The sequence below is a fragment of the Mesorhizobium sp. P2_B5 genome (assembly GCF_056404775.1).
In genome coordinates this window covers 1-55768 of sequence record NZ_JBFUDJ010000019.1, presented here as the reverse complement: position 1 = coordinate 55768, position 55768 = coordinate 1, and the positions used below count along the sequence as shown (strand labels likewise).

50 protein-coding genes, 1 tRNA gene and 1 pseudogene (1 of these 52 cut by a window edge) are annotated in these 55768 nt (G+C 62.3%); 30 read left to right on the top strand and 22 right to left on the bottom strand.

What is annotated here, in order from left to right; genetic code table 11:
* Positions 1–1523: the 5' portion of a PAS domain-containing sensor histidine kinase gene (locus tag AC1D1N_RS31530; protein ID WP_477353232.1), read on the bottom strand. The gene continues 220 nt to the left of window position 1, outside the view; 1523 of the gene's 1743 nt are visible here — the first part of the coding sequence; the start codon lies at positions 1521–1523; the stop codon falls past the left edge of the window.
* A 535-nt stretch (positions 1524–2058) separates the two neighbouring features.
* Between AC1D1N_RS31530 and AC1D1N_RS31525 the strand changes: the two genes are divergently transcribed.
* Together AC1D1N_RS31525 and AC1D1N_RS31520 are read left to right on the top strand one after the other, a co-directional pair.
* Complete coding sequence (locus AC1D1N_RS31525; RefSeq protein ID WP_142866640.1) at positions 2059–2433, top strand: DUF5330 domain-containing protein; 375 nt, start codon at positions 2059–2061, stop codon at positions 2431–2433.
* 115 nt (positions 2434–2548) lie between these two features.
* Complete coding sequence (locus AC1D1N_RS31520) at positions 2549–2977, top strand: SufE family protein (RefSeq protein WP_436261933.1); 429 nt, start codon at positions 2549–2551, stop codon at positions 2975–2977.
* Positions 2978–3037: 60 nt separating this feature from the next.
* Here the strand turns inward: AC1D1N_RS31520 and AC1D1N_RS31515 are convergent, their stop codons facing one another.
* Both AC1D1N_RS31515 and AC1D1N_RS31510 read right to left on the bottom strand, forming a co-directional pair.
* Positions 3038–3463, bottom strand: coding sequence for a Ros/MucR family transcriptional regulator (locus tag AC1D1N_RS31515; RefSeq protein WP_023673680.1), 426 nt, complete (start codon positions 3461–3463; stop codon positions 3038–3040).
* A 414-nt stretch (positions 3464–3877) separates the two neighbouring features.
* A complete protein-coding gene (locus AC1D1N_RS31510) occupies positions 3878–4249 on the bottom strand; it encodes an SH3 domain-containing protein (RefSeq protein ID WP_436258996.1) in 372 nt (123 codons plus the stop codon).
* Positions 4250–4377: 128 nt separating this feature from the next.
* On the opposite strand from AC1D1N_RS31510, the gene AC1D1N_RS31505 reads away from it, so the two are divergent.
* From AC1D1N_RS31505 to AC1D1N_RS31495, 3 genes are all read left to right on the top strand, one after another.
* Positions 4378–6498: a S9 family peptidase gene (locus AC1D1N_RS31505; protein ID WP_477353217.1), complete on the top strand. Its 2121-nt coding sequence runs from the start codon at positions 4378–4380 to the stop codon at positions 6496–6498.
* Positions 6495–7121, top strand: a complete 627-nt coding sequence (locus tag AC1D1N_RS31500; protein WP_436258994.1) for a LysE family translocator — start codon at positions 6495–6497, stop codon at positions 7119–7121. The genes AC1D1N_RS31505 and AC1D1N_RS31500 overlap by 4 nt, the downstream gene beginning before the upstream one ends.
* Positions 7122–7268: 147 nt before the next feature.
* Positions 7269–7658, top strand: coding sequence for an SET domain-containing protein (locus AC1D1N_RS31495; RefSeq protein ID WP_112564128.1), 390 nt, complete (start codon positions 7269–7271; stop codon positions 7656–7658).
* 6 nt (positions 7659–7664) lie between these two features.
* Here AC1D1N_RS31495 and AC1D1N_RS31490 read toward each other — a convergent pair whose 3' ends face one another.
* The 4 genes from AC1D1N_RS31490 to AC1D1N_RS31475 form a co-directional block, all read right to left on the bottom strand.
* Positions 7665–8615, bottom strand: coding sequence for a cytochrome c (locus AC1D1N_RS31490; RefSeq protein WP_477353215.1), 951 nt, complete (start codon positions 8613–8615; stop codon positions 7665–7667).
* A gap of 9 nt (positions 8616–8624) precedes the next feature.
* A complete protein-coding gene (locus AC1D1N_RS31485; protein ID WP_352584840.1) occupies positions 8625–9062 on the bottom strand; it encodes a c-type cytochrome in 438 nt (145 codons plus the stop codon).
* A gap of 161 nt (positions 9063–9223) precedes the next feature.
* On the bottom strand, positions 9224–9826 hold the full coding sequence (locus tag AC1D1N_RS31480) for a superoxide dismutase (RefSeq protein ID WP_142866647.1): 603 nt from the start codon (positions 9824–9826) through the stop codon (positions 9224–9226).
* A 184-nt stretch (positions 9827–10010) separates the two neighbouring features.
* Positions 10011–10889, bottom strand: coding sequence for a branched-chain amino acid aminotransferase (locus AC1D1N_RS31475; protein ID WP_436258992.1), 879 nt, complete (start codon positions 10887–10889; stop codon positions 10011–10013).
* Between the two features lie 169 nt (positions 10890–11058).
* Here AC1D1N_RS31475 and AC1D1N_RS31470 point away from each other — a divergent pair, with 169 nt between their 5' ends.
* The 8 genes from AC1D1N_RS31470 to AC1D1N_RS31435 all read left to right on the top strand — a co-directional run bounded on the left by AC1D1N_RS31470 (position 11059) and on the right by AC1D1N_RS31435 (position 21295).
* Positions 11059–11721 (top strand): haloacid dehalogenase type II, encoded by a 663-nt coding sequence (locus AC1D1N_RS31470; protein WP_142866649.1) that lies wholly within the window; start codon positions 11059–11061, stop codon positions 11719–11721.
* Positions 11722–11996: 275 nt separating this feature from the next.
* A complete protein-coding gene (locus AC1D1N_RS31465; protein ID WP_477353213.1) occupies positions 11997–12803 on the top strand; it encodes a L,D-transpeptidase in 807 nt (268 codons plus the stop codon).
* A gap of 954 nt (positions 12804–13757) precedes the next feature.
* Entirely contained in the window at positions 13758–14678 is a 921-nt protein-coding gene (locus AC1D1N_RS31460; RefSeq protein ID WP_477353211.1) for a helix-turn-helix transcriptional regulator, read from the top strand.
* Positions 14679–14879: 201 nt separating this feature from the next.
* A complete protein-coding gene (locus tag AC1D1N_RS31455) occupies positions 14880–15305 on the top strand; it encodes a hypothetical protein (RefSeq protein ID WP_436258989.1) in 426 nt (141 codons plus the stop codon).
* Entirely contained in the window at positions 15302–19531 is a 4230-nt protein-coding gene (locus tag AC1D1N_RS31450) for a YadA-like family protein (protein ID WP_477353209.1), read from the top strand. The genes AC1D1N_RS31455 and AC1D1N_RS31450 overlap by 4 nt, the downstream gene beginning before the upstream one ends.
* A 9-nt stretch (positions 19532–19540) precedes the next feature.
* Complete coding sequence (locus tag AC1D1N_RS31445; protein WP_477353207.1) at positions 19541–20113, top strand: invasion associated locus B family protein; 573 nt, start codon at positions 19541–19543, stop codon at positions 20111–20113.
* A gap of 13 nt (positions 20114–20126) precedes the next feature.
* Positions 20127–20822, top strand: coding sequence for a hypothetical protein (locus AC1D1N_RS31440; RefSeq protein WP_477353205.1), 696 nt, complete (start codon positions 20127–20129; stop codon positions 20820–20822).
* Positions 20819–21295 carry a DUF4189 domain-containing protein gene (locus AC1D1N_RS31435; RefSeq protein ID WP_477353203.1) on the top strand — a complete coding sequence of 159 codons (477 nt, stop codon included), beginning with the start codon at positions 20819–20821 and terminating at the stop codon, positions 21293–21295. Before AC1D1N_RS31440 ends, AC1D1N_RS31435 begins: the two co-directional genes overlap by 4 nt.
* Positions 21296–21375: 80 nt before the next feature.
* Here the strand turns inward: AC1D1N_RS31435 and AC1D1N_RS31430 are convergent, their stop codons facing one another.
* On the bottom strand, positions 21376–21636 hold the full coding sequence (locus AC1D1N_RS31430) for a hypothetical protein (RefSeq protein ID WP_477353201.1): 261 nt from the start codon (positions 21634–21636) through the stop codon (positions 21376–21378).
* Positions 21637–21663: 27 nt separating this feature from the next.
* On the opposite strand from AC1D1N_RS31430, the gene AC1D1N_RS31425 reads away from it, so the two are divergent.
* Entirely contained in the window at positions 21664–21840 is a 177-nt protein-coding gene (locus tag AC1D1N_RS31425) for an SMP-30/gluconolactonase/LRE family protein (protein ID WP_477353199.1), read from the top strand.
* Between the two features lie 7 nt (positions 21841–21847).
* Here the strand turns inward: AC1D1N_RS31425 and AC1D1N_RS31420 are convergent, their stop codons facing one another.
* On the bottom strand, positions 21848–23392 hold the full coding sequence (locus AC1D1N_RS31420; RefSeq protein WP_477353197.1) for a helicase HerA-like C-terminal domain-containing protein: 1545 nt from the start codon (positions 23390–23392) through the stop codon (positions 21848–21850).
* A gap of 312 nt (positions 23393–23704) precedes the next feature.
* Here AC1D1N_RS31420 and AC1D1N_RS31415 point away from each other — a divergent pair, with 312 nt between their 5' ends.
* The 4 genes from AC1D1N_RS31415 to AC1D1N_RS31400 all read left to right on the top strand — a co-directional run bounded on the left by AC1D1N_RS31415 (position 23705) and on the right by AC1D1N_RS31400 (position 27942).
* Positions 23705–25147, top strand: a complete 1443-nt coding sequence (locus AC1D1N_RS31415) for a methylmalonyl-CoA mutase subunit beta (RefSeq protein WP_436258979.1) — start codon at positions 23705–23707, stop codon at positions 25145–25147.
* Complete coding sequence (scpA, locus tag AC1D1N_RS31410) at positions 25144–27264, top strand: methylmalonyl-CoA mutase (protein WP_477353195.1); 2121 nt, start codon at positions 25144–25146, stop codon at positions 27262–27264. Before AC1D1N_RS31415 ends, scpA begins: the two co-directional genes overlap by 4 nt.
* Positions 27265–27334: 70 nt before the next feature.
* A complete protein-coding gene (locus AC1D1N_RS31405) occupies positions 27335–27556 on the top strand; it encodes an AbrB/MazE/SpoVT family DNA-binding domain-containing protein (protein WP_436258977.1) in 222 nt (73 codons plus the stop codon).
* Positions 27553–27942, top strand: a complete 390-nt coding sequence (locus AC1D1N_RS31400; RefSeq protein WP_436258976.1) for a type II toxin-antitoxin system death-on-curing family toxin — start codon at positions 27553–27555, stop codon at positions 27940–27942. The genes AC1D1N_RS31405 and AC1D1N_RS31400 overlap by 4 nt, the downstream gene beginning before the upstream one ends.
* Here AC1D1N_RS31400 and greA read toward each other — a convergent pair.
* Complete coding sequence (greA, locus tag AC1D1N_RS31395) at positions 27939–28412, bottom strand: transcription elongation factor GreA (protein WP_192256527.1); 474 nt, start codon at positions 28410–28412, stop codon at positions 27939–27941. The genes AC1D1N_RS31400 and greA overlap by 4 nt on opposite strands.
* 138 nt (positions 28413–28550) lie before the next feature.
* Here greA and AC1D1N_RS31390 point away from each other — a divergent pair, with 138 nt between their 5' ends.
* Positions 28551–29906, top strand: a complete 1356-nt coding sequence (locus AC1D1N_RS31390; protein ID WP_477353192.1) for a TIGR03808 family TAT-translocated repetitive protein — start codon at positions 28551–28553, stop codon at positions 29904–29906.
* Positions 29907–29911: 5 nt separating this feature from the next.
* On the opposite strand, the gene AC1D1N_RS31385 is transcribed toward AC1D1N_RS31390, so the two are convergent.
* The 3 genes from AC1D1N_RS31385 to AC1D1N_RS31375 all read right to left on the bottom strand — a co-directional run bounded on the left by AC1D1N_RS31385 (position 29912) and on the right by AC1D1N_RS31375 (position 32585).
* On the bottom strand, positions 29912–30154 hold the full coding sequence (locus AC1D1N_RS31385) for a hypothetical protein (protein WP_477353190.1): 243 nt from the start codon (positions 30152–30154) through the stop codon (positions 29912–29914).
* Positions 30155–30385: 231 nt separating this feature from the next.
* Positions 30386–31390 carry an asparaginase gene (locus tag AC1D1N_RS31380; RefSeq protein WP_477353188.1) on the bottom strand — a complete coding sequence of 335 codons (1005 nt, stop codon included), beginning with the start codon at positions 31388–31390 and terminating at the stop codon, positions 30386–30388.
* A 28-nt stretch (positions 31391–31418) separates the two neighbouring features.
* The gene (locus AC1D1N_RS31375; protein WP_112564275.1) at positions 31419–32585 is read right to left on the bottom strand and encodes an acetyl-CoA acetyltransferase; all 1167 of its coding nucleotides are present in this window, start codon (positions 32583–32585) and stop codon (positions 31419–31421) included.
* A 202-nt stretch (positions 32586–32787) separates the two neighbouring features.
* On the opposite strand from AC1D1N_RS31375, the gene betI reads away from it, so the two are divergent.
* The 5 genes from betI to betB are packed head-to-tail and all read left to right on the top strand — an operon-like array spanning position 32788 to position 39060.
* Entirely contained in the window at positions 32788–33378 is a 591-nt protein-coding gene (gene betI / locus AC1D1N_RS31370; RefSeq protein WP_112564091.1) for a choline-binding transcriptional repressor BetI, read from the top strand.
* 8 nt (positions 33379–33386) lie between these two features.
* The gene (gene betC / locus AC1D1N_RS31365; protein ID WP_477353185.1) at positions 33387–34916 is read left to right on the top strand and encodes a choline-sulfatase; all 1530 of its coding nucleotides are present in this window, start codon (positions 33387–33389) and stop codon (positions 34914–34916) included.
* Positions 34916–35917, top strand: coding sequence for a threonine/serine dehydratase (locus AC1D1N_RS31360; RefSeq protein ID WP_352584787.1), 1002 nt, complete (start codon positions 34916–34918; stop codon positions 35915–35917). The genes betC and AC1D1N_RS31360 overlap by 1 nt, the downstream gene beginning before the upstream one ends.
* The gene (gene betA / locus AC1D1N_RS31355) at positions 35910–37562 is read left to right on the top strand and encodes a choline dehydrogenase (protein WP_436258971.1); all 1653 of its coding nucleotides are present in this window, start codon (positions 35910–35912) and stop codon (positions 37560–37562) included. The genes AC1D1N_RS31360 and betA overlap by 8 nt, the downstream gene beginning before the upstream one ends.
* A gap of 34 nt (positions 37563–37596) precedes the next feature.
* Positions 37597–39060, top strand: a complete 1464-nt coding sequence (gene betB / locus AC1D1N_RS31350) for a betaine-aldehyde dehydrogenase (RefSeq protein WP_477353182.1) — start codon at positions 37597–37599, stop codon at positions 39058–39060.
* Positions 39061–39250: 190 nt separating this feature from the next.
* On the opposite strand, the gene AC1D1N_RS31345 is transcribed toward betB, so the two are convergent.
* Together AC1D1N_RS31345 and AC1D1N_RS31340 are read right to left on the bottom strand one after the other, a co-directional pair.
* Entirely contained in the window at positions 39251–41488 is a 2238-nt protein-coding gene (locus AC1D1N_RS31345; protein WP_477353180.1) for a mannose-1-phosphate guanylyltransferase/mannose-6-phosphate isomerase, read from the bottom strand.
* Positions 41489–41538: 50 nt separating this feature from the next.
* Positions 41539–42438 (bottom strand): LysR family transcriptional regulator, encoded by a 900-nt coding sequence (locus AC1D1N_RS31340; protein ID WP_477353178.1) that lies wholly within the window; start codon positions 42436–42438, stop codon positions 41539–41541.
* 98 nt (positions 42439–42536) lie between these two features.
* Between AC1D1N_RS31340 and AC1D1N_RS31335 the strand changes: the two genes are divergently transcribed.
* A complete protein-coding gene (locus AC1D1N_RS31335) occupies positions 42537–43424 on the top strand; it encodes an NmrA/HSCARG family protein (RefSeq protein WP_477353176.1) in 888 nt (295 codons plus the stop codon).
* Between the two features lie 30 nt (positions 43425–43454).
* Here the strand turns inward: AC1D1N_RS31335 and AC1D1N_RS31330 are convergent, their stop codons facing one another.
* Positions 43455–44975, bottom strand: coding sequence for a phosphomannomutase/phosphoglucomutase (locus tag AC1D1N_RS31330; RefSeq protein ID WP_477353174.1), 1521 nt, complete (start codon positions 44973–44975; stop codon positions 43455–43457).
* 200 nt (positions 44976–45175) lie between these two features.
* Here AC1D1N_RS31330 and AC1D1N_RS31325 point away from each other — a divergent pair.
* Positions 45176–45252: transfer RNA gene (locus AC1D1N_RS31325), tRNA-Pro, on the top strand.
* Positions 45253–45499: 247 nt separating this feature from the next.
* Here AC1D1N_RS31325 and AC1D1N_RS31320 read toward each other — a convergent pair.
* The gene (locus AC1D1N_RS31320; RefSeq protein WP_477353172.1) at positions 45500–45829 is read right to left on the bottom strand and encodes a hypothetical protein; all 330 of its coding nucleotides are present in this window, start codon (positions 45827–45829) and stop codon (positions 45500–45502) included.
* 7 nt (positions 45830–45836) lie between these two features.
* On the opposite strand from AC1D1N_RS31320, the gene AC1D1N_RS31315 reads away from it, so the two are divergent.
* The 4 genes from AC1D1N_RS31315 to AC1D1N_RS31300 all read left to right on the top strand — a co-directional run bounded on the left by AC1D1N_RS31315 (position 45837) and on the right by AC1D1N_RS31300 (position 49890).
* Entirely contained in the window at positions 45837–46781 is a 945-nt protein-coding gene (locus AC1D1N_RS31315) for an NAD(P)-binding domain-containing protein (protein ID WP_477353170.1), read from the top strand.
* Between the two features lie 46 nt (positions 46782–46827).
* Positions 46828–47583, top strand: a complete 756-nt coding sequence (locus AC1D1N_RS31310; protein WP_477353168.1) for an SDR family NAD(P)-dependent oxidoreductase — start codon at positions 46828–46830, stop codon at positions 47581–47583.
* Between the two features lie 51 nt (positions 47584–47634).
* Positions 47635–49188, top strand: a complete 1554-nt coding sequence (locus AC1D1N_RS31305; RefSeq protein WP_477353166.1) for an AMP-binding protein — start codon at positions 47635–47637, stop codon at positions 49186–49188.
* Between the two features lie 264 nt (positions 49189–49452).
* Positions 49453–49890 (top strand): GFA family protein, encoded by a 438-nt coding sequence (locus AC1D1N_RS31300; RefSeq protein WP_477353164.1) that lies wholly within the window; start codon positions 49453–49455, stop codon positions 49888–49890.
* Positions 49891–50018: 128 nt separating this feature from the next.
* Here the strand turns inward: AC1D1N_RS31300 and AC1D1N_RS31295 are convergent, their stop codons facing one another.
* The 5 genes and pseudogenes from AC1D1N_RS31295 to AC1D1N_RS31275 form a co-directional block, all read right to left on the bottom strand.
* Entirely contained in the window at positions 50019–50867 is an 849-nt protein-coding gene (locus AC1D1N_RS31295) for an OmpA family protein (protein WP_477353162.1), read from the bottom strand.
* Positions 50868–52207: 1340 nt separating this feature from the next.
* Positions 52208–53464, bottom strand: coding sequence for an MFS transporter (locus AC1D1N_RS31290; protein WP_477353160.1), 1257 nt, complete (start codon positions 53462–53464; stop codon positions 52208–52210).
* Positions 53465–53564: 100 nt separating this feature from the next.
* Positions 53565–53927, bottom strand: a complete 363-nt coding sequence (locus tag AC1D1N_RS31285) for a MaoC/PaaZ C-terminal domain-containing protein (protein WP_477353158.1) — start codon at positions 53925–53927, stop codon at positions 53565–53567.
* Between the two features lie 68 nt (positions 53928–53995).
* Positions 53996–55219 carry an FAD-dependent monooxygenase gene (locus AC1D1N_RS31280; RefSeq protein ID WP_477353156.1) on the bottom strand — a complete coding sequence of 408 codons (1224 nt, stop codon included), beginning with the start codon at positions 55217–55219 and terminating at the stop codon, positions 53996–53998.
* 37 nt (positions 55220–55256) lie between these two features.
* A pseudogene (locus AC1D1N_RS31275) lies at positions 55257–55768 on the bottom strand (hypothetical protein); the annotation flags it as partial.

Below are 55768 nucleotides of genomic sequence, written 5' to 3'. Positions count from 1 at the left end.
CCGGTGCCCTCAAAGCGGCGCGTATAGTCGTTCTGGATCTGCATGAACGGCTTGCCGAGATTGGCGAAATCCTCTTCGGCGATACCGATGCCGGTGTCCCTGACCCAGAAATGCAGCCGCGTGCCGATCCGCTTGGCGCCGACGACGACATCGCCGCCATCTGGCGTAAACTTGATCGCATTGGAGACGAGGTTGATCAGGATCTGCTGCACGGCGCGACGGTCGGCATTGATCTCGCCGGCGTCGGGCGCAATCTGCGCCTGGAGGTCGATATTCTTGGCGTTGGCCTGCAACTGCATCATCGACTGGCACATCTCGACCGCCTCGATGAAGCGGAACGGTTCGGGCTCGGTTGCGTAGGCGCCGGCCTCGATCCTCGAGACGTCCAGGATCGAGGTGACGACGGCAAGCAGATGCTGGCCCGAATCCCGAACCAGGCCGACATATTCCTTCTGGCGCGAGTCCTTGAAGCCGCCGAACATCTCGTGCAGCAGCATATCGGAAAAACCGATGATGGCGTTGAGCGGCGTGCGAAGCTCGTGGCTGACCACGGCCAGGAAGCGGCCTTTCGCCACCTCGGCCGACGCTGCCGCCTCATTGGCGGCGGCAAGCTCGTCGCGCAGTTCGGCGATCTCGTCGTTCTCGCGCAGCAGCAGGGTGAAGGTTTCCTGCTGCTCTTCGGCCCGAACCAGTTCGAGCTGGAATGGCCGATAATTGTCGGCCATCGGAGCATTGCCGTCCTGGGGCAGCCTTACCCGAAGATCGAGCCGCCGCGCCAGGGCGCCATCGCGCAGGTCGGCAAGCGCGCTCAGATAAGCAACGCGATCGGACAGATGGATGCGGTCAAACAGGCCGGCGCCGAAAAGCAGTTCCGGCGGCAGCTTCAGGATGGTGCGCGCCTTGGCCGAGGCATCCAGGACCTCACCATGCCGGGCAACATGCAGGACAACGGCGTCGATCATGTCCTCGAGGCGGTCGCTTGGAAGGAGCGCGGGCGCGCGGGCGGCATCGCCAAGGGCTGCAAGCCGGGGAACCAGCGTCAGCCCCCAGGCCATCGGCAGAAGCCAGTGCCACACCGCGACTTGCACCGCGCCGAGCGGGACGACAGTGCCGACAAAGGGCTGCAGCAGCACCGCGGCAAGGGCGGAAATGCCGCCCCAAAGTGCCGCGCGCTTTGAACCAGCGATCCACCAGGCTTCGAATGGCAGCGCCAGAGCCAGCAGCGCAACCGGCGACGCCAGGCCGCCTGCTGCCGCGATGGCGCCGGCAAGGGCAAGACCGCCGGCGGCAAGCGCGACCTGGGCGGCCAGCGCCATCTTGCCCGACGCCGCCACCAGCAAGGCGGCGAACCAGCAAAGACCGAAGGCGGCGAAGATAGTTGCGACAGTGACGGCGGCGCCCATCCCCGAGGTGACCAGTGTCACCGCGGCACCCGCTGCAAAGAACGGAGCGGCAAGCATGATGCCGATGAACCGGCGCTGGCGCAGGCGGTCGTCCCGGCCAACGATGGCCGGATGGACCATGCGTTCGCAACCGGCCGCCAGCGCGCCAGGCAGTTCAAGATATCTGGCCTTTATCAAACTCAACTCAACGCACTCGCACCCGGTCGTGACTGCCCCTGCTTTGCAGGTCGTTTTTGTTTGTTTGAAACTCGCATCGAGCGTTTAAGGAATGAATAAGGCTGACCGGAACAACGACCTCCCTGCGGCAAAAATTGCGGCGCAGGCGCCAGAATGCACCGTCATTTACGGCCATAGTAAACGGAGCGTTATGTGCAAAAGGCGTGCCTGCGGCGGCAAAATCCTGAGCCGCATGCCAGCACCTCTGGATATATCCATTCATAACAATCGCTTAGATGGTTAGTGCAAGGTTAAGAGAATCGCCGGCATTTGAAGCCAATGCATTGCAAAATGCTTCGTTTCGAATTTGCCTAAAATTTGAGGAAAATTTTCGCTGAGCAAGCAAGCCGTCCTTTGCGCCTCATGTGTCATTGTCGCTGAGATAAAAGAGGTCATGGCGCATGGACGCATGATCCGTCATGGACGAGAGGGCAATTCGATGGGCTTTCTGATAAGAATGGCGTTCTGGTTTTCGCTGGTGCTGCTGGCGCTGCCACTGAGCGTCGGCTCCGACGAAGAGGGCCACGAGAGCGTCGGGCCGATCCAGGCACTGTTTGCGGCGCGCGAGGCGGTCGGCGACATCGCCGGCATTTGCGAGCGCAAGCCCGATGTCTGCGAGACCGGCAAGTCGGCGATGCATACGATCACCGCCCGGGCCAAGGAAACCGCCAAGATCGCCGCCGCCATGCTGGACGACAAGGGCACCGAGCCCGAGACGTCGCCCGATACCTCACTGGCCACCGGCAGCGTCGCCGAGGACATCGTGCTGCCGGCGACCGTCAACATCCCTGCCAAGCTGGTGGCGAAGAACTAACATCGTTTCCGCTGTCTCTACAGCGACACCGCAGGCCGGTCGGACCTCTCGGCGCCTGCGGTGCTTTTCTTCTTTTTCCGTGACGCCGCAGCCGCGGATGACTATATCCCAAGCAATGGCTACGACGATCCAGACGATCCGCGACGACTTTTCCCTGCTCGACGAGTGGGAAGACCGCTATCGCTATGTGATCGAGCTCGGCGAAGCGCTGCCGCCATTTCCCGACGCCGAACGCAATGCCGTGAACAAGGTGCCTGGCTGCGTCAGCCAGGTCTGGCTGACCACTGACCAAGCCCCGGGCGCCGATCCCGTCATCACCTTCACTGGCGATTCGGACGCCCATATCGTGCGCGGCCTGGTCGCCATCATGCTGGCGTTGTTTTCGGGACGGTCCGCCAGCCAGATCCTGGAAACCGACGCCGAGGCGACGCTGAAGTCGCTCGGCCTCGACGAACATCTGTCGCCGCAGCGCGCCAACGGTCTGCGCTCGATGGTCAAGCGCATCAAGCGCGACGCGGAGATGGCGCTCAAGCAAACTGCTTGACCCCGGAAACAAAAACGGCGCCTCGAAGGCGCCGTTGATCTTGTCGAACTGGAGTCGGTGTTACCGGCCCTTGCGCTTGCGACCGAGGCCCATCTTCTTGGCCAGCTGCGAACGGGCAGCGGCATAATTGGGGGCAACCATCGGGTAGCTGGCGTCCAGATTCCACTTCTCGCGGTATTCATCGGGCGTCAGACCGTAGTGGGTCATCAAATGACGCTTCAGCGACTTGAACTTCTTGCCGTCTTCAAGGCAGACAATGTAGTCGTCATGGACAGAACGCTTCGGGTTTACAGCAGGCTTCTGCTTGTCGGCAGGAGGCTGTTCGCTTGCTCCGCCCACACGCCCGAGAGCAGCATGGACGTCGGCGATAAGATTCGGCAGTTCGCCGACTGGCACGGGATTGTTGCTGACGTAGGCGGCGACCACATCGGCGGTCAGCTCGATCAGCGCATCGCTATTTCTGGAAGGTGTTTCGACGATATCCATGGTGTTCAGGCCCCAACGAAAGATGTTTCTGTTTGCGCCCTTTTTGAGAGATCGGGCATGGCGCGAATTTCACGCGGGAAGAGCTTCATGGATTCGCGTCCGGGCATCTTAATGAGCCTGCTGACCAAGTAAGTCAATTCGCATCTTGCGCTATATTCAACGATATTCATCGAATAGTCGCTCTTCAGCTTCAATCTTTCGTGCACTCTGTAACTTCGCGATATTTTCTGGTCGGACCAGGACTGGCATGACGTAGGGTCATGCATCACTAAATCAGCAAGGACTCATAAAATGGATTGCGATGCTTAGCCTATGCTTTGCAGGCTCGAATAGCTGAATTGCTGGATTCGTACAAAATCAGAAGTTGCAAGGTGTTTGCGAAACCCGCCGAAGGAAGACCTGCTTAGACCGGATTCAATAGGGAACGAGGTATTTTCCGTAGACCCAGCCAGTAACGAAACCACCATTTTGCGCCGGGTCGTGCCAAACTTGACACCATTGGTAGCGAATTGCCTGTTTCTGTTTCCAGTCCGGCTTGCCGGCGATCTCCAGAAGGTTCAGCCCCCCGGTGCACTTGCCGGTCATCTGCAGGATGGTCCCGTTGGGATAGGCCGCCTGCTTCTGGGATGCGTTGGACGGATATTTGCGAACGTTGAGCGTGTCGCCGAACGGCACGCCAGCCACTTGCCAAGCGGCGAACGCGGTTGCATGAGACTGGCCGGTGAAAGCCAGAACGGTCGAAGCGACGGCGAGAGCCGCAGCGGTGCTGACATAGAAATTCGTCATCCTCTCCTCCTTTACATCTTCTGCGGCTCATCTTCCCGAGCCCGCCGCCACCAATGCCTGCCTGCCCTTGAACCCGCGCTGATCGGCGTGTTCATTTGCCATTCAAGTAACTTCTTCAGTGAGACGCAATGACCAAGACCCCAGCCTTTCCGACCGCTCGCCCGCCGAGCCCTGAGAAACACCCAGTCTTCGACACGCATCACGGCTTCACCCGAACCGACGATTATGCCTGGCTGAGGGCGGATAACTGGCAGGCGATGTTCCGAGATCCTTCCCTGCTCGATAGCCGCATCCGCGCCCATCTCGAAGCCGAGAACGCCTATCAGACAGTGCTGATGGCCGATACCGCACAGCTTCAGAAGCAACTGTTCGGCGAGATGAAGGGGCGCATCAAGGAAGACGATTCGACGGTGCCGATGAAGGATGGCCCCTATGCCTATGGCTCATCCTTCAAGCTTGGCGGCGAACAACCACGCTATTTCCGCATGCCGCGCGATGGCGGCGATGAGCAGATCCTCCTCGACGGCGACGCGGAAGCCGAGGGCAAGCCGTATTTCCGCCTCGGCGGCGTCGACCATTCGGCCGATCACCGCAAGCTCTTGTGGGCGTTCGACGACAAGGGCTCCGAATTCTTCACGCTGCGCGTGCGCGACCTCACCAGCGGCAAGGAATTGCCTGACCAGATAGACGCCACCAGTGGTGGTGGCACCTGGAATGCCGCCGATGACGGTTTCTTCTACACCAGGCTCGACGACAATCATCGCCCGTCCAAGGTGCTGTTTCATGCGCTCGGCGACAGCCCTCAAAATGACCGGCTGATCTATGAGGAAATCGATCCCGGCTTCTTCATGGATGTCGGCGGCACGCGCTCCAATAAATGGATCATGATCGGCATCAACGATCACGAAACCTCGGAATACCGCCTGATGCGCGCCGATGAGCCGTTCGCCGAACCCAAGCTGGTGGCGGTGCGCGAGATCGGCCTGCAATATGATCTGGAAGAAGGCGGCGACATCTTCTTCATCCTCACCAATGCCGACGGCGCCAAGGACTTCAAGATCATGACGGCGCCGGCTGATGACCCGGTGCGCGCCAACTGGGAAGAGTTGGTGGCGCACGAACCGGGCCGGCTGATCCTGTCGGTGGTCGGCTTCAAGGACCATATGGTCAGGCTCGAGCGCAAGGAAGGCCTGCCGCGCATCGTCGTGCGCGACCGCCGCAACGGCGAGGAGCACCTGATCTCGTTCGACGAGGAAGCCTTCTCGCTCGGCCTGTCGGGATCCTATGAGTATGACACCGAGATCATGCGCTTTACCTATTCGTCGATGACGACGCCGGCGCAGGTCTTCGACTACAACATGCGCAGCCGCGAGCGCGTGCTGCTGAAGACCCAGGAAGTGCCGTCCGGCCACGATCCGGACCACTATGTCACGCGCCGGCTGATGGCGCCCGCCGCCGATGGCGAGTTAGTGCCGGTCTCGCTCCTGCATAATCGCGACACGCCGCTCGATGGCTCGGCACCTTGCCTGCTCTACGGCTACGGCTCCTACGGCATCGCCATTCCGGCAGCCTTCAATACCAACTGGTTCTCGCTGGTCGACCGCGGCTTTGTCTTTGCCATCGCCCATGTCCGCGGCGGCAAGGACAAGGGCTATGGCTGGTATGATGACGGCAAGCGGGCGCACAAGATGAACACGTTCACCGATTTCATCGCCGTCGCGCAGCACCTCGTCGCCGAGCGCTACACACAACATGATCGCATCGTCGCGCAAGGCGGCTCGGCCGGCGGCATGCTGATGGGCGCGATCGCCAACATGGCGCCGCACAGTTTCGGCGCCATCGTTGCCGAGGTCCCCTTTGTCGACGTGATGACCACCATGCTCGACGCAAGCTTGCCGCTGACGCCGCCGGAATGGCCGGAATGGGGCAATCCGATCGCATCAGCGGAGGACTATCGGATCATCGCCGCCTACTCGCCCTATGACAATGTCGCGGATCACGACTACCCGCCGATCCTGGCGCTGGCCGGCCTCACCGATCCGCGCGTCACCTATTGGGAACCGGCCAAGTGGGTGGCGCGGCTGCGCGAGCGCAAGAGCGGGACCAATCCGGTGCTGTTCAAGATCAACATGGATTCCGGCCATGCCGGCGCGTCGGGCCGGTTTTCCAGGCTGGAGGAGATCGCTTATACCTATTCCTTTGCGCTGAAGGTGATGGGCAAGGCCGAGATAGCAAAGGAGGCGTCATGATCGATCTATCCACCTTGATGGCCTACGTGGCGGTTGTGCTTGGCTTTGTGTTCATTCCAGGCCCAGCCACACTTTTGACGGTGGCGCGAGCGACGAGTTCCGGGACCCGGGTTGGCATCGCGACGGGCGCCGGCGTCGCGGCTGGCGATGTGTTCCATACCGTCATGGCGATGGTGGGCATTTCGGCGATCATCGCCACGTCGGCAACGCTGTTCAGCATCGTAAAATACATTGGCGCGGCGTATCTGGTTTACCTCGGCATTCGCGCGATCATCGAGAGAACACCGGCCAACCCTACTGCCGGCGTGCTTGCGATCTCCGCCGGCAAGGCGTTTCGACAGGCTGTCCTGACCGAAGTGCTCAATCCAAAGACCGCGCTTTTCTTCCTCGCCTTCCTGCCCCAGTTCGTGCGGCCTGAAAACGGATCGGTAATGCTCCAGCTGATGACGTTGGGCATAGTCTTTGTTCTGCTCGGCCTTTTCAGCACAGTCGTCTTTGCCGTAAGCGCGGGCCGGCTCGGTACGTTCCTGCGCCGCAATCCATCAGTGGTGAAATGGCAAGGCAAGGTGGTCGGCGGTATCTACTGCGCGTTGGGCGTTCGTCTGGCCTTGCAGCAGCGCTGATGTCGGAGCGAAAGGCGCGCCTCGTCGAGGCGTGCCGATCATCACGTTTTGAATTCCGCGCTGCTCATTTTCACTCGCAATTGTAATGGCTGCGCGCTACCCAATGCGCGCCACCTTCCAGACAATGACATACGCAAAGGGGCCACTATGTTGCTCGTCGACACCTATCTCGAGAAATCGCCGATCCAGGGCATCGGTGTTTTCGCCAAGACCCACATTGCCAAGGGCACGCTGGTCTGGAAACTCGACCCGCGCTTCGACCGGCTGATCGACGTTGAAACCTATGAGGGCGAGAGCGGGCCGGTGAAGAGCTACCTCGACCGCTATTCCTATCCCGACCGCCGCGATCCGAACTACATCGTCTTCGAAGCCGACGATGCCCGCTACATGAACCATGACGACGAACCGAATTGCGATGTTTCCTCGCCCGAGGAGACCTATGCCTTGCGCGACATCGCGCCCGGCGAGGAACTGACCTGCAATTACAGTCACTTCTTCGAAACGGGCTTCGACTTCCTCGGTGACCGCCACCTTTAGTCGGGATCACTTAGCCGGCTTGCTTCGCGCCGGATAGCCATTGGGATGCGGCGGCACTGCCTTGAGATAGGCGGCTATTGCCGTGCGATCTTCCGGCGTCAGCTGGGCCATGTTGCGCTGGACGTCGACCATGGCGCCGCCGACCGAATCGAAATCGGGCGTAAAACCGGTTTCGAGATAATTGGCGACGTCGGCTTCCGACCAGTCGCCGATGCCGCCCTCGCCCGAGGTGATGTTCGGCACGATGCCGCTGCCTTCGGCAGCGGTGGCACCCGCCAGCCACTGGCTTTTCCTGGTGCCGCCGCTGAGGTCGCGCGGCGTGTGGCATTCGCCGCAATGGCCGGGTCCCTCGACCAGATAGCGGCCGGCCAGAACCGGGTCAGGCGTGCCGTCGGCCAAGGCGATCACCGGCTGGTTGCTGAGATAGAGCCGCTTCCACAAGCCGAGACCGCGGCGGATGTTGAAGGGGAAGCTCAAGGAATTGTCCGGCGCCTTGCCGGCGACCGCCGGCAGCGTCTTCAGGAACGCATAGAGATCGGCAATGTCAGCGGGCTTCATGCGGGCGTAGGACGCGTAGGGAAAGGCCGGATAGAAATGCTCGCCGGAAGGCGACACGCCTTTCAGCATGGCATTGGCGAGATCCTCGACCGTCCAGGCGCCGATGCCGTCCTTGGGATCCTGCGAGATGTTGGGTGGGACGAAGGTGCCGAACGGCGTCTTGAGTTCAAGGCCACCGACGAGTTGGAGACGGGCCTCGCCTTGCGAGCCCGGCTTGGCGTGACAGGAGGTGCAGCCGCCGGCATAGAAAATGCGTTTGCCCCTGGCGGCGTCGCCGGAGCCAAGCTGTGCCAGGGTATCAGTGTCGAGTTTCACTGGCGCCGACAACAACCAGCCGGCGCCGGCGCCGGCGACGCCCAGGACAAGGGCGGCGCCGACGAGTTTTTTCAACAGGGCCATTGCCCGGGATCAGCCCTTCTTCACCCGATAGGTCTGGTGGCAGGTGCCGCAATCGCTGCCGAGGGTACCGATCTGCGCCTTGAGCGCATCGACATCGGCAGGTGCGGCGGCGACAGCGGCCTTGACGTCGGCGACGTATTTCTCGTTCGTGGTCTTGAAGCCCGCCATGTCTTGCCAGATTTTCGGCGAAGCGGTGGTGTCACCGCTGTCGCTGCCGGCCGGGAACAGCGCATCGACATCGACCTTCTCGGCATTGACCTGCAGCGCCTGCAGCGCCGTCAACACGGCGGCGGCATCGAAGTCTGCTTCCCCCTTGGCGATTTTCGACAGGCCGCCGACGAGTTTTCCGCGCTCCTTCATCAATCCCTGTCGGTCGAGGATCGGGTCGGCAAAAGCGGCCGAGGCGGCCAGGCTGAGCATAGAGATGGCGATGACAAGCTTTCTCATTCAATTGGCTCCAGGATGATGAGGGGTCGCGACCTGACGTTAACGGATGGCGGGCTGAGATTATTCCCTGCTCGCCGCACGGAAACTGCCGCTTTGCAGTGTGCCTCCGTTTCGATCTGAAAAAAGAAAAGCCCCGGGGATGCCGGGGCTTTCTGGATCGATCAGGCTTTCGCTTTTTCGTACATTTCGAGGACGTGGTCCCAGTTGATCAGGCTGTCGACGAAGGCCTCGAGATATTTCGGCCGCGCGTTGCGGTAGTCGATGTAATAGGAGTGCTCCCAGACATCGACGCCGAGGATCGGCGAGGCGCCATGGACCAGAGGGTTCTCGCCATTCGGCGTCTTGGAGATCGCCAGCTTGCCGTCCTTGACCGAGACCCAGGCCCAGCCCGAGCCGAACTGCGTGGTGCCGGCGGCGATGAAGTCGGCCTTGAACTTGTCGTAGCCGCCGAGGTCGGCATCGACCGCCTTCTGCAGGGCGCCGGGAAGCTTGTTGCCGCCGCCGCCCTTCTTCATCCACTTCCAGAAATGAATGTGGTTGTAGTGCTGGGCGGCGTTGTTGAAGAGGCCGGCATTCTTGCCGAACGACTGCTTGACCACCTCTTCGACCGACAGATCGCCAAGACCGGCTTCAGCGGCCAGCTTGTTGCCGTTGTCGACATAGGCCTTGTGGTGCTTGTCGTGGTGATACTCCAGCGTCTCTTTCGACATGTAGGGCTGCAGGGCCTCGTAGTCATAGGGCAAGGCGGGCAATTCAAAAGCCATCGGTCATACTCCTCATGGAAAAATCCGGTGCGATACCGGATTAAGATAGGGCTGGATTGTTCTGGAACAACTCCGGAATGAAGCGCCGGTTCCTTTCTAAGCGGGTTCCGGAAAAGTGTCACACGGTTTTGCGGACAGGATGCTGCGTCAAAAAATAACGCCCAGCAAACGAAGCGGCGGCGGCTCAGCCGGCAGGCGTCGAATGCGCCCATTCCCAATAGAGTTCGCGCGCCTTCTTGGCCACCGGCCCGGGCTGGAGGTTGCGGTCCTCGATGCGGGTGATCGGCACGACCTTGGAATGGTTTCCGGTCGAAAAGATCTCGTCGGCCTCGAGAAAGTCGCGCACCGACAGCATCCTTTCGGTGGTCTTGAAGCCATAGTCGCCAAGCAGCGTCATGGTGCGCGAGCGGGTGATGCCGGACAGGAAAGTGCCGTTCGGCGCCGGCGTCAGCACATGGCTGTCCTTGACCAGGAAGATGTTGGAGGTTCCGGTCTCGGCGACATTGCCCAGCATGTCGAGCACAAGTGCATTGTCGAAGCCGCGCATCTTGGCTTCGAGAATGGCGCGGCCATTGTTGGGGTAGAGGCAGCCTGCCTTGGCATTGGTCGGCATGGTTTCGATCGTCGGCCGCCGGAACGGCGAGACGGTGATCGAAAAGCCGGCCGGCGAGATCATCGGCGATTCGTAGAGGCAAAGGCAGAAGCGGGTCGATGCCGGATCGGCCGGCACGCCCATATAGCCGCCGTGCTCGGCCCAGTACATCGGCCTGATATAGACCGCCGTCTTGCCGTCGAACTTCTTCAGCCCGTCCCAGGTCAGGCCGACGATCTTGTCGACGCTCATCGACGGTTTGAGACCTAGCGCGATTGCGGAAGCATTCACCCTGGCGGCATGCAGTTCGAGGTCGGGGGCGACGCCTTCGAACCAGCGGGCGCCGTCGAAGACGCTGGTGGCAAGCCACATGGCGTGGCTGCGCGGCCCAAGGATGGCGACGTTGCCTTCGTACCAGTCGCCGTCGACGAAGGTCCATGTCGCCGATTGCGCCGCAGTCGCCAGTGTCATTGCTCGGTTCCGCTTCGATGCTGCCTGTCTGGTATCATTGGAAGATGCTTTGGCGGGCGCCGTCAACCGGCATCAGGCGGATTTTGTTGAGACCAGCGAGGCCCAAGAAAGCGATCAAGTCTGCAATCGATGCTTGCACCTTGCCCCGCCTGCCCTCAAAACTGTCGTCATGCATTACGCGGCTTACGTTTTCGACGCCTACGGCACGTTGTTCGACGTGCACGCCGCCGTGCGCCGTCACGACGGCGAGATCGGGCCGGACGGCCAGCTTCTGTCGGAAATCTGGCGCGCCAAGCAGCTGGAATATTCCTGGGTGCGCACGCTGATGGGCGGCTATGCCGATTTCTGGCAGCTCACCGAACAGGCGCTCGACTTTGCCTTGCGCAAGGTCCCTTCGGCAGACAAGGGGCTGAAGGCAAAGCTGCTCGAGGCTTATTGGCGGCTCGACTGCTATCCGGAAGTGCCGGCCGTGCTCAAGGCGCTCAAAGCGTCCGGCGCCAAGCTGGCAATCCTCTCCAACGGCTCGCCCGAGATGCTGGAGGCGGCGGTCAAATCGGCGGCCCTCGACCAGGTGCTGGACGACATCTTTTCGGTCGATGCCGTCAAGCGCTTCAAGACCGACCCGTCGACCTACGACATGGTGGCGACGGGCTGGCGTCTCTATCCCGGCGCGGTCTCGTTCCAGTCCTCCAACCGCTGGGATATTGCCGGCGCGACCAAATTCGGTTTTCGCACCGTGTGGATCAACCGCGCCAACCAGCCCGAGGAATACCGGGACTTCCCGCCGGCGCTGATCCTGCCGTCGCTGGAAGGATTGTTGACAGGCGGCTAGAGCAATTCCAGGACAAGTGTGAAACGGTTTTCCGTCCGGAAATTGCGCAGAAGGAAAGACGCAGAGCAGTCGGCGTTTCTGTGAGACGATGAACTGCTCAAGAGTTCTGTTGCCTCAAAGCAACAGTGGCATGACGGTCACAGCTTCGCCTTTGTTTGTCCACCCTCAGGCCAGAATCGGAACCGCCTATCGCCCCAGGCATTGGGTGAGACCAACACTGCGCCGCCTGGAAGCATTCACGCTTTCTTGCGACTTGAGACTTAAAAAAGGCAACCATGTTGAAGACCGAAATCGACCTCTATCGCCTGAGCCGTCGCGGCTTTCTGAACGCCGCAGCCCTTGGCGCCGCCTCGATTGCGGTCTCCGCCTGCGCCACCACCGAACCGGCGCCGGCGCCGGTCGAGCCGCCGCCGACTTATGTCGATCCGCCGCTCGGCGACTACGCGACGATGTACGGCCCGATTTCGGACAGCGGGTTCGAGCTCCCAGCTATCCCGATCAAGAAGATGGACCCGCAGTTCCTGCGCCAGATCGTTCCCGATCCGACCGGCCAGAGGCCCGGCACCATCATCGTCGATACGACCAACCATTTCCTCTATCTGGTACGCGAGGGCGGCCAGGCGATCCGTTACGGCGTCGGCCTCGGCCGCGCCGGCTTCGAATGGTCGGGAGACGCCGTCGTTCAATGGAAGCAGAAATGGCCGAAATGGACGCCGCCGGATGAGATGGTGGCCCGGCAACCGGAACTGGAGCAATACAGCGCCAAGAATGGCGGCATGCCCGGCGGCCTCAAGAACCCGCTCGGCGCCCGCGCGCTCTATCTGTTCCACGACAATGTCGACACGCTCTACCGCTTGCACGGCTCGCCGGAATGGAACTCGATCGGCAAATCCGTCTCGTCAGGCTGCGTGCGCCTGATAAACCAGGACATCATCGACCTCTACGACCGCGTGCCCTCGAAGAGCCCGGTCATCGTGACGTCCGATATCGGCCAACCGATGGTGGCGAGCGCAAACCGCAGGGCCATTCCGATCGACGGCGGCGTGCCGGACGGTTCCGTCCTGCTCGGCCCGGTGAACTGATCGACGTTTTTGCGATGCTGGTGAAGCGGCAGGTTTGCCGCTCCATCCGCAACTTCGCGAGGATTCCGATAGCTTTACGCGAATGCCTGGGGTCTGCATCCAAGACATGCAATGCCGGCAGCAGGAGGCCAAGGAAGACTTCCAGACGAGCTATGGAGCCGGCGCAATCGATGCGCCCACGCACCGTCAATTCCGGTGCTCCTGTATTTCGTTCCCCGATGCATGTATATTAGGCGGGAATAGAATTGCAGGTATATACGTTTCATTAGATCATTGATGGCGGGGGAACGCCAATGGTGGGATTTGACTTCGATAGTCCGCCTGCCGACAGCGCCGAGGTCAATTTGTCGGCCGAATGCGAGCGCCAATTGCTGCCGCTCGTCCGCGGAATTGTCGAAGCCGCGGTTGCCGCCGGGTGGAGCCGGGAGGATGTTCTTCTCGCCATGGTTGAGCTGTCCTGGGATCTATATGAGAAGCGTCGAGGCGATCTTTAGCAGCCCCGCGTGACCGGATAATTCTGTATCGGGGTCACTGCACGGTCACCGGTCGGGTAGCGCGGCGCGTCCTGAGCATAATCCTCGAAAGCGCCGGTAGGAGAAGGGCCACCATGCGGGGGAGCGCGTCCGTCGTAGTGGCGGCATAGGCCGAGCAGGTCCGGTGACAGCCGCGCGATCTATATTCTGCATGCAACGCTGGATTACAAAGCGGGCGCACGATGCACAACAACTAGGCACAAAATGGTAAGATAAGATCGGCAAATTGTCAGATTAGTTCGTGCTAAAAAAGCAAAATCTGTAGATTTATAGGCCAAATCCTGACKAAATTTTCATTTCGGCTGAAAATCTTCTTTTCAATATAAAGTAACGACTCTAAGGTTCGAGAGAACGCCCGGGAACAAGCGTGAATTCTGGGCACCTCCGTACAACACAGGATTAGATCGATCGGCGCGCGGCTGTGGCAGAGACGAAGACGCAACACAGAGGCGACGTCCTGGAAAGCGCCGGGACAGACCGGCGGCGCACGGATCGGCGCATCTTCGATGGAATCCCCGAAAGCGCGGGGCGGCGCCTGGTCACCTTTCGAGGCGGAGCGGCTCATGTCGTTCATGGGCCGGGATCACATACATTCAAAGCGGCGGAACATTTCGGTTCGGTTCTGCTTGCGCCCTCACCCGGGATAGCGGCATCGCTGGGCAGCGACAAAGTCCACGAATATGACGGCGACGTCGGTATGATCATGATCGTCCCAGCCGATCTCGGCGGCAAGGTGACACGGTCATCCACCACGGAGAGCGTAATCGTGGCGCTCACCCCCGAGAGTCTCTTCGAGCTGGCAACGCGTGAATTCGGCACCGGCCATGCTGAGCTTCAACCGCCGCCGTTCGGGACCGTCGATTTCCAGGCGCTGCAACTCGCGCAGTTGCTGAAGGTGGAACTGACGGATCGGGAAACTCCAAACGAATTCTATGTCGATTCGTTGGTCACCATGTTCGGCGTCCATTTGCTTCGGAACTACGCAGGAGCGCGAAAGTTGCCACAAGGCCCAAAAGGCGGTCTGTCGAACCGCAGCGCCCGGCGGGTGCGGGAATTCCTGGACGTAAATTTTTCCAGCAAGATCGCGGTGGCCGAGCTAGCCGCACTCTCCGGCCTTTCGCCAAGCCATTTCATCCAGGCATTCACGAAAACCTTTGGCGAGCCGCCGCACAAATATCTGCTGCGGCTGCGTCTCGATTTCGCCGAGAAACTTCTCGTCGAAAGCGAGCTGTCGATAGCCGAAGTCGCGCATCTGAGCGGCTTTTCAGATCAGAGCCACCTGACCGTCACCATGTCGAAATACCGCAGCAGAACCCCTAAGCAGGTGAAGCTGCAGCGGTGATATTTGCCGCGGGCGCGTCTCCGCAGCCAAAAGTTGCGTTGCAGAGCGGTCACACCTGCCCGCTCAGCCCTCAAAGACCGGATTTTCCTACAAAGATTCCGGACTTTTCCAAAATACATACACCGCGAACGTGCTCATGGTCGCGATGGGAAGTCATTTGGGGCGGGGGCAACCAGATGAAGCAGCATGTCGGATTGTCCCATGGACATTCAATTCGCGGAAATCGAAGTCTTCGCACCCAAGGCCGAAGCGGCTTGGGCCGCGTTGCAGCGCCAATATGCCAGCCGGATCAGCGGTGCGGAGATCGATCATCTGCTTGCCTGCTTCGTGCTCGGATTGACCACCCCGGCGTATGGCGAGGGGGAACCGGCTCTTCATTTCGATCTCTGCCGCGCGCTGGTGGCGATAAGTCTGCCGCCGGAGCGGACCGAAGCCGCCTTGCACTCGGTTCCCGAGCCGACGCAGCCATGGGTCGCGAGCGCCTATCAGCTCATTGAAAAACAAGGCGCCAAGGTCGGTCTCTCGTTGCGGGACAAGACGCGTAATTTCGAAGATTTTTTGGCTGCCGAGGCGAATGATGCGGCACATCAGGGCGCCTCGGCAATTGCGAGGGAAAAAGTAGCATGACCAGATACGTCAAGGGGCGGGCAAGGATCGAACTTTCTTCAAGCTTTGTCGGAAGCTGGATCGCGGGCGCGGCCGACAGCCGCTCGGTTCGTCGCCGCCTGATGGCGGTGCTACGCAACGCGTGCCGCGTGCTCGGGATGCGCCGCAAAGGTCTGGGGCTTGGTGCGCTCGGCAGTGGACGGATGCTGGCGACGGCGCTGGGCGCGATCGCATTGGGCGGCACCGCGACGCCGGCGCTGGCGCAGTATGCCGCTGGCGGCGGTACGGCGACCGGCAGCGGCTCCATCGCCATCGGCACGCCCGCAACGGCCTCTCAGCTCAATGCCATTGCGATCGGAACCCGATCCGCCTCGTCGACACAGTATGGGGTGGCAATCGGCCAGGATGCGCAGGCCACAGGCACCGGCGGCGCGGTGGCGATCGGCGGCGGCGCGATCTCAAACAACATCAATTCAGTAGCAATAGGCGTCGCCGCCAATGCCACTGGGGCCGGAGCCAGCGCGCTGGGCACCAACGCCCAGGCCTTGGGAGGGAACTCCACCGCGGTCGGTGTCGGCGCCACGGCCAGCAGCAACTATGTGTTCGCCGCTGGCTACGGATCCGTAGGTAGCGCTCAATTCGCGTCCGTCATAGGCTATCAGGCCAGTGCCAGTGGCCTGCGCGGTATGGCGCTTGGATATCAAGCAACGCAGAGCGGAATCGATTCTCTTGCCCAAGGTACCAACGCCAACGCGGGCAGCCAAAATGCCATCGCTGTCGGCTTCCAGGCGACCGCGAGTGCCATAAACTCCGTCTATGTTGGCTCGCGCACCGCCGTGGGGACGGGAGCGTTGGCCCAGAGCGCCATCGGCATCGGCACCGATGTGACGGCGTCTCAGGCTGACAGCACCGCGATCGGGCGCGCAAGCAAGGCCACCGGCGTCACCAGCATGGCGTTTGGTTTGCAGAGCCAGGCCACGGCGACCAACACCATCGCCATTGGTCCCCAGGCAAATGCAACGGCGCAAAACTCGGCAGCGCTCGGTAACGTCGCCGTGGCCTCGGGCAATTTCGCACTGGCTCTGGGCAATTCGGCCACGGCGAGTGGCGTCGGCTCAGTCGCGGCTGGTTCTGGAGCCCAGGCCACGGACGTCTCCACCACTGCGCTCGGTAACAACGCCGCAGCAACAGCGGCAAATGCCAGCGCACTGGGATTGGGCGCCACAGCCAGCGGAACATACGCCACTTCACTTGGTTCCACCTCCAAGGCGACCGGCGCCCGTGCGTTCGCGGGTGGCCGTTCCACCACTGCCCAAGGCGACGATTCCATCGCCATCGGCACGACATCCATCGCGACAGCGGCGAGCTCGACAGCAATCGGAGCGGGTGCGGTGACACTCGACGTCAATGCGATCGCCATCGGCACCGCCGCCGGCGCGGACACCGCCGACGCGATCGCCATCGGCACCAGCGCGTACGCCAGTGGCGGCAAGGCGGTGGCAATCGGCGCGGACAACGTTGCCTATGGCGACGGCGCGGTGGCCATCGGCGATCCGAGCTATGCCAGCGGCACCGGCGCCTTCACCGGCGGCGCCAACAACATCGCCAACAGCGACGGCACGGCGACCGCCACCGCGGCCAACATGGCCAACGGCGCGGTCGCCATTGGCAACAGCAACAAGGCGATCGGACAAGGCTCGGTGGCGCTGGGCAACGGCTCGACAGCGGGCGCCGCCGGCCTCGCCGGCAATGTCGCGCTGGGCAATGGCGCGACGGCGGCGGCGAGCTCCGGCGACGTGGCGTTGGGCTCGGGCTCGGTGACCGCGACGGCGGTCGGCACGGCCAGCGGCGTGGTCAACGGCACGACCTATGCGTTCCAGGGCACCACGCCGACCTCGACGGTCAGCATCGGCGCGCCCGGCGCCGAACGCACGCTCACCAACTTGGCGGCGGGGCGGATCAGTTCAACGTCAACCGACGCCATCAACGGCTCGCAGCTCTTCGCTACTAACCAGGCGGTTGACGCGATCGGCGCCGTCGTCAACAACATCAACGTCGGTGGCGGCATCAAGTATTTCCATGCCAACTCGACGGCGGCGGACTCATCGGCGACGGGTACGGACTCCGTCGCCATCGGACCCGTGGCGACCGCGACGGGGACGAACGCCATCGCGGCCGGTGTCAATTCGAGCGCCTCCGACGCCAACGCCTCGGCCTTCGGCAGCGGCGCCGTTGCGTCGGCCCTCGATGCAACAGCGATGGGATACATATCCAAGGCCTCAGGCCAATACAGCACCGCCGTCGGGGCCAATGCCAATGCCACAGCCACGTCCAGCACCGCGATCGGCCAGAACGCATTTGCAACCGGCTTTCAGGCGACAGCTCTCGGCGTAGGAGCGAATGCCGGCGCTGCGAATGCGATCGCGCTGGGCGCCCTCTCCGCCGCCAGCAACGCAGGCGACGTGGCGCTCGGCTCGGGCTCGGTGACCGCGGTAGCGGTCGGCACCGCCAGCACGACGATCGGCGGCGTCGCCTACAACTTCGCCGGCACGACACCGACGAGCACCGTCAGCATCGGCGCGGTCGGCGCGGAACGTACGATTACCAATGTCGCGGCGGGCCGGCTCAGCAATTCCTCGACCGACGCCGTCAACGGCTCGCAGCTCTTCGCAACCAATCAGCAGGTGACGCAGAACACCACCGACATCGCCGCCAACACCGCTGACATCACCAATCTCGGCAATTCGATCAGCAACATCACCGGCGACACTTCGACCGCCTACACCGACGCCAATGGCGACGGCATCCGCTATGTGCGCACCAACGACAGGACGCTTGCCGTCGCGGACTCCTTCGCGCAAGGGATCGGCTCGTCTGCCCTGGGCTACCAGGCGACCGCGAGCGCCGACAATGCGTTGGCACTCGGCCGCGACACCCAGGCCAGCGTCATCGGCGGCGTGGCGCTCGGCGCCGGTTCCGTTTCGGATCGTGCTGTCGCGCCCGCATCGGGATCGATACTCGCCGGCACAGGCCTGGTTCCCTACAATACCACCGACGCGACCTTGCTCGGCGCCGTCTCGGTCGGCACCTCCACCTCCTATCGCCAGATCATCAACGTGGCCGACGGCACCCAGGACCAGGACGCGGTCACGCTTCGCCAGCTGAAGGGCGCGCTGAGCTCGTTCGCGGTGACGGGAAGCCTGTACTTCCATGCCAATTCGACGGCTCCCGACTCGCTTGCGGTCGGCGTCGATTCGGTTGCGGTCGGTCCGCGCACTACCGTCAACGGCGACAACGGCATCGGCATCGGCAACGGCGCCATCGTGCAGCAGACGGCGCCGGGGGGCATCGCGATCGGCCAGAATTCGACCGTCAACCAGGCCGACAGCATCGCGCTCGGCACCAACTCGACCACCAACGGGGCCCAGGCAGTGGCGCTCGGCGCAGGCGCGACGGCCAACGAGCCGGGCAGCGTCGCGCTCGGCGCAGGCTCGACGACGGCGGCCGCGGTCGCTACCACCGGCACCACGATCAACGGCGTCAACTATACGTTCGCCGGGACAGCCCCGACGAGCACAGTGAGCGTCGGCACCGTCGGTAACGAGCGCACCGTCACCAATGTCGCTGCGGGCAGGATCAGCGGCACCTCCACCGACGCCATCAACGGCAGCCAGCTCTACGCCACCAACCAGGCCGTCGAAGCCATGCAGGGGAGCGTCGGCGATCTCAACGAGTTTGCCGTCCAGTACGACAAGAACGGCGACGGCAGCAAATCCAACTCGATTACGCTTGCCGGCGGCGACCCGAACACGCCGGTGGTCATCCACAATGTCGGGGCCGGCGTTGCCAACACCGATGCAGTCAACGTGCAGCAGCTCAACAACAGCCTGTCGACCACGCTGGCGGATTCCAAGACCTATACCAACCAGGTGGCGACCACGACGCTGCAGCAGGCCAATGCGTATGCGGACTCCAAACTCAGCCAGCTCAACATGGACATGGGCGAGGTTCGGGGCGAAGCACGCCAGGCCGCCGCGATCGGCCTGGCGGCCGCTTCGCTGCGCTACGACGACCGTCCCGGCAAGCTGAGCGTAGCGGCCGGCGGAGGCTATTGGCGCGGCGAAGGCGCCGTCGCCTTCGGCGCCGGCTACACCAGCGAGGAGGGACGTGTTCGAGCAAACCTGTCCGGCACGACAGCAGGCGGGCACTGGGGCGTCGGCGCGGGCGTCAGCCTTACGCTGAACTAGAGCCCGGCCATGATCAGGCAGACAGTCCTTGCTGTCGCGATATCCATGACGTCAATGCTCCTGTCCGGCTTTGCGGCCGGGCAGGAAGCGATCCCTTCCGGCTACAGGGTAAAACCTTCCGACGTCGCGGTGCCTGCGGATGCGAAGCTTGGCGAATATCAACGGACCACCCGTCCGTTCGAGAACTGGACGCTGATCTGCGACGAGAACCTGAAGGCGCGCCAAAAGGTCTGCAACGTCACCCAGATCATCGAGGACCAGGCAGGACAGGTTGCGTTCAGCTGGTCGCTGGCCGCTACCAAGGAAGGCAACCCCTACATGATCTTGCGCACCCCGCCGATCGCCAAGAGCGACAGTCCTGTCTCGCTGACATTCGAGGGGCGCAAGGAGCCGATAAAAATTCAACTCGACGGATGCAATCAAGCCGTCTGCGTCGGCATGCTGCCGGTTGGTCCGATCATGCGCGAACAGATTTCGAAGGCCGCGGCATCCGTCATCTCCTTTCCGACGACGGATGGCAGGACGATCAACGTGACCGCAACCCTCAAGGGCTTGGCCGCGGCCGTCGAGGCGATCAATTGACGAAGGCATCGCGATGAACCAGCAATCGATCCATGATCGGATAATGTCTCGCAACCAGAGCAGCGATGCCGTTCGGATCGACGACGGGGGTCGGAACAGGCCGAAACGAAACTGGGCGAAGACCGCTGTCTTCTCGTTGCTCGCCATCGCCGTCGTCGCCACGGCCGGCTTCGCAGCCATGCGCTACGGCTTGGTCCACAATCTATTGCCGCAACCGGCGGTCGCGGAGACCAACGAGCCCGATCCGGCCTTGGCCGACACGCCATTTCTGCAACACGCCAAACAGGCAGGCTTGCAGTCTTGTTCCAACATTTTCCCGGCCCTTGGGCAGATGCTGACGACCGGCACGACCTACAGCGTCCAGTCGATCTGGAACAACGAGGCCCCCGACAAACACGTCGTGGAAGCCCTGGTCGGCATGAACTACGCCACGCAGGGCTACAGCGGCCCGGCCGCGGGCCTGGTGTTCGCAGCACCCACCGCATCTGTTTGCGAAGGTACGATGGTCAGGGTGGCGCCGTTCGCGGCCAATTGCGCCGATGTTCCGGCCCTGCTTCCGAAAGGCAGCAAGCTTGCCAACAATCTTGGACAAATCAGCGTCTATGAACTGGCCAATGGAGGGGGCAACGCGATGCTGCTGCCGACAGGCAACAGCTGCGTCGTCATTTCCGTGGCCTTGGCAGCAGGAAAACAAGGAGGCGTACAATGAGGGTGAATTCCGCCATTGCGGCAATCGGCATGCTGTTGGCCTGCGCCGGGCGGCTCGCTGCGGCGGACCTCGCCCCCGAGGCGGACGTCCCCGAGCCCCCGGCCCAGGAGGAGAAAGGAATCTGGGCGGCGATCGCTTATTCGAACCCAGACGGGAAGCACGGCTTCTTCTGGGGTGCCGACAAGCGTCAGGAGGCGATGGACATCGCCCTCAAGCATTGCCAGAACGCCGGCGGCGACGGCTGTACCGTGGTCAGCGTGTTTCGCAATCATCGTCACTGGGACGACGACGACAACACCGGCTTTCCCTACAATCATTGCGGCGCGCTCGCGGTGGGCGAGAAGACGAGCGGACAATCCACCAGCTGGGGCGCGGAGACGGCGCAAACACGCCGGCAGGCCGAAGACCTGACGCTGCAGGCCTGCGAACGGAGTGGACAGAAATGCAAGATCCGCGAATGGGTGTGTACCTGAGGCCCTGCTGTGGCTGAAGGGCTTTTTCACCCAGCCGATCGCCAAGGGGGCGGAGAACGGTTGTGCGGGCCTGTTTCACATCAGCGCCAAGCGATCGAACTCCAATCAAGCCGTATGTTTGCACTCAACGTCGCGCCGTGCTCAAGCGGGGTCAGCCCCTCACCGTGATGGGCATCGACGGAATGCGACACCGGCTCGAAGCAGAAGAAATCGGCGTCCTGCGATGGCGAATAGAGGATAAAGACGTCGAGCGCCCGTGAGGCCGTGAGCGAGATGGTGATCCTGTCCTTAGGCCAGATGATCCTGGCGCGGCGGTCCCATCCGTCGAAAGCGTTGTTCACCCAGCTTCGCGGCAGCGGATCGTCGAAGTGCCCTGCTCGTGGCCGACGAGCTGCGCCTTTGGCGGCGCCGATCTCGATACTCTGTTCATCACCTCGGCGCGCTTCACGATGACCACCGACCACCTTGACGCGCACCCGCATGAAGGCGGTCTTTTTGCACTCCGGCCAGGGGAGCGAGGCCAACCGAGCAACCGCTTCGGTTAGGTTCTTCCTACCGCCCCCTGGAAAGGCTGCCCAGAATCCCGCGCACGATCGCCCGTCCGACCGACGAGCCGACCGAGCGCACGACAGCTTTGATCGCGGCTTCGGCGACGGTCTGGCGGTTGGAGGGTCTCGGCTCCGGCGCGCGGCGGCCACCGGACTGCGGCGGCGTATCGTTGCCAAAGCCGGGGATGGTCCAGCGTGAGCGGCCACTGCCGGCCTGCTGCGCCTGCTCATCCGCCTCCTGCGCTCCCTTGGCCTTCTTCTGCAGCATCTCGAAGGCCGATTCGCGGTCGATGGTCTGATCATACTGGCCGGCTACCGGGCTCTGGTCGATCAGCTTGCGGCGCTCATCCACTGTGATCGGGCCAAGCCTGGACGATGGCGGGCGGATCAGCGTTCGCTGCACCATGGACGGCACGCCCTTGGCCTCAAGCGTCGAGACGAGCGCTTCGCCGGTGCCGAGCTGCGTGATGGAGGTGGCGCAATCGAAATCGGGATTGGGCCGGAACGTTTCGGCCGCCGTCCTCACGGCCTGCTGTTCGCGTGGCGTGTAGGCGCGCAGCGCGTGCTGCACGCGATTGCCGAGCTGGGCGAGAACCTTTTCAGGGATATCCAAGGGGTTCTGCGTGACGAAATAGACGCCTACGCCCTTCGAGCGGATCAGCCGCACCACCTGCTCGACGCGGTCGATCAGCACCTTCGGTGCTTCGTCGAAAAGCAGATGCGCCTCGTCGAAGAAGAAGACCAGCTTCGGCTTGTCGGGGTCGCCGACCTCGGGCAATTCCTCAAACAGCTCCGACATCAGCCAGAGCAGGAAGGTGGCGTAGAGCCTGGGATTCATCATTAGTTTGTCGGCAGCAAGCACGCTGATGGCGCCGCGGCCGTCGCGGGTGGTGCGCATGATGTCGGCGATGCGCAAAGCCGGCTCGCCGAAGAAATTCGCCGCCCCTTGCTGTTCCAGCACCAGCAGCGTGCGCTGGATGGCGCCGACCGACGGCTTGGTGACATTGCCGTAGCGCGAGCTGATCTCCTCGGCGCGCTCGGCGATGTTGGCCAGCAGCGCCTGCAGATCCTTCATGTCGAGCAGCAGCAGGCCGTCCTCGTCGGCGATGCGGAAGGCGATGTTCATGATGCCCTCCTGCGCTTCGGAGAGGTTCATCAGCCGCGACAAAAGCAGCGGTCCCATTTCCGAGACGGTGGCGCGGATCGGATGGCCCTGCTCACCGAACAGGTCCCAGAAGATGACCGGAAATTCCTGGAAGTCGTAAGGGTCGAGCTTGACCTGTTCGGCTCGCCTGACCAGAAAGTCCTGCGCCTTGCCCATCATGGCGATGCCGGACAGGTCACCCTTGATATCGGCGCAGAACACCGGCACGCCGGCATTGGAAAAGCCTTCGGCCAGGATGTGCAGGCTGACCGTCTTGCCGGTGCCAGTGGCGCCGGTAATCAGGCCATGGCGGTTGCCATATTGCAGCAAAAGCTGTTCGGCGCGCTGATAGCTGTCGTCGGGCTTGCGGCTGGCGCCGAGGAAAATGCTGGTCTCGTCAGCCATACGTCCATGTCTCCGCAAACTGGTGTTAAAGCCAATGGCCTTGCCGCACGTATAGTGAGGCCGTTGCACAGCGACAATCCAAATCCTCAGATGGGCCAATTGTCTAAACTGGACCAATGCTCCAAATCGGGGTTTTGGAGCTTGCGGATTTTGCCGGTGTTTGGCAATCGTTCATGGTTCGTCCACGCAGGCTGACCTATATCAGAGAGATCGAGTTCGGACCTGAAGGCGCATTGCATTGCGATATCGGACAGGGGACCGTAGACTGAACCGCTCCAGGCTGGTGCGGCCGCATAAGAACGAGGAAAATGGATGGGCGCCGGAGCCTTGACCAAGGAAGTCGAACCCACAAACGTCGAGCGCCAGCGATGGCTGGCCTTGACGGAAAAGGCGTTGGCCGGCGCATCCTTCGAGGACAGGCTGGTGTCGCACACCGACGACGCCATTCGCATAGAGCCGCTCTACGATCGCGCCGCTGGCGCCGAACCGCTTGTGCGCGCCAACCCCAAATTGCCCTGGATCGTCAGCCAGCGCATCGACGATCCCGATATCGGCCGCGCCAAGGCCCAGGCTCTGGATGATGTAGCGCAAGGCGCGACGGGCCTGTCGCTGGTCTTCGAGGGCGCGCCGAATGCGTTCGGCTACGGCCTGCCGCGGACGGCGCAGGCGCTGGAGACGGTGCTCGACGGCATACCGCTCAACCGCGTGCAGATCCGCATCGACGCCCATCCCTGGAGTCGCGCCGTCGCCGACTGGCTGGTGGCGTTCCTGAGCAAGCGCCGCTCCGACCCGGCGAAACTCAACCTCTCCTTCGGCATCGACCCGGCGGCAATCTTTGCCGGAACCGGCCGGCTGCGGATGTCGATCGAGGCCTTGCAGGCATCGATGCCGCAATCGCTGGCACATTTCTTCTCGCTTGGCGTGCCGGGCGTATTGCTCGAGGCGGACGGGCGGGTGTTCCACAATGCCGGCGCCACCGAGGCGCAGGAGCTCGGCACCATGCTCGCTTCCGCGGTCTCCTATCTCAGGATGTTCGAGGACGCGCGCCAGCCGCTTGTCTATGCCGCACCGCATATCGGCTTTGCCCTGAGCGTCGACCAGGACCAATTCCTGTCGACGGCCAAGGTTCGGGCGCTGCGCAGGCTGTGGGGGCGAATCCAGGAGACGTGCTCGATCCCGGCCTCGACCGCCAATATCCATGCCGAGACGTCGTTCCGCATGATGACGGCAGCCGACCCCGAGACCAATATTCTACGCACTGCGATCGCCGGTTTTGCCGCAGCCGCCGGGGGCGCCGATTCGATCTCCATCCTGCCGCACACGATCGCGCATGGCCTGCCAGCCCCTTTTGCCCGCCGTGTCGCCCGCAACGCGCAGCTGATCATGGCCAATGAAAGCCATATCGACCACGTCGCCGACCCCACTTATGGCTCGGGCGCGGTCGAGGCGCTGACCTTGGGCCTGTGCGAAGCGGCGTGGGCAGAATTCCAGAGGATCGAAGCGGAAGGCGGCGTTCTGGCAAGCCTGCAGCACGGCCATATCCAGGCGCGCGTCAAGGCAGCATCCGAGCGCCGCGCCGAGGCCTACCGGTCGGGTGAACGGGCCATCATCGGCACCACGCTTTATCCGCTCAAAAGCGAGACCTCGGTCGAGACCCTGGCGGCCGAGCGGCGGCCTCCTTTCACCGACGGCGTGGCGGTGTGCGAGGCCCTGTTTCCGGTCCGCATCGACCAGTCGATCGGAGCCGCACCTTGATCCCGGATTTCTCAGAGATCGGCTGGTCGGCGCCACGGCGCGCACCCGTCGAGGTCAAGGGCCAGCGGCTGACGCCGGAAGGCATTGCCGTCAAGCATCTCTATAGTCAGGGCGACCTCAAGGGCCTCACCCATCTCGACACCTATCCGGGCATGCCGCCCTTCGTGCGCGGCCCCTACCCGACCATGTATGTCCAGCAGCCGTGGACGATCCGGCAATATGCCGGCTTCTCGACGGCCGAAGAATCCAACGCCTTCTACCGGCGCAATCTCGCCGCCGGCCAGAAGGGCCTGTCGGTCGCCTTCGATCTGCCCACCCATCGCGGCTATGACAGCGATCATCCGCGCGTTGCCGGCGATGTCGGCATGGCGGGCGTGGCCATCGATTCCATCCTCGACATGCGGCAGTTGTTCGACGGCATCCCGCTCGACGAAATGACGGTGTCGATGACCATGAACGGCGCCGTGCTGCCGATCATGGCGCTCTACATTGTGGCAGCCGAAGAACAGGGCGTTGCGCAGAAGGATCTCGCCGGCACCATTCAGAACGACATTCTGAAGGAGTTCATGGTCCGCAACACCTACATTTATCCGCCGAAGCCTTCGATGCGCATCGTGTCGGACATCTTCTCCTACACCTCGAAGAACATGCCGAAGTTCAATTCGATCTCGATCTCCGGCTATCACATGCAGGAGGCCGGCGCGACGGCGGACCTGGAACTCGCCTACACCATTGCCGACGGCATCGAATATGCCCGCGCCGGCGTCGCTGCCGGTCTCGACATCGACCGTTTCGCGCCACGGCTTTCCTTCTTCTGGGCGATCGGCATGAACTTCTTCATGGAGGTCGCCAAGCTCCGCGCCGCGCGGCTTCTGTGGTCGAGCCTGATGCAGAAGAATTTTGCGCCGAAGGACGAACGCTCGCTGTCGCTGCGCACCCATTGCCAGACCTCCGGCTGGTCGCTGACAGCGCAGGACCCCTACAACAACATCACCCGCACCATGATCGAGGCGATGGCGGCGACGCAGGGCCATACGCAGTCGCTGCACACCAATTCCTTCGACGAGGCGATGGCGCTGCCGACCGACCATTCGGCTCGCATCGCCCGCAACACGCAGCTGATCCTGCAAAAGGAATCCGGCACCACCCGCATCATCGATCCGTGGGCCGGCTCGGCCTATCTCGAGCGGCTGACGCATGATCTGGCTGCACGGGCGCTCGCCCACATCGAAGAGGTCGAGGCCCTCGGCGGCATGGCTGCGGCGACCGAACAGGGCATCCCCAAGCTGCGCATCGAGGAAGCGGCCGCGCGCACGCAGGCGCGCATCGATTCCGGCGAGCAGATGCTGGTCGGTGTCAACGCGCATCGGCCGGAGAACGACATCGAAGTCGACGTGCTGAAGATCGACAATGCCGAGGTCCGAGCCCGGCAATTGTCGAAGCTGCAGAACCTGAAAGGCACGCGCAATGTCGGCGCGGTCGAGAGCGCACTCGATGCGCTGACCCGTGCGGCGCAAGGTAACGAAAACCTGCTGGAATTCGCCATCCGCGCCGCGCGCGCCAACGCCACGGTCGGCGAGATTTCGCTGGCGCTGGAAAAGGTCTTTGGCCGTCACGTCGCCTCGGTGCAGACGATCTCCGGCGTCTATCGCAACGCGCTTGGCGACAATCTGACGGTCGACCGGCTCTTGGAGAAGCTCGAAGCTTTCGAGAAGAAATCCGGCGGCAAGCCGCGCATCCTGGTCGCCAAGATGGGACAGGACGGCCATGATCGCGGCCAAAAGGTCATCGCCACAGCCTTCGCCGATCTCGGCTTCGACGTCACCGTCGGTGCGATGTTCCAGACGCCGGATGAGATCGCCAAGCTGGCGGTCGCGCAGGACGTCCATATCATCGGCGCCTCGTCACTGGCGGCGGGACATCTGACGCTGATCCCCGAACTGCGCGATACGCTGAAGAAACTCGGCCACGCCGACATATTGATCGTCGCCGGCGGCGTCATCCCACCACAGGATTATGATGCGGTGCTTGCGGCTGGTGCTGCGGAAATCTTCCCGCCGGGCACGGTCATCCCGGAAGCTGCGGATCGGCTGCTGGACCGGCTGCTGGCGGCGTAGCTTGTTATAATTCGCGTTGTAACACCCGGCATGTTGCGTTATAATCAATGTTGAAACAGGACATTTCAACATGAACACCACCATTCGCAAGATCGGCAATTCCGACGGCGTGATCCTGCCGAAGGAGATGCTCGACCGCCTGAACCTGAAGACGGGCGATCAACTTCAGATCGTCGAAACGGACAAGGGCATTGCCCTTGAGCCGGTTGACGACAGTTTCGAGCGGCAGATGGAAGCTGCGCGAAAGGTCATGGACAAATACAAGGTCGCGCTTCAGAAGCTCGCAGAATGAGCTGGGAGTTTCTGACGCGGCGTGCTGTTGAAGCGATGCATGCCGAGCAGTTGCGTCGGCATGGCGGAGCACAAGGGTTGAGAGACGAAAATGCTCTCGAATCCGCCCTCGCACGCGCCGAGAACAAGGCTAACTATGGAGACCCTTCGATTGAGGATCTCGCGGCCGCCTATCTCTTCGGCATTGCCAGGAATCATGCTTTTGTCGACGGCAACAAACGGACAGCAATCGTGGCAGCCGGTGCATTTTTGATCGTGAACGGACATCTCCTGACAGCCGACAACGGCACGCTTTACGAGTTCGTGATGGCCGTTGCTTCAGGCGAAATCGATGAAGCGGGCTCGGCCGCATTCTTCCGCGACCATATCGTCAAGCTTGAAAACTAGCTCTCCGACAGCTTGACGATCTCCCATTCCTTGCCGTTGACGCTTGCGACGTCGCCGACCTTCTTGCCGAACAGCGCCACGGCCATCGGCGAGACGTGGGAAATGCTGCCCTTCGAGGGGTCGGCCTCGTCCTCACCGACGATCTTCCAGTGCACCTTCTTGCCGTCGTCGCCTTCCAGCGTGACGCCCATGCCGAAGCGCACCTGGTCGCTGCCCGGTTCCGGCACAGAGAGTTCGGCGCTTTCGCGGCGCGCCGTCCAGTAGCGCAGGTCGCGCGACACGACGGCGATGCGCTCGCGGTCTGCTTTTCTCTCGGCTTTCGCCAATATGTCGCGCAGATCGGTCAGATTGTCCTCGATCTGCGCCAGCCCGCGCTCCGTCACCAGATTGCGGTGCGGGCTGATCGGCCGCTCGCCAATGCCGGCGATGGCGTTTTCGCTGTCTTCCTCACGGGTGAAAGCTCTGCTCATCGGACAAACTTAGGCCCGCTTCGGCGACTGTACAAGCCACTTGCCGGACCCGGTCATTGGCCGGACTATGGGCCGAGCGAAGACCGCTGCGGCTGGCATGATTCCTGCGGTTAGTCGGGGATCGCAAGGGATGTGCCGATGTTGAACAGACGAGCGCTTCTGAAGGGGACGGCCGGTTTTGCCGTGCTCGGTCTTTCGTCGGACAACGCCTTGGCTAAGACGGCAGCGCGCGGCTCGATCAACGCCGCCGAGGTTGGCGTGCGGCCGAACGCAGCGGACGACCAGAGCAAAGCCTTCGCCAGGATGCTTGCCGAGGCCAGCGAGCGCAACGCGCCGGTGTTCCTGCCGCCGGGGAACTACGTCGTCTCCAATCTGACGCTGCCCGCCCGTGTCAGGCTTTCCGGCGTGCCCGGCGCCTCACGCGTTCTCTATGGCGGTGGTGGCCGTTTGCTCACGGCCGAACAGGCCGAGCATCTCGAGTTCACCGCATTGGTCTTCGACGGAGCCAGCGGCTCTCTGGCCGACGATGCGCAAGGGTTGCTCGACCTGCGCCGCGTCGCCCACCTGGTCATCGACAACTGCATGATCACCGGCAGCGGCAAGCACGGGCTGGCGTTGGAGCATGCATCCGGCCAAGTCGAGCGCTCGGATATTTCGGGAGCAGCGGACGCCGGCATCTACTCGGTAGAGGCCGGCGGCCTGGAGATATCGGGCAATACCGTGTCCGACTGCGGCAATGGCGGCATTCTCGTGCATCGCTGGCAGCAGGCCGAGGACGGCACCATCGTCAGCGGCAACCGCGTGCAGCGGATTGGCGCGCGCAGCGGCGGCACCGGTCAGAACGGCAACGGCATCAACGCGTTCCGCGCCGGCAATGTCTCCGTCACCGGCAACGTCGTCTCCGACTGCGCCTTTTCGGCGATCCGCGCCAACAGTTCCAGCAATCTGCAGGTCGTCGGCAACACCTGCTCGCGCTCGGGCGAGACGGCGCTTTATTCCGAGTTCTCCTTCGAAGGAGCCATCATCGGCAACAACATCGTCGACGGTGCTGCCAACGGCATCTCGATCGTCAATTTCAACGAAGGCGGCCGCATGGGCGTGTGCTCGAACAACATCGTGCGCAACCTCTCGACCACCGGCCCCTACCCCGCCGATGCGCCGGGTTTCGGCGTCGGCATCAGCGTCGAAGCCGACACCACTGTCACCGGCAACGTCATCGAAAACGCGCCGCTCTACGGCATGCAGATCGGCTGGGGCGCCTATATGCGCAATGTGGTAGCGACGGGAAACATCATCCGCAAGGCCGGAACCGGCATCGCCGTCACCGTGGTCGAAGGGGCTGGAAACGCCATCATTTCCGACAATGTCATCGACGGCGCCAAGAACGGCGCCATCATCGGCCAGCGCTGGGCCGAACCGGCGACCGGCGACCTCGCGAGGTCAAGCAATAGTGGCTACCCGCATCTGACGGTTGAGCGCAACAAGGTCAGCTAGAATAGTTAGCGTTCGCTCGGCTTCTCGCGTTTTATCGGCGGCGACTTCTCGGCAGCGACGTCCGATTCCACATCGACTACCACTGGCTCCACGAACCAGGCGTGCTCGGAATGCGCACTCGAAGACGGAAGATCCAACGTCGGAAAAGCCTTGTTGATTTTGTTAATGGCCCAGACCAAGCCGGACACAATACCGATATAGGCCAACACACACGCAAGCATGGCTTTCAGACCCGCATTGTCGGCCACCCAATGCGCTATCCGCACGCTGAAGGCTAAAAACGCCAAGCTTGCAAAAAGAAGTCCGTATAGGAGACCAAGTGCAATTCGGTGATACACAATGTCGCCCGCAATCCGGAATATGGCGCGAACTTATACTTAAGTGCCTGAAAATTGGCAAAAGCCAGACATCGAATTCAAATGACCACGATGAATCACCAAGCGCATTTTCGTTCGACCGTTAAGTAGCGGACGCATCGGCTAGCCAATCGCCGCCGTCGGCCGCAACGAACCGACCTTGGCGCCGATGCGGCTTTCGATCGGCGGATTGGCCTGTTCCAAAAGGTTCGCCGCCAGCGCCTCGTCAGCCCCGAGAAGTTTTGCCAGCACCGCGGCTATCATCACCTCGGCGGCGCGGCCGGCGCCGTCATCACATTTCAACGCGATGCCGAGGCCTAGCTCCGGAACAGCGGCGCAATAGACGCCCTCGGCGCCGGTCTTGACGAAGATGCGGCCGGGCGCGGCCTGCATCAGCGCCACATCCGCCTTGCCGGTGCCGGCAACCAGGAAAGGCTCGGCCATGCAGGCTGACAGCAGGCGCTTTGCCGCCTTGGCGCGCTCAGGACCAAAGCCCCTGCCCGTCGCCATGCGGGCAAAGCCCAGCGCAAAGCTCTTCAGCGGCACTGCATAGGTCGGGATCGAGCAGCCGTCCGTGGCCCGGCTATTGGAATCGTGGGCAGCGCCGGTTACCGCCTGCATGGCGTCGCGAACCATCTCTTGAAAGGCATGGCCTGCCTGGACGTAGCCGCGATGCGCGATCCCTGCGTGCACACAGGTGCAGAGAAAGCCGGAATGCTTGCCGGAGCAATTATTGTGCAATGCGTTTGGCGAACCATCTGCACGCGCCAGCGCGATCGTCGCGTCATGGCTCGACGGCCAGTGCGCGCCGCATTCCAGCGCTGATTTGTCGAGGCCGGCCTTGGCCAGCATCGCCTGCGCCAATTCGACGTGCGCGGGTTCGCCGGAATGCGAGGCGCAGGCGAGCGCCAGTTCGCGGTCACCGAAGCCATAGGCGTCAGCGGTACCCGTTTCGACCAGCGGCAATGCCTGGATTGCCTTCACCGCGGAGCGCGGAAACACCAGCTTCGCCGTATCGCCGATTTCCCATACAGGCTTGCCGTCGCCATCAAAGACCGCGACAGCGCCGCGATGGGCGCTCTCAACGATCCCGCCGCGCAAAACTTCGACCAGAACCGGATTCGTCATGACTACGCCCTAAAAATACGGGCCGCTTCTACCTGATCCGGTCGAGGATGGAAACGTAGTTGGCAACGGCAGCGCCACCCATGTTGAAGATGCCGCCGAGCTTTGCGCCAGGCACCTGGATGCCACCGGCCTCGCCAGTCAACTGCATGGCCGTCAGCACATGCATCGACACACCGGTCGCGCCGATCGGGTGGCCCTTGGCCTTCAGCCCGCCGGACGGATTGACCGGCAGCCTGCCGTCCTTGGCGGTCGTGCCGTCGAGCGCCAGCTTGGCGCCCTCACCGGGCTTTGCCAACCCCATCGCCTCGTACTCGATCAGTTCGGCGATGGTGAAGCAGTCATGCGTTTCGACGAAGGAGAGGTCGTCGAGCGTCACGCCGGCCTTCTTCAAGGCCTGGTTCCAGGCCTGCTCGCAGCCTTCGAACGACAGGATATCGCGCTTCGACATCGGCAGGAAATCCTGAACATGCTCGTTGGCGCGGAAGGCGACAGCGCGGCGCATCTTCAGCGCCGTCGACGTGTCGGTCAGCACAAGGGCTGCCGCGCCGTCGGAAACCAGCGAACAGTCGGTACGCTTCAACGGACCGGCAACGAACGGGTTCTTTTCGCTTTCCTGGCGGCAGAACTCGTAGCCGAAATCCTTGCGCATCTGCGCGTAGGGATTGTCGACGCCGTTCTTGTGGTTCTTGGCGGCGATCATCGCCAGCGCATCCGACTGGTCGCCATAACGCTGGAAATAGGCCTGCGCGATCTTGCCGAAGACGCCGGCGAAACCCGCCGGTGTGTCGCCGTCCTCCGGCAGGTAGGACGCCTTGAGCAGGTTCTTGCCGATCTCGGGACCGGGCGTCGTCGTCATCTGCTCAGCGCCGACCACCAGCACGATGCGGGCGGCGTTGGCGTCGATGGCGCGGATCCCTTGCCGGACCGCGGCGGAGCCGGTTGCGCAGGCGTTCTCGACCCGGGTCGCCGGCTTGAAGCGCAGCCGGTCGTCGGCCTGCAGCACCAGGCTTGCGGTAAAATCCTGCGGCGAGAAGCCGGCATTGAAGTGGCCGAGCACGATCTCGTCGACCTCGTCGGGGCCGATTCCGGCATGGTCGAGCGCGTCGACCGCGACCTTGGTGATCAGGCCTTCCAGCGTCTCGCCTTCGAGCTTGCCGAAGCGCGAATGCGCCCAGCCAACGATGCATGCGGTCATGGCGGTCTCCATCCTTGGCGCCAGCCCAGCATGTGGGCTCATGGCGCAGTTCGCCTTCATTGTTCAAATATAAACAATCCCTCCTGCATCGAAAAGGGCTGCAAGCCGACAATCGCTTGGTGCAGGCTGCAATCGAGTCGATTTTTTGTTGATTGACGGATCAATAAAAAATAATCATGCGGGCCAAGAGCCGGGAAAAACAATGCCGAAAGTCGGAATGGAGCCACTGCGCCGCAAGGCGCTCATCGACGCGACGATCTCGGCGATCGGCGAGCGCGGCTCGCTCGACGTGACCATGTCGGAGATCGCCGGGCGTGCCGGCGTGTCCTCGGCCCTTGCCCACCATTATTTCGGCGCCAAGGATGAACTGCTGTTCGCCACGATGCGGCACATATTGGCAGAACTGACCATCGACATGCGGCGTGCTCTTCAATCCGCCGCCACGCCGCGCGAACGCGTCTCAGCCGTGGTAGCCGTCAACTTCTCCGACATCCAGTTCCAGCCGGAAACCATCGCCGCCTGGCTCGCCTTCTATGTCGAGGCGCAGAAATCATCGGCTTTGCGCCGACTGCTCAGGGTCTATGCGCGGCGGCTGCATTCGAACCTGATGAGCGGCCTGACCGGCATCTTGGCCAGGCACGAAGCCGACCGTGCGGCGGAAGCAACCGCAGCGCTGATCGACGGCCTCTATATCAGGCGCGCGCTGAAGGACGGCGTGCCGGACGCGGCGACCGCGATCGCGCTGGTCGAAGACTATCTGGAAATCAAACTCGGCGGGCGACAGACACAGTGACAGCCTCAGTGACATCAAGGCGACCCAATATCCTGATCGTCATGGTCGATCAGCTCAACGGCACGCTGTTCCCCGACGGGCCGGCCGACTTCCTGCATGTGCCGCATCTGAAGGCGCTGGCCGCCCGCTCGGCTCGCTTTGCCAACAATTACACCGCCTCGCCACTCTGTGCGCCCGGCCGCGCCTCATTCATGAGCGGGCAATTGCCGTCGCGCACCGGGGTCTACGACAATGCGGCGGAGTTCGCCTCCTCGATCCCGACCTTCGCCCATCATCTGCGCGCCGCCGGCTACTACACCTGCCTGTCGGGCAAGATGCATTTCGTCGGGCCAGACCAGTTGCACGGTTTCGAGGAGCGGCTGACCACCGACATCTATCCGGCCGATTTCGGCTGGACGCCGGATTACCGCAAGCCCGGCGAGCGCATCGAATGGTGGTACCACAATCTCGGCTCGGTGACCGGCGCCGGTGTCGCCGAGACCACTAACCAGATGGAGTATGACGACGAGGTCGTGTTCCTCGCCACGCAGAAGCTCTATCAGCTTTCGCGCGAGCAGGACGATGCGGAGCATCGGCCCTGGTGCCTTACCGTTTCGCTGTCGCACCCGCACGACCCCTACGTCGCGCGCAAGCAGTACTGGGATCTCTATGAACACAGCCAGGCGCTGGACCCGGAAACGGGCTTCATCGCGCGTGACGATCAGGACGCGCATTCGCAGCGTCTCTATCATGCCTCCGACTACCCCTCCTTCGACATTACCCGCGAGCAGGTGCGTCGTTCACGGCGCGGCTATTTCGCCAACATTTCCTATGTCGACGACAAGCTTGGCGAGCTTCTGGACGTTCTCAAGCGCACGCGCATGCTCGACGACACCACCATCCTGTTCTGCTCCGACCATGGCGACATGCTGGGCGAGCGCGGCCTGTGGTTCAAAATGAGCTTCTTCGAGGGCTCTGTGCGGGTGCCGCTGATGATCGCCGGCAATGGCGTGCCATCAGGGCTGATCGAGGCGCCGGTTTCCAATCTCGACGTGACGCCGACGCTCTGCGACCTCGCCGGCATCGACATCGGGGCGATCGCGCCATGGACCGACGGCCAGTCGCTGCTGCCGCTTGCCAAGGGCGGGCAGCGCACCACGCCCGTGTTGATCGAGTACGCAGCCGAAGGCTCCTACGCGCCGCTGGTGGCGATCCGCGACGGCAAATACAAATTCGTCCATTGCGAGCTCGACCCGCCGCAACTGTTCGATCTCGAAGCCGACCCGCTCGAGCGCGACAACCTCGCCAACGATCCGGCGCACACTGCCCTCGTGACAGCTTTCACAAGAGCAGTCCGGGCGCGTTGGGACATGGTCGCCTTCGACGCCGCGGTGCGCGAGAGCCAGGCGCGCCGGTGGGTCGTCTACCCGGCGCTGCGCAATGGCGCCTATTACCCGTGGGATTTCCAGCCGCTGCAAAAAGCATCGGAGCGGTACATGCGCAACCACATGAATCTCGACAATCTCGAAGAGAGCAAAAGGTATCCGCGAGGCGAATGATGACAACAACGTTCGTTCCCTCCCTCGATCATCTCAAGCAGGCCTATGCCGTCACCTCCAGGGCGACGCAGATCACGCCGTTGCTGGAATCCGCGGCGCTCGCCAAGGAGACCGGTGCTGCGCGCGTGTTCATCAAGCCGGAATCGCTGCAATGGGCGGGCTCCTTCAAGGTGCGCGGCGCCTATTGGCGGCTGAAGCGGCTGTCGCCTGACGAAGCCAGGAAAGGCGTCGTCGCCTACTCCTCCGGCAATTTCGCGCAAGGGCTGGCGGCTGCCGGCCAGGCGCTCGGCATTCCCGTCACCATCGTCATGCCGATCGATGCGCCGGCCGCCAAGCGGGATGCCACCGCTGGCTATGGCGCGCGCGTCGTGCTGACCGATCATGGCGAGCGCGCCCGTGAAGAGGTCGCGGCCGCCAAGGCGCGCGAGATTGCCGAAACCGAAGGGCTGGCGTTGCTGCATCCATTCGACGATCCGGAGATCGTCGCCGGCCAGGCCGGCGCCGGGCTCGAAGCGCTCGAACAACTTGAGGCAAAGGACGCCAGTGCCGACCTCTTGTTCTGCTCGGTCGGTGGTGGCGGACTGATCGGCGGTGTGTCGCTCGCCTTCCACTATTTGTCGCCGGCGACCGAGATCATCGGCGTCGAGCCGGAAGGGTTCAACGGCATGGGGGCGTCATTGGATCACGGCGCCATCGAGACCATGCCGATCGCGCCGAAATCGATCTGCGACGGGCTGATGTCGCGGCGGCCGGGCGATGCGCCGTTCGCGGCGGTCAAGACCGCCGGCGTGCGCGGCATCACCGTCGACGATGCATCTGTGCGGCGGGCAATGAAGATCGCCTTCGAGCGGATGAAGCTGGTGCTGGAACCGTCGGGCGCGGCGTCGCTGGCGGCACTGCTCGGCGGCAAGGTGAATGTGGCGGGTAAAACCGTCCTGGTTGTGGCTACCGGCGGCAACGTTTCGCTCGCCGATTTCATGGCGCATATGAACCATGCTTGAAGCAGATTTCGTCATTATCGGCTCCGGCTCGGCCGGCTCGGCCATGGCCTACCGGCTGTCGGAAGACGGCAAGCATTCGGTCATCGTCATCGAGTTTGGCGGCACCGATATCGGACCGCTGATCCAGATGCCGTCGGCGCTGTCGATCCCGCTCAACATGAGCCTTTACGACTGGGGCTTTGCCAGCGAGCCGGAGCCGCATCTCGGCGGCCGCGTGCTGGCGACGCCGCGCGGCAAGGTGATCGGCGGTTCGTCCTCGATCAACGGCATGGTCTATGTGCGCGGCCATGCCCGCGACTTCGACCATTGGGCCGAAGAGGGCGCGACCGGCTGGAGCTTCGCCGACGTGCTGCCCTACTTCAAGCGGATGGAAGACAATGACGGCGGCGAGGATGGCTGGCGGGGCCATGGCGGGCCGCTGCACGTCCAGCGCGGCCCGCGCAAAAATCCGCTCTACGGCGCTTTCGTCGAGGCCGGCCGCCAGGCCGGCTTTGAGCTGACCGACGACTACAACGGTTCGAAGCAGGAAGGCTTCGGGCCGATGGAGCAAACCATACGCGGCGGCCGCCGCTGGTCGGCGGCATCAGCCTATCTGAAGCCGGCTCTCAAACGGCAAAATGTCAGTGTGGTCAAAGGTTTCGCCCACAGGGTAATCATCGAGAATCAACGCGCCGTCGGCGTCGAGATCGAAGCTCACAAACAGATTCAGGTCGTTAAGGCACGACGTGAGGTAATCGTTGCCGCATCGTCGATCAATTCGCCCAAGATCCTGATGCTGTCCGGCATCGGCCCGGCCGCGCATCTCGCCGAAAACGGCGTCCAGGTCGTGGCCGACCGGCCAGGTGTCGGCCGCAATCTGCAGGATCATATGGAGCTCTACATCCAGCAGGAATCCACGCAGCCGATCACGCTGAACTCGGTGCTCAACCCGTTCTCCAAGGCGCTGATCGGGGCGCAGTGGCTGTTCTTCAAGACCGGCCTCGGCGCCACCAACCATTTCGAGGCCGCGGCCTTCGTGCGCTCGCAAGCCGGCGTCGACTACCCCGACATCCAGTACCACTTTATCCCGGCGGCGGTACGCTATGACGGCAAGGCGGCGGCCAAGGCGCATGGCTTCCAGGCGCATGTCGGACCGATGCGCTCGAAGTCGCGCGGCTCGGTGACGCTGCGCTCGCCCGACCCCAAAGCGACGCCGGTCATCCGCTTCAACTACATGTCGCATCCAGACGACTGGACGGAGTTCCGCCACTGCATCAGGCTGACCCGCGAGATCTTCGGCCAGAAGGCTTTCGACAGTTTTCGAGGCAAGGAAATCTCGCCGGGCTCGCACGTCCAGTCGGACGAGGATCTCGATGCCTTCATCCGGGATCATGCCGAGAGCGCCTACCACCCGTGCGGCACCTGCAAGATGGGCCGCGCCGACGACATCATGAGCGTGGTCGATCCGGAATGCCGCGTCATCGGCGTCGAAGGACTGCGCGTCGCGGACTCCTCGATCTTCCCGCGCGTCACCAACGGCAATCTCAACGCGCCGTCGATCATGACCGGCGAGAAGGCATCCGACCACATTCTCGGCCGCACGCCGCTGGCGCCGTCCAACCAGGAACCCTGGATCAATCCGCGCTGGCAGGTCGCGGATCGATAGGGCATTGTCCAGCGAAGATCATTGGAGACTTCATATGCGCGCCCAGCCAACGGCATCGCACTATGTCAACGGCCGCTACATCGAGGATGAAGGTGGTGCGCCGCTGCCGGTGATCTATCCGGCGACGGGCGAGATCATCGCCACCTTGTATTCGGCGACGCCGAATGTGCTGGAGCTGGCGATCGAAGCCGCACGCGCGGCACAACCGGCCTGGGCGCGGATGAAGCCGGTTGAGCGCGGCCGCATCCTGCGCCGCGCCGCCGACATTTTGCGCGCCCGCAACGCCGATCTCGCGCGCATCGAGACGCTGGATACCGGCAAGGCGATCCAGGAAACGCTGGTGGCGGACGCGCCGTCGGCGGCCGACTGCCTCGAATATTTCGGCGGTGCGGTCGCTGCCTTCAACGGCGAGGCCATCGATCTCGGCGGACCCTTTGCCTATACGCGCCGCGAGGCGCTTGGCGTGTGCGTCGGCATCGGCGCCTGGAACTATCCTATCCAGATCGCCGGCTGGAAATCCGCGCCGGCGCTCGCCATGGGCAATGCCATGGTGTTCAAGCCGTCGGAGAACACCCCGCTGTCGGCGCTGGCGCTGGCCGAAATCTACTCAGAGGCTGGCCTGCCCGACGGGCTGTTCAACGTTGTGCAGGGCTATGGCGATGTCGGTGCCGGCCTTGTCGGCCATGATGTCGTTGCCAAAGTGTCAGTGACCGGCTCGGTGCCGACCGGCCGCAAGGTGCTGTCGCTGGCCGGCTCGAAGATGAAGCACGCGACGATGGAGCTCGGCGGCAAGTCGCCGCTGATCGTCTTCGATGATGCCGATCTCGAAAATGCCATTGGCGGCGCCATGCTCGGCAATTTCTATTCGACGGGGCAGATCTGCTCCAACGGCACGCGCGTCTTCGTGCAGAGCGGCATCCACGACCGTTTCGTCGACCGGCTGGTCGAGCGGACGAAAAAGATCCGCATCGGCGATCCGCTCGATCCAGAGACGCAGATGGGACCGCTGGTCAACAAGGCGCAGCAGGAGAAGGTCGTCTCCTACATCAAGGCCGGCCAGCAGGATGGAGCGACGCTGGCCTGCGGCGGCAACGTACCGTCGCTGCAGGGTTTTGATGGCGGCTTCTTCGTCGAGCCGACGGTGTTCACCGGCGTCACCGACGGAATGCGCATCGCGCGCGAGGAGATTTTCGGACCGGTGATGAGCGTGCTGAAGTTCGACGGCGAGGACGAGGTGATCGACCGTGCCAACGACACCGAATTCGGCCTCGCCGCCGGTGTGTTCACCCGCGACCTGCAGCGCGCGCATCGCGTCATCGCAGAGATGCAGGCCGGCACGTGCTGGATCAACGCCTACAATCTGACGCCGGTGGAAATCCCGTTCGGTGGGGTGAAGCAGTCCGGTATCGGGCGCGAGAATTCGCTGGCGGCGCTGGCGCTCTATTCGCAGTTGAAGGCGGTGTATGTCGAGACCGGGGACGTGGCGAGCCCTTATTGATTGGCGAAAGCGGGCGAGCGCCTAATCTCCCCCCTTGAGGGGGAGATGTCGCCGAAGGCGACAGAGGGGGTCGCCGCGCGTGAAGCACCAACCTTCATCGATCGCAAGGAGGTCGCATCCAGTCGAACCGACCCCCTCTGGCCTGCCGGCCATCTCCCCCTCAAGGGGGGAGATCAGCAGCTTCAGCGCCTCACCCCTTCTGCGCCGTTCCATCCAGATACTGCGTCAGCGCGCAGACCAGATGATAGAAGATGCTGGCCGGCACGTCCGATGCCAGCGAGCGGCCGCGTTCGTCGATGCGGTCGATCCAGAGGCCGAGCGGGGCCGGGTCGACGTGCCAGCGGAACAGGCGGCCGACTCGCGCCTCGATCTCGGGCTTGAGATCGGGACCGCCGGAGCCATCCAGTGCGATCGCCGCCTTGATCGCTTCGGCCTGCGGCCAGCTGCGCGACACAAGTTCGAGCGGCAGGCCCTGTCTTGAGACAGCGCCGTAAGCAAGGCCGGTGGCGCGGTTGAGGCCGTTGGCGATCGCCGAGGCGTAGAGCTTGCGGGCAAAATTGCTCAACTCGCTCTGGCCGCTACGGGCGGCAAAGTCGGTGAGCAGCGAGGCCCATTCGAAATGGTGGCCGGGCTCGGTCCATGTGCCCTTCTCGCCGGCCGCGGGTTTCCATCCCGCGTCAAAAAATTCGCCGAGCGTCCAGCTCTCGGCGTCGAAGAAATGGCTGCGGAAGAGGTCGATGATGCGGGCGGCGCGTCGCAGATAGGTGCGGTCGCCCGTCGCCTCGTACCAGGCCAGGAAAGCCTCGAGCAGATGCATATGCGGGTTGGAGCGCCGTTCGCCCTCGCCGTCCGATGTCTCGAGAAAACCGGTCATGCGGGCATCCTCGAGATGCGCGTCGAGGAACACAAAGGTCTCCTGGCCCAGCCGCAATGCCTCGGGGTTGCCGCACATATGCGCATGCGCCAGCGCCAGCAGCACGCAGGAATGGTCGTAGGCATCCTCGGTGGCATCGGCGACGGAGCCGTCGACATTGAGCGTGCGCACCCAGCCGCCCCGGTCCGTGCGACCCTTGCCGGCCATGAAGGCGATGCCATGGGCAATCAGTCGGTCCGCCGGTCCGTCCCAGCCGCGCGCCTTGGCAACAGCGAAGGCGTAGATCTGCCTGGCCGTCGTGCGCATGCGCTTGGGTTTCACCATCGGCTGGGCATCGAAGCCGAGCGCCTCGTGAAAACCGCCATGGCGCTCGTCGACGCCTGCCGTCGACCACAGCGGCAAGGTCTCTTCGAACAGCCAGTGATGCACGCGCCGCCGCCAGGCGCCGCTTTCGATGACGCGGTCATGCGCGGGCGTGAACCTGGTTTCCAGCCGGCCCGATTTTTCCAGCTGCTCGACGATCTTCTTCACATGCTGGCTGTGGCTGACCGGCGCGACGAAAGTGGCGTCGGCGGTCGAGACGATAGCGACATCCTTCATCCCGATCGCCGACAGGAGCCGGCCGTCGCTTCTGATGTAGGAATTCTCGCAATCGATGGCGACGACATCGCCGACGACGACATTGCCCTTGGCATCGGCAGGGCCGACATCGAGCAGCGACTGCCAGGAGCCGAGGTCGTTCCAGCGGAAGCCGGCCGGCACCATGGCAATGTCCTTGGCCCGCTCCATGATGGCGTAGTCGATCGAGTTCGACGGGATGGCGGCGTAGAGCTCCAGCGGCATATAGAGGCCGGACAGATCCGATGTCGCCGCCTTGTAGGCCGCTTCCGTGGCTTGCCAGATGTCCGGCTGGAACGCCGCGAACGCGTCGCGCATGGCGCCGGCGCGAAACAGAAAGATGCCGGTGTTCCAGTAGAAAGTGCCGGCCTTGAGATAGCTCTGCGCGGTGGCAAGGTCAGGCTTTTCGACGAAACGGGAGACGTCGAAGACGCCGCTGTTCTCGCCTGACACCTCGATATAGCCGTAGCCGGTCTCGGGCTGCGTCGGCCTGATGCCGAACACCACCAGCCGGCCAGCAAGGGCTGCCTCGCTGCCGACCTCGACGCTCTGCCAGAACTGCTTCGGCGTCGCGATTTCGTGGTCCGACGGCACCACCAACACCAGGCTGTCGCCAAACTCGGACAGCGTGCGCAATGCAGCCAGCGCCACGGCAGCAGCGGTGTTACGGCCGGTCGGTTCGAACAGCGGACCGCCGCCCGAGAGGTCAAGGCCGGCAAGGTCGGCATGGACGCGCTCGGCATGACGCTCGGCGGCGATCAGGAAGATCGGCGTCTCGCCTTCCGGCCGTGCCGTCAGCCGGCGCAGCGTCTTGGCCAGCATCGAGCCGTCGCCGGAAAGATCGTGGAACTGTTTTGGATTGTCCTCGCGCGACAGCGGCCAGAGCCGCGAACCGACACCGCCACTCATGACAAAACTGACAATGCGCTCGGTCATTCGGGTCTCGCGCTCAAGAGTTGTTGGTCGATTGGGTAGCACGCATGCCTTTAAGCCGTGTTTACCTGGCTGGAAATCCGCTCGGCTGCCAGCTCGATGAAGGCCTTGACCAAGGGCGAAAGGTGACGGCTGCTCGGATAGAGGACGTGGAGGCCACCGGCCGGCGTCGTATGCTGCTTGAGAACGCGCCGCAACCGCCCTTCATTGATCAACCCCTCGGCAAGCACGTGGGGCAATTGGGCGATGCCGAAGCCCGCAAGTGTGGCTGCAATGACCGCCTGCATCTCGTTGGCGGCGAAGCGGCCAGCCACGGCAACCGTCTCCTGGCCGCGCGGCCCATCCAGCACCCAGTGGGCACCCGACGTCGATGGGCCGGCGACGACGCATTGATGGCGCGCGAGATCCACTGGCTCTTCCGGCACGCCGTGGTGCGCGAGATAGTCCGGGCTGGCGCAGAGCAGCCTGTGCGTGGAGCCGAGCTTGCGAGCGATCAGCGTCGAATCCTGGAGCGCGCCGGTGCGGAAAGCGAGATCGATACCGTCCTCGACCAGATTGAGCCTGTCGTCGGTCAGGCGGAGCTCGACCTTGGTCTTTGGATACATTGCGAGGAAGTCGACGACGGCGCCGATAAGGAAATGGCCGCTAAAGCCGACCGGGGCCGAAATGCGAATCGTGCCCGACGGCTCCGCCCTGGTTTCGGCAAGACGCAGATTGGCCTCCTCGATCGTCCGCAGCGCCTGGCTGCTCTGCTCGTAATAGAGACGCCCGGCATCCGTCATATTGAGGCTACGCGTCGTGCGCTGCAGCAGGCGGACCCCCACCTCGCGTTCGAGCGCGGCAATGCGGCGGCTGACCGTCGTCTTGGGCATGGCCAGCAAGCGCGCCGCCGCCGTGAAGCTGCCGGCTTCGACGACGCGGGCAAATACGACGATGTCATTGAGGTCAAGCATTGTATCCAAAAACGGGACAAAGTTTTCCAATTATAGGCAGTTATGCATCAATGCGACAGACCCTAATTCTACTCCAGCGAACAAAAGGAGCAGACGAGATGATCAGCAAAAGAACCATACTAGTGACCGGCGCTACCGGCCAGCAAGGCGGCGCCGTGGCGCGCGCCCTGCTGTCGAAAGGACATCGGGTGAAGGCGCTGACGCGCAAGCCAGACAGCGAAGCCGCTCGGCATTTGGCGGCGGCGGGCGCCGAAGTGGTGGCTGGCGATCTCGCCGATACAGCCTCCGTCGTGAGGGCCGCCGGAGACGTCGACACCATGTTCCTGATGGGCAACAGCTATGAGGCCGGCATGGAAGAAGAGACCCGCCAAGGGATCCTTGCGGCCGATGCGGCGAAGGCTGCCAGCGTCGGGCATCTGATCTATTCTTCAGTTGCCAGTGCAGACAAGAAAACCGGCATTCCGCATTTCGACAGCAAGTATCTCGTCGAGAAACATGTCGTCGGGCTCGGCATCCCCTACACGATCAGCGCGCCCGCCGCCTTCATGGAGAATGTCGTTGCGCCGTGGTCGATCAGCGCGCTCAGCCAGGGCACCTATGCCTTCGCGGTGCCACCAAAGCGTGCCCTCCAGCTGGTCGCTCTGGCTGACATCGGCGCTTTCGTCGCCGCCTTGGCCGAGCGGCGCGAACAAGTGTTCGGCAAGCGCTTCGACTTTGCCGGGGACGAATTGTCGGGCGAAGAGCAAGCGAAAATCCTGTCGCAGGTCATCGGCCGACCCATCAGCTATCAGGAAATCCCGATCGCCGTGGCACGCCAGCAGAGCGAGGATGCCGCGCTGATGTTCGAATGGTTCGACCGCGTCGGCTACGATGTCGACATCGGCGCCTTGCGCAAGGAATTCCCGGAGGTCCGCTGGCACAGTTTTGCCGACTGGGCACGAGAATTCGACTGGAGTGTGCTTGGGCAGGCGACTTCCGCCGCCTGACTATTCCTGCCCGAACCGAAACGTGGGAACCTAGAAGGTCTGGTTGTAGGCGCCTACTTCGGGACTGCGGCGCAGCACGGCGTCGACGGCCTCGAACATCTGACGGCGGCGGTCGGACGATACCGGGCTTTCGACAACCACGACAAGCTCCGGCTTGTTCGACGACGCCCGCACCAGCCCCCAGGTGCCATCCTCGGCAACGACGCGCACGCCGTTGACGGTGATGAGGTCCGATATCTTCTGGCCGGCAAAAGCCTCGCCGTCGCGCTGCATTGCCTGGAAGTCAATCACCACGCGTTCGACCACGCCGTATTTCACATCGTCGGCGCAATGCGGCGACATGGTCGGCGTTCCGAAGGTCAGCGGCAGTGCGCGGTAGAGATCGGCCATCGAGCTTTTCGGATTGCGCTCTAGCATCTGGCAAATGGCTATTGCCGTGATGAGACCATCATCGTAGCCGCGGCCGATCGGCGGGTTGAAGAAGAAATGGCCTGACTTTTCGAAGCCGGCGACGGCGCCGAGCTCGGCAACGCGGCGCTTGATATAGGAGTGGCCGGTCTTCCAGTAATCGGTGACGGCGCCATTGGCGCGCAGCACACCGTCGGTGTTGAACAGCCCGGTCGACTTGACGTCGACTACGAAAGTCGAGCCGGGATACTGGCTCGAAATATCCCGCGCCAGCATGACGCCGACCTTGTCGGCGAAGATCTCGTTGCCTTCATTGTCGACCACGCCGCAACGGTCGCCGTCACCGTCGAAGCCCAGCCCGACATCGGCGCCGGTCTCCAGAACCTTGTCCCTGATGGCATGCAGCATCTGCATGTCCTCCGGGTTCGGGTTGTAACGCGGAAAAGTATGGTCGAGCTCGACGTCGAGCGGGATCACCTCGCAGCCGATGCGCTCCAGCGCCTGCGGCGCGAAGGCACCGGCGGTGCCATTGCCGCATGCCGCCACGACCTTCAGCTTTCGCGCGATGCGTTTGTTCCCGACAAGGTCGTCGAGATAGGTCTCGCGAAAACCAGAGACGAATTCATAGGAGCCGCCGCCGGCAAGATGGAAATCGCCCGACAGCACGATCTGTTTCAGTGCGCTCATCTCCTCCGGCCCGAAGGTCAGCGGCCGCGCCGCGCCCATCTTGACCCCGGTCCAGCCGTTTTCATTGTGCGAGGCCGTGACCATGGCGACGGACGGTGTGTCGAGCGCGAACTGGGCGAAATAGGCCATCGGCGACAGCGCCAGGCCAATGTCTTTTACTCTGGCGCCCGCAGCCATCAGGCCGGACACCAGCGCCAGCTTGATGCCGAGCGAATAGGCGCGGAAATCGTGGCCGGTGACGATGTCCGGCCCGGCGCCAAGACGCCGAATCAACGTGCCCAGCCCCATGCCGAGCGCCTGGACGCCGATCAGGTTGAGCTCCGGCGGCTGCGCGGAGCCGGGGAGACCGAACCACCAGCGCGCATCGTACTCGCGAAATCCCGACGCTTTGATCAGCGCTTCCGTTTCGAATTCGAAGCTGTTGGGCCGGGCGTCGCCTACGATTTTCAGGGGCAAGACAGCAGAGCTCCAGATGGCGAAAACACGATTTATCGAGGCTGCTGCCTAGCACACAAGGCTTTAAGCGGGGTTTATCCCGGGCGGGAAATCCAAGCTTTGCGGCAATGCCCGACGAAAGCGAACGAAATGCGACAGAAGCGCTGCCATTGCCGCTTGCAGGAACGAAGTACGGCGGCTATAAGCCCGCGGTCTGGTCACGGAGTGTAGCGCAGCCTGGTAGCGCACCTCGTTCGGGACGAGGGGGTCGCAGGTTCAAATCCTGCCACTCCGACCAGAAAAAACAGACATTTAGGTGTCCGTTTCTCCCGACACCCCACAGATATCCCCACAGAAATGGAAAAGTAGTTGGCAGCTCTTCGCGGCTGGCAGGGTGTACCGCTCTCCTAAGCAGCGGTCAGTTGCCGGCAGTCGTCGGATGACTGCAATGGGGCCGCAAGCGGAAGGGCGGCTTTTGGCGTCGGAAGAACGATAGCGGACGCAACTGTCAGAAGGACTGATGCCTTGGCGTGACCCCAAAGCGGTCATTCCGGCAAGCCCGCTTTGCGCATGCCTTCAGCTAAATGCTGGCGGTCTTCGATGCGAAACAGCGGCTCCTTGGCCACGTATCTGGCAGTGGAGAATTCTGGGATCCGGCGCAGCAAACCAGCAACGCAATCTCTCGCAAGATCGGGCTTGCCAGCCATTGCGTAGCTTGCGGCGAACCAAACCTGTTTCGAAAACGACAAAGAACTTGATCGGCGCATGTTGGCAATGGCGTCGTCATAGCGGCGCGCGTTGAAGTAGACGGCGGCGAGTTCGCCCCAATACCAATAAGGGTTGAAGAATGGGTCGAGGCGCTTCGCCTCCAGCATCCCCTCAATGGCTCTCTCGGTTTTTACCAAACTCAGTCCTGATGGAAACACCGGCGAGTATGTCCTTGAAACTTCATGTGGCGAGGTCCGGGCACGGCATGTTGTCATCGCCACCGGTCCGTTCCAGCGTCCCCTAATCCCAGACTATAGCTGCGCTGTGCCGAAAACTATTTATCAGATCGACGCCATCCGCTACCGCAGTCCGGAAAGTCTTCCGCCGGGTCCCGTACTAGTAGTGGGCAGCGGTAACTCCGGCTGTCAGATTGCCGACGAACTTCTGCGCAGCGGCAGGCGGGTATTTCTGGCGATCAGCCGCCATGCCCGCGTGCCCCGGCGTTATCGCGGCAAGGATGTCATCTGGTGGTACGAAAACTTGGGCCGCTTCGATGTGGACATCGACACCTTTCCAGGCAGGAGATATCCGCCGCCCATCGTCATAACGGGTGTGGATGGGGGATACGACCTCGACCCACGTAGCCTCGGCCTTGCGGGTGCGACCCTTGTCGGACGCGTGTTGGGTATCAGCGATGACACGCTGATGCTTGCTGGCGACGCCGGCGAGTTGCTGGCCGCAGCCGACAAGAGCCATGCTGGTTTCATCGAGGTGGCGGATGCGCTGGCGACCACAATGAGTTCCGAACTCCATCAAAAGGAGACATCGGCGCCACTGGCGCCTGCCTGTGTCGATGGCATCCGCAGACTGAACCTGCGCCAAGAAAACGTCGGTAGCGTCATTTGGGCAACTGGGTATGGCTATAGTTTCGACTGGTTGAAGCTGCCGGTCACCGATGCCAATGGCGTTCCAATCCAACAGCGCGGCATAACCGCCTGCCCCGGGGTCTATTTCCTCGGACTGCACTGGATGCACACGTGGCGGTCAGCCATTCTTCCCTTCGTCGGCCAGGACGCGGCCTATCTCGCCGATCACATTGACCGCTTATGTTTGACGTGAATGCCTCCACGCGTGCATCTTGCTCGACGGCTTACCAGGAAGGTCGATGTTCGAGATTCCAAATAAGGTGGCGATCATCACCGGATCGACAAGGGGCATCGGCTTGGCGATAGCCCAAGCTTTTGGGCAAGCTGGAGCCAAGATTGTCATCTCCAGCCGCAAGAAGGAGAATTGTGAGGCAGGTCTCAGACACCTCAAGATGCAAGGGATCGAAGCGATTTCCCAACCTTGTAACATGAGCAAAAGAGATCAGGTCGAACAACTGGTCAATAAAACCATTAGTCAGTACGGCCGTCTGGACATTGTCGTCGGCTGCGCGGCTTCCAACCCCTTCTTCGGATCTCTCACCGACATTGAAGACTCTGCTTTTGAAAAGATCTTTGCCACCAACCTGCAGGGCAATCTCTGGCTGTGCAAGGCGGCGCTTCCTCATATCGCAAACGCTGGAGGCGGATCGGTGATAATGATTTCGAGCATTGCCGCCCTGCGCGGTACTGAGGGCATCGGTGCCTATGGGGTTTCGAAGGCTGCGCTGATCCAACTGACGCGCAACTTGGCGGTTGAGTGGGGCCCGAAAGGTATTCGCGTCAATTCCATAGCGCCCGGCCTCATCAAGACGGAGTTCGCGCGGGAACTGTGGGAAGATCCGGAACGGCTGGAGAAAATCGAGAATCGCACGCCACTGCGTCGGATAGGAACGCCAGAAGACATTGCCGGGGTTGCTCTGTTTCTGGCGTCCGATGCCAGCGCCTATGTAACGGGGCAGGTCATCATCGCGGACGGAGGCGAACTGATTTCCTGAATCCGCCGCCAACCTGTCACGTGGAACAGAGACGAGCACGGGTCGACCCTCATGAGTTTCGCAGCCCACCCCCTTGACACCAACCTCAGCGCTTCAGCCGAACGATATCCCACAAAGCCCGCCGTCTTCATCGACGATCGTGTCGTTACCTATGAAGAACTCGATCAATTGGCAAATGCGGTGGCCGCGTTCCTGCAATCCACATTGTCGCTGGCGCGCGGCGAGTTAGTGCTGCTTATCCTCGAGAACGAGCTGGAATTCATCGTTTCCTATTATGCTGTGCTGCGAGCCGGCGGCGTCGTCGTTCCCATAAATCCGAGAAAGACGGCGCGCGAAGTGCATCAGATCCTGGCTGATGCGAGGCCAGGACTCGCGGTCACATACGGCGCTCAGGCGTCACTCTTGCTGGCGGGGCCGATTGAATGCCTGCGCGGTGGATTGATTGTTGGGGCCCCAGAAACCAACCGATTAAATGTCGGCCCCGCCGGACAGCAGTGGGAATCCTTCGAGCGGGCCACAGATTGCGGAGAGATGCCTGCAAAGCGAGGGGTGCAAAGTCATGACCTTGCGCTGATCGTCTATACCTCGGGCACCACAGGCGATCCGAAAGGGTGCGCACACCTGCATGGCGGGATCCAGCGCGCTATCGCAAGCACGCGCAAGGCCAGCGCTATCACGTCGGATGATGTCGCTCTGGTAAGCCTTCCGCTTTACCACGTCACCGGCATGCAAAGCTCTATGAACGTGCCGATCGCAGCGGGCGCGGCGCTTGTCCTTGCAGGGCGGTGGGATCCGGAGATCGCCGCAAAGTTGATCGAGCGTCACAAGGTCACGTGTTGGCGCAACATCGCGACCATGATGAAAGATTTTGTCGAAGCGACAAGTATCGCAAGATTCGACCTATCGAGTCTGAAGTTCCTGGGTGGCGGTGGCGCTGCCATGCCAGTTTCCCTGCACGAGCGGGTCTATGCTGTCACCGGCCTGCACTATATCGAGGGGTTCGGCATGACTGAAACCATGGCGGCGACGCACATGAATCCGCGCGCTGCGCCGAAGCCGGGATCGATCGGCCTCCCGCTCGAGCGCGTTGAAGCGAGTATCGTCTCACTTGACACAGGAGAACCTTGCGAGACCGGCGTCGACGGAGAGCTTGCTATCGCCTCGCCGCAACTGTTCAGCGGATATTTCGGCCGGCCATCGGAAACGGAGGCCACCTATATGCATCGCAATGGGAAGAAGCTCTTTATGACAGGCGACATAGGCCATGTGGATGCCGACGGCTTCTTCTTCATCACCGATCGCCGCAAACGGATGATCAACATCTCCGGGTTCAAAGTCTGGCCTGCCGAGATCGAGAAGGTGCTGATGTCGCATGCCGATGTCGCCGACGCGGGCGTGATTGGCATCGAGGACGAACGGCGCGGGCAGTCGGTCAAGGCTCTGGTCGTGCTGAAGCCGGGCAGACCTGAGGAGGATGCTTCTGCAAAATTGACCGCATGGTGCAAGGAGAACTTATCGTCGTACAAGATTCCACGAATTTTCGAGTATAGAAAATCTCTGCCCCGTACATCGACAGGAAAGCTCGATTGGAAAGCCTTGCGTTAATTGTTTCCCTTCGAGTTAACCGGGCGATAGAACACGGTTCTGGATGTCGATCTTGAGGATGCCTTGAACTTGCCGAAGCAACCGCGGAGGTTGAAGGTCCGCTAGTAGTTCCCTCACCACAAGCTGACCTACTGCTTCCGGGCAAAGGCTGCCGGACCGGCGTTGGCACCAGCGAACCCAGGGGATGCGCTAATTGCAGACCTTCGTCGTATGATTTGATGTATACTGAGCGAACGGTGTCATCAGATCTATGGGATTGGCGGTATGATCGAAGGTGGCTGTCTTTGTGGGGCGATCCGATACCGATCAATGAAGGCCCCGACTGCAGGAGCCTTCTGCCATTGTCGGATTTGTCAAAAGGCCTATGGCGGTCCGCATATGGCCGGTCTTCGTTTTGACGACGGCGTAGAATTCACACAGGGAACGCCCACCTATTTTCGATCAAGTGAAGTGGCACAACGCGGATTTTGTACTGGATGTGGTTCCCCGCTCGTGTTCGTCTACGACAAAGCTCCTGACATGTGGATAATGATTGGCTCGCTCGACCATCCCGAGGATTGGCCGATGACCGCAGAAGCCTTGTGGGGACAGGTCGTTCACACTCAGACTAACTACAAAATCGAATGGGAGGTTTTGAATGACGGACTTCCACAGGTAAAGAGCCCGTTTCGCGACGCTGCTGAAGCTTTATTGTGTCGTTAGATTCAAAGGCAGGAATCGCCACTCTTTGCTCTTTTTCTCGGCGAATACTGATCTCCAACAACTTTCGCTTGGCAGGTAGGAGCCGACGCTAGCCGGCGATTGATGACCAATCGCCGGCTGTTATTGCGTTAGTTGGCGCTTGCTACAGGCGCGACTAGTGGCGTGATGCGGCGGATGCCAACCCGCCGATTTTCACGAGCGGCTTCTTCAGTCTTCACCTTCAGATACTGCTCGCCGTAACCCTGCGTTACCAAGTTTTCCGGTGGAATTGCAAAGCTGTTGGTAAGGGCGGACGCGACGGATTCGGCGCGCCTGTCCGATAGCGCGAGATTGGCTTCGTCCGAGCCGACAGCGTCGGTGTGACCTTCGATCAGAAAGGTTTCAGCCGGATTCTCGCCCAATAGTTTCTCCATGGCCTCGGCCAGACCCTTCAGCTTTCCCAATTCGCCTTCAGCTATATCAGCTGACCCGGTCTCGAAAGTCAGCGTATCGAGGTCCACGCGGCGGACAATGTCACGAAGACGGGCCGAGCGCTTCACTTCGTCAACGGAGTAGAGTCGTTGGATGCGCTCGACCGGAGGCTGGTCCAGAAACGTGTAGTATCGCTGCGGGTCGTCTTCGTCGGCCGCATCTAGGACATACTCATTCACCGGAATCGTGAGCCGGATTGGGGGCAGATCGAGGCCAGGATCCCGCCAGTTGTTGTCGCGGTAGTATTCATCGTCAACATAGACCATCACGAACTCGCGGCCATCCGCGGTGATGCGGGAGCGCCGGATCACGTTGCCATATCGATCCCGCACAGTGACAATTTGGTTGCCGTTCTCGCGCACGATCGTCTCGCGGGTGCGGCCACGGGAAAGGTCTTCATAGTAGACCTCCTTGGCGCCGCGAGTCATGCGCGGCCGGTCGTTACTTTCAACAGTGATATGGTCGCCGAACTGGATAATAATCCGGTCGCCGATCTCACGGACCACGTCGGTTCCCTCCGGACGCTCGCGCTTTCGCCCCTCCTCCTCGGGCGAGCGGTCTCGCCGCGAGCCTTCTTCTGACTTGACGGACTCAATCTTCTTAGGCTGGGCAGCCTCGGTCGCTGCAGCGTCCGACGTCGGAGGGGGACCAGCATCTGAGGGTGCCGGTTGGTCCGTCTGCTCTCCCGTCGTTGCTGGTGCTGGTCCATTGCTCGGAGCAGATTCCTTCTGACTATCCAAAACAGGGGCTGCATCGGGGTTCGCAGGTGCGGCGCTCGCGTCGGCGGGTGCTTGACCCGCCTTTGCGGGCTGCTCAGTTGCAGCCGGAGCTCCCGTTGCCGGAGCCTCGGTTTGCGGTGCAGTTGGCTCCTTCGCGGGCGGAGGCGTGGTAGCAGGCTGCTCGGTTGCAGCAGGCGCTTCCGGTTGAGCTTGAGGCTGCGGAACCGGCTCGGTCGCAGCCGGAGGCGCAGTAGCAGGCTGCTCGGTCGTAGGTGCTTTGGGTTGTTCTGGAGGCTGAGGAGCCGGCTCGGCTGGGGCCTCTGACGGACTGAGGGTAGGCTCTGCCGTTGGTGCAGCTTCTGCAGGGGCCTTCTCTGCAGGCGCGGGTGCGTTCTCAGGCGCTGGCGCGGGTGCCGGAGTAGGGTCTGCCGGTGGTGCCGGCTGCTCGGAAGCTGGCGCCTCGTTGGCCTGGCGAGCGGCACAGGCCTCGGCGCTTTCGCCCTCCTGGCAAGCGGACTGCGCTAGCATAAGCGGTGTCGCCTGCCTGGAAAGGTCGGCGCTCTTTTGCAACGGGTAGGCGCCTATCGGCGAGGACGCCATCAGCAAGCCAAGCGCGGTCCCCGAGATTATCTGTCGTTTGTACTTCATGGTTTTTGGAGTTCCTTGAGACGTGTCCCGTCGCCATTAAAACACTTCTCGATCCCAATCGTTCCAATAGGCTGAGCCTGCTTCAGCTGGTATGAAGCTGTGGGGCTACCAATTTTGGTCATTTCACGTTTGCGCATTCCCGAAACGATGATCCGCCCGGGCGGTGGTTTTGGCTGAGGGAGACGCCGGAAAGCGTTCGAAGGGTCGAGCTACCGGCGGAACGCATGTTCTCCTGGAGAAGGTTGGATGTCGGTTCCTCTCCCTCTACCAGTCCTCACAAACGGCCCGCGACAACCGTTGGCAACCGAGGTTACTCTTGCAAGCTGGCAGCCGCGCGCCCGGTGGTTGTCAACCAGTCGTGAACTCCACCGATCTAGACAACAAATCCGGCGTCAGGGCAATTCGACACCCTCTCGCCGCGCGGAAAATGCCTCACGCAGCAACCTCTCCTCACGGATTTAGTCTAGAAGGGATGAAGTCTACCGCCTTCCGCCGGCCATCTTCGTGGAAGGAGTTAGTCGCCGCAGGCCAAGCATCGCCGCGGCACCGATCAACGGTCCAGGCGCTAGAAACAAGAATGCCCAACGCCAGCCGCCAAGCAAGGCCGCCACGTGAGGCATCAATCCGATGACCAGCACCGTGAGCGCAAAGCCGAGCCCGAGTTGCACGGAGAGCGCCGTACCGACAAAGCGCCTGTCGCCAAGCTCCGTCACCGCCGCGGAGAACTGCGCGGAATCACCGATGACCGAGATGCCCCAGACAACTGCGATCAAGACGAACAGCCACAGCGGACCGTTGAAGACCAAGCCGATAGCGAGCGCGCAGAGACCTGACACAATCATCATTCCTGCCGTGGTCAGGCTGCGACCGAAGCGGTCAGACAACACGCCGCCAAGCAGGCAGCCGGCGACACCCGCCGCTATGGCGCAGAACGTCAGCAGTGATGCAAAAGCCGGCGACGGTTGACCCTGCACTTCGAGCGCAGACCGGGCATATGTGAGCAACCATGTCCACATGGCATAGAGTTCCCACATGTGGCCGAGATAACCGATATTGACCAACAGCAATGGCCGGTCCCCGAAAATTGCGCCTATCTGGCGCGGATCGAAGATCGCCTTGCCGAATGGATATGGCCCTTCGCTAGCGAAGAACCAGAATATCGTGGATCCGATGAGCGTCGCGGCGGTTGCGGCAAGCATTACCGATTGCCAGTCGAGCGAACCGGTGAGGGCCCGAAACAGATGCGGCAGCGCCGAACCCAGTGTCAACGCACCGATGACGGCGCCGAGCGCCAGTCCCCTGCCTCGTATGAACCAGGTCGAGACCAGCTTCAGCGCGGGCGGATAGACACCGGCCAACGCAACGCCGGTTAGGATGCGGGCAGCGACGATGACGACCGGGCCGGGCTGCAGCAGCAGGCAAGCATTGGCGGCGGCGGCAAGCAGCGCGGAAACCGCCATCAGCCGGTTCAGCCTGACGACATCAGGCAGATTGACGAGGCTCGAGATAAGCGCGCCGGCAACGAAGCCGATCTGCACGCCATTGGTCAGCCATGCCTCGATCGGGCCTGAGAGATGCCACGCCGCCTTCAGCTCGGGAGTGATCGCGGTCGCTGAAAACCAGGTGGTCAGCGACAACACCACTGCGAGGCAGAGTATGCCCAGCACGCTCCAGCGATGCCTATCCTCGACAATAACGGCCTCGGGCGCGCTATCAGAACTCAGTTGGCGCGCCATGATCAACCACCTAGCCGCGAGCCAGCGGCACGGTGAACACCGTCGCAGTGCCGGTTAGACAGACTTCGCCGGCCTCGTTGCGTACTGAGGTCTCGATCTTTCAGATCGGCTTGTCGGGACGTACTTCCTTGATCTCGACTCGGCCGGTGATCATCTCGTCGACTCCAACCGCCTTGACGAATTTCCAGGCGACCTCGAGGAAGACGGTGCCAGGGCCAGGAAGGTCCTCGGCCACAACTGCATTGAGGATGCCGGAGGTGACGCCGCCCTGAACGATCAGCTTGCCGAAGACAGATGCCTCGGCGAGCGCCTTGTCGTAGTGCAGCGGGTTACGGTCGCCGGTCATTTCGGTGAAAGCATGGATGTCTTCCAGGCGTGTGCGTCGCGAGCGTTCGGCAAAATCGCCCACTTGCGGCCGACCCTTGACGATGCCAATCCATCCGTCCTTCGTCTGTGCACTCATCGATGTATCTCCATCCGGTTGATTTTCGTGGATCAGCCCGGCTGCGTCAGCATCCAGGCGTGGTTCACCTAAGCAGAACGAAGGGCTTCGGCGCGCTGCTGCCACCAAGGCCACGGGGAACGTCGGGCTTGCATCTCCCGTTCAACGATCCGCTCGAATTCGGCTTTCATCACACTGCTGAACTGCCGATGCCTGGCCTCGATGTCGCTGAGCGTCCAGTCGAACGAGGCTATTGCGTCGGTGGCCTTGAGGATCTGCTCGGCGATAACGTCCCGTTCGCGTTGATAGGATGCGAAAGCTTGAGCCGATCCGTCGAGGACCGCACGCGCCAGGCTTTCGCTGTCTCGCAAAGCATCCGAAATGCCATGCGAGGTGATCGGGTCTCGGAAGAACCCGGCATCACCGACCAGCGCCCAGCCCGGACCATACACCTGGCGTAGGAAGCCCGGCACGCCGCGGAACACACGTATACGACCGTCGCTCAAACTATCGCCGTGGGCCGTCTCGGCCTGGGCGGCCAGCGCAGGAGAAAGTGACCGCAGGACAGCCATCCGGGCGTCTTCGTGGCCGCCCCGAAAGCGTTCGTCGAAATGTTCTGTCGGTACCGAGGCTACAATGCAGGCAAGGCCGTCATTTGTCGGGATGAACGAGCCGCTCACACCCTCCCGAAAATACCAATGATAGCTGCTCTCCGGCTCCGCCGGGACGTAGGCATACAGATGGGCAGCCGAGACTCGGCCGCGCCGCAGCGTCTGGGCTCCAGAGCGCTTCGCCACCAGCGAGCCAATCCCGTCGGCGCCAACTACGATGTCGGCTGTGACGGTATGAGGCGTCCCTTCAGAAGTGACTATCTTAACGCCGCGCATCCTGGCATCAGCGCCGCTGACGAGATCCGCAACAACCGTGTCGTGCAATACCTCGGCGCCGGCCTCGCGCGCGGCATCGACCAGCGTCCTATCCAGCAGCGTGCGCCTAGGAGCTATCAGGCCACGCAGCTGCTGACTCGCGCGCAGGGGTATGGTGATTTGCTCATCGCCGTAGTGGAAGGTGGTCGCGGTTATCAGCGGCGTGCCGGCGTCCAGCAGCCTTTGCAGCAGGCCCCAGCGGGACAGCTGGAGAACAGCGGGACGCATCAACGCGTGCGTCGAGAGCGTGTCCGACCCATAGGCCTTGCGGTCTACCGCAAGGACTCGCAGACCGGCTCGTGCGAGCAGCATGGCGGTCGAAGCACCTGCGCAGCGAGCGCCGACTACGATGGCGTCGTAATGGGAATAGGCTGGTTTGATGTACATCTTGATGTCCTTGGGGAGTCGGGTATTTGGACGGCGATCAAAGGTGCATCCGCGCCGACGCCGTTAAATTGGAACCGCGCTTGCGCGGGAAATCGAAACGCAACTCTGATTGGCTCGTTGACCGTTCGACGTAGTCGGTCAGATGCGCGGTTAGTTCCCGCGCGTCGTCTTCGGCGCCGTGAATGAAGCTCGATTTCCGGCGACGCAGATATGGCAGTCCCACCACATAGACTCCGGGAACGTCAGCAACGCCTCGATCGTGCTTCAGGTCGCCCTTGCGATCGAAGATCGGCAAATCCAGCCACGAAAAGTCCGGCCGAAAACCGGTGGCCCATAGCACCGTGCGAACGTCTTCGCCGAGTTTGAGCTTCAGTTGCGGCGCCGCGTCGATTGCAGTGGGGGCAAAGCGCTCGATGGGACCAACGCCGGACGGTGCATTCGCCTCTGCCCATTCGTCGATCGATGCGAGCAGCCGGTTCATCTTCAGGTCGGCAAGCGCGCAGACGTTGCGAAGCGTTCCTGAAAACTGGGCTGTTGCGTCGCGAGCGA

Excerpts from the sequence above, each read along its gene's own strand:
- AC1D1N_RS31405 (WP_436258977.1), top strand. The coding sequence starts at position 27,335 with ATGAACACCACCATTCGCAAGATCGGCAATTCCGACGGCGTGATCCTG.
- AC1D1N_RS31505 (WP_477353217.1), top strand. The coding sequence starts at position 4,378 with ATGACCAAGACCCCAGCCTTTCCGACCGCTCGCCCGCCGAGCCCTGAG.
- betI (WP_112564091.1), top strand. The coding sequence starts at position 32,788 with ATGCCGAAAGTCGGAATGGAGCCACTGCGCCGCAAGGCGCTCATCGAC.
- AC1D1N_RS31315 (WP_477353170.1), top strand. The coding sequence starts at position 45,837 with ATGGCTCTCTCGGTTTTTACCAAACTCAGTCCTGATGGAAACACCGGC.
- AC1D1N_RS31455 (WP_436258989.1), top strand. The coding sequence starts at position 14,880 with ATGGACATTCAATTCGCGGAAATCGAAGTCTTCGCACCCAAGGCCGAA.
- AC1D1N_RS31475 (WP_436258992.1), bottom strand. The coding sequence starts at position 10,889 with ATGACACTGGCGACTGCGGCGCAATCGGCGACATGGACCTTCGTCGAC.
- AC1D1N_RS31280 (WP_477353156.1), bottom strand. The coding sequence starts at position 55,219 with ATGTACATCAAACCAGCCTATTCCCATTACGACGCCATCGTAGTCGGC.
- AC1D1N_RS31465 (WP_477353213.1), top strand. The coding sequence starts at position 11,997 with ATGTTGAAGACCGAAATCGACCTCTATCGCCTGAGCCGTCGCGGCTTT.
- AC1D1N_RS31435 (WP_477353203.1), top strand. The coding sequence starts at position 20,819 with ATGAGGGTGAATTCCGCCATTGCGGCAATCGGCATGCTGTTGGCCTGC.
- AC1D1N_RS31480 (WP_142866647.1), bottom strand. The coding sequence starts at position 9,826 with ATGGCTTTTGAATTGCCCGCCTTGCCCTATGACTACGAGGCCCTGCAG.
- AC1D1N_RS31390 (WP_477353192.1), top strand. The coding sequence starts at position 28,551 with ATGTTGAACAGACGAGCGCTTCTGAAGGGGACGGCCGGTTTTGCCGTG.
- AC1D1N_RS31445 (WP_477353207.1), top strand. The coding sequence starts at position 19,541 with ATGATCAGGCAGACAGTCCTTGCTGTCGCGATATCCATGACGTCAATG.
- betB (WP_477353182.1), top strand. The coding sequence starts at position 37,597 with ATGCGCGCCCAGCCAACGGCATCGCACTATGTCAACGGCCGCTACATC.
- AC1D1N_RS31440 (WP_477353205.1), top strand. The coding sequence starts at position 20,127 with ATGAACCAGCAATCGATCCATGATCGGATAATGTCTCGCAACCAGAGC.
- AC1D1N_RS31305 (WP_477353166.1), top strand. The coding sequence starts at position 47,635 with ATGAGTTTCGCAGCCCACCCCCTTGACACCAACCTCAGCGCTTCAGCC.
- AC1D1N_RS31520 (WP_436261933.1), top strand. The coding sequence starts at position 2,549 with ATGGCTACGACGATCCAGACGATCCGCGACGACTTTTCCCTGCTCGAC.
- AC1D1N_RS31400 (WP_436258976.1), top strand. The coding sequence starts at position 27,553 with ATGAGCTGGGAGTTTCTGACGCGGCGTGCTGTTGAAGCGATGCATGCC.
- AC1D1N_RS31345 (WP_477353180.1), bottom strand. The coding sequence starts at position 41,488 with ATGACCGAGCGCATTGTCAGTTTTGTCATGAGTGGCGGTGTCGGTTCG.
- AC1D1N_RS31415 (WP_436258979.1), top strand. The coding sequence starts at position 23,705 with ATGGGCGCCGGAGCCTTGACCAAGGAAGTCGAACCCACAAACGTCGAG.
- AC1D1N_RS31525 (WP_142866640.1), top strand. The coding sequence starts at position 2,059 with ATGGGCTTTCTGATAAGAATGGCGTTCTGGTTTTCGCTGGTGCTGCTG.
- AC1D1N_RS31500 (WP_436258994.1), top strand. The coding sequence starts at position 6,495 with ATGATCGATCTATCCACCTTGATGGCCTACGTGGCGGTTGTGCTTGGC.
- AC1D1N_RS31320 (WP_477353172.1), bottom strand. The coding sequence starts at position 45,829 with ATGCTGGAGGCGAAGCGCCTCGACCCATTCTTCAACCCTTATTGGTAT.
- AC1D1N_RS31310 (WP_477353168.1), top strand. The coding sequence starts at position 46,828 with ATGTTCGAGATTCCAAATAAGGTGGCGATCATCACCGGATCGACAAGG.
- greA (WP_192256527.1), bottom strand. The coding sequence starts at position 28,412 with ATGAGCAGAGCTTTCACCCGTGAGGAAGACAGCGAAAACGCCATCGCC.
- AC1D1N_RS31285 (WP_477353158.1), bottom strand. The coding sequence starts at position 53,927 with ATGAGTGCACAGACGAAGGACGGATGGATTGGCATCGTCAAGGGTCGG.
- AC1D1N_RS31420 (WP_477353197.1), bottom strand. The coding sequence starts at position 23,392 with ATGGCTGACGAGACCAGCATTTTCCTCGGCGCCAGCCGCAAGCCCGAC.
- AC1D1N_RS31450 (WP_477353209.1), top strand. The coding sequence starts at position 15,302 with ATGACCAGATACGTCAAGGGGCGGGCAAGGATCGAACTTTCTTCAAGC.
- AC1D1N_RS31485 (WP_352584840.1), bottom strand. The coding sequence starts at position 9,062 with ATGAGAAAGCTTGTCATCGCCATCTCTATGCTCAGCCTGGCCGCCTCG.
- AC1D1N_RS31470 (WP_142866649.1), top strand. The coding sequence starts at position 11,059 with ATGCATTACGCGGCTTACGTTTTCGACGCCTACGGCACGTTGTTCGAC.
- AC1D1N_RS31490 (WP_477353215.1), bottom strand. The coding sequence starts at position 8,615 with ATGGCCCTGTTGAAAAAACTCGTCGGCGCCGCCCTTGTCCTGGGCGTC.
- AC1D1N_RS31335 (WP_477353176.1), top strand. The coding sequence starts at position 42,537 with ATGATCAGCAAAAGAACCATACTAGTGACCGGCGCTACCGGCCAGCAA.
- AC1D1N_RS31340 (WP_477353178.1), bottom strand. The coding sequence starts at position 42,438 with ATGCTTGACCTCAATGACATCGTCGTATTTGCCCGCGTCGTCGAAGCC.
- AC1D1N_RS31515 (WP_023673680.1), bottom strand. The coding sequence starts at position 3,463 with ATGGATATCGTCGAAACACCTTCCAGAAATAGCGATGCGCTGATCGAG.
- AC1D1N_RS31290 (WP_477353160.1), bottom strand. The coding sequence starts at position 53,464 with ATGGCGCGCCAACTGAGTTCTGATAGCGCGCCCGAGGCCGTTATTGTC.
- AC1D1N_RS31300 (WP_477353164.1), top strand. The coding sequence starts at position 49,453 with ATGATCGAAGGTGGCTGTCTTTGTGGGGCGATCCGATACCGATCAATG.
- betA (WP_436258971.1), top strand. The coding sequence starts at position 35,910 with ATGCTTGAAGCAGATTTCGTCATTATCGGCTCCGGCTCGGCCGGCTCG.
- AC1D1N_RS31360 (WP_352584787.1), top strand. The coding sequence starts at position 34,916 with ATGACAACAACGTTCGTTCCCTCCCTCGATCATCTCAAGCAGGCCTAT.
- AC1D1N_RS31380 (WP_477353188.1), bottom strand. The coding sequence starts at position 31,390 with ATGACGAATCCGGTTCTGGTCGAAGTTTTGCGCGGCGGGATCGTTGAG.
- AC1D1N_RS31495 (WP_112564128.1), top strand. The coding sequence starts at position 7,269 with ATGTTGCTCGTCGACACCTATCTCGAGAAATCGCCGATCCAGGGCATC.
- AC1D1N_RS31510 (WP_436258996.1), bottom strand. The coding sequence starts at position 4,249 with ATGACGAATTTCTATGTCAGCACCGCTGCGGCTCTCGCCGTCGCTTCG.
- AC1D1N_RS31375 (WP_112564275.1), bottom strand. The coding sequence starts at position 32,585 with ATGACCGCATGCATCGTTGGCTGGGCGCATTCGCGCTTCGGCAAGCTC.